The 55,630-nt window shown below is 69.1% G+C and carries 55 protein-coding genes, 3 tRNA genes and 1 pseudogene (1 of these 59 cut by a window edge); 33 read left to right on the plus strand and 26 right to left on the minus strand.

Features of this window, described 5'->3' with window-relative positions; translation table 11 throughout:
• Positions 1–210 precede the first annotated feature (210 nt).
• On the minus strand, positions 211–2,109 hold the full coding sequence (locus tag N5096_RS12055; protein ID WP_267665019.1) for a methyl-accepting chemotaxis protein: 1,899 nt from the start codon (positions 2,107–2,109) through the stop codon (positions 211–213).
• A 159-nt stretch (positions 2,110–2,268) separates the two neighbouring features.
• Between N5096_RS12055 and N5096_RS12060 the strand changes: the two are divergent.
• Positions 2,269–2,590 (plus strand): annotated as a pseudogene (locus N5096_RS12060) (hypothetical protein); the annotation flags it as partial.
• Positions 2,591–3,005: 415 nt separating this feature from the next.
• Here N5096_RS12060 and N5096_RS12065 read toward each other — a convergent pair.
• Positions 3,006–3,359, minus strand: coding sequence for a type II toxin-antitoxin system PemK/MazF family toxin (locus tag N5096_RS12065; protein ID WP_267665021.1), 354 nt, complete (start codon positions 3,357–3,359; stop codon positions 3,006–3,008).
• Entirely contained in the window at positions 3,352–3,588 is a 237-nt protein-coding gene (locus N5096_RS12070) for a hypothetical protein (protein WP_267665023.1), read from the minus strand. The genes N5096_RS12065 and N5096_RS12070 overlap by 8 nt, the downstream gene beginning before the upstream one ends.
• Before the next feature lie 300 nt (positions 3,589–3,888).
• Between N5096_RS12070 and N5096_RS12075 the strand changes: the two genes are divergently transcribed.
• From N5096_RS12075 to N5096_RS12095, 5 genes are all read left to right on the plus strand, one after another.
• Entirely contained in the window at positions 3,889–4,209 is a 321-nt protein-coding gene (locus tag N5096_RS12075; RefSeq protein ID WP_188128062.1) for a hypothetical protein, read from the plus strand.
• Positions 4,210–4,749, plus strand: a complete 540-nt coding sequence (locus tag N5096_RS12080) for a PIN domain-containing protein (RefSeq protein ID WP_267665025.1) — start codon at positions 4,210–4,212, stop codon at positions 4,747–4,749. It abuts the gene before it with no gap.
• Positions 4,750–5,638: 889 nt separating this feature from the next.
• The gene (locus N5096_RS12085) at positions 5,639–6,394 is read left to right on the plus strand and encodes a coenzyme F420-0:L-glutamate ligase (protein WP_267665027.1); all 756 of its coding nucleotides are present in this window, start codon (positions 5,639–5,641) and stop codon (positions 6,392–6,394) included.
• 1 nt (position 6,395) lies between these two features.
• Positions 6,396–7,379: a 5,10-methylenetetrahydromethanopterin reductase gene (locus N5096_RS12090; protein WP_267665029.1), complete on the plus strand. Its 984-nt coding sequence runs from the start codon at positions 6,396–6,398 to the stop codon at positions 7,377–7,379.
• Positions 7,380–7,536: 157 nt separating this feature from the next.
• The gene (locus N5096_RS12095; RefSeq protein WP_267665112.1) at positions 7,537–9,171 is read left to right on the plus strand and encodes a methyl-accepting chemotaxis protein; all 1,635 of its coding nucleotides are present in this window, start codon (positions 7,537–7,539) and stop codon (positions 9,169–9,171) included.
• A gap of 14 nt (positions 9,172–9,185) precedes the next feature.
• Here N5096_RS12095 and N5096_RS12100 read toward each other — a convergent pair whose 3' ends face one another.
• Positions 9,186–9,428, minus strand: coding sequence for a DUF8024 family protein (locus N5096_RS12100; RefSeq protein WP_267665031.1), 243 nt, complete (start codon positions 9,426–9,428; stop codon positions 9,186–9,188).
• A 160-nt stretch (positions 9,429–9,588) separates the two neighbouring features.
• On the opposite strand from N5096_RS12100, the gene N5096_RS12105 reads away from it, so the two are divergent.
• The 9 genes from N5096_RS12105 to N5096_RS12145 all read left to right on the plus strand — a co-directional run bounded on the left by N5096_RS12105 (position 9,589) and on the right by N5096_RS12145 (position 18,791).
• Positions 9,589–11,475 carry a site-2 protease family protein gene (locus N5096_RS12105; RefSeq protein ID WP_267665032.1) on the plus strand — a complete coding sequence of 629 codons (1,887 nt, stop codon included), beginning with the start codon at positions 9,589–9,591 and terminating at the stop codon, positions 11,473–11,475.
• A gap of 85 nt (positions 11,476–11,560) precedes the next feature.
• Complete coding sequence (locus N5096_RS12110) at positions 11,561–12,823, plus strand: ornithine cyclodeaminase, nickel-pincer nucleotide-dependent (protein ID WP_267665034.1); 1,263 nt, start codon at positions 11,561–11,563, stop codon at positions 12,821–12,823.
• Positions 12,820–13,323 (plus strand): GNAT family N-acetyltransferase, encoded by a 504-nt coding sequence (locus N5096_RS12115; protein WP_267665035.1) that lies wholly within the window; start codon positions 12,820–12,822, stop codon positions 13,321–13,323. Before N5096_RS12110 ends, N5096_RS12115 begins: the two co-directional genes overlap by 4 nt.
• A gap of 91 nt (positions 13,324–13,414) precedes the next feature.
• Complete coding sequence (locus N5096_RS12120) at positions 13,415–13,840, plus strand: universal stress protein (RefSeq protein ID WP_267665036.1); 426 nt, start codon at positions 13,415–13,417, stop codon at positions 13,838–13,840.
• Positions 13,841–13,978: 138 nt separating this feature from the next.
• Entirely contained in the window at positions 13,979–14,851 is an 873-nt protein-coding gene (locus N5096_RS12125; protein WP_267665037.1) for a sulfurtransferase, read from the plus strand.
• Between the two features lie 112 nt (positions 14,852–14,963).
• Positions 14,964–16,652: an FAD-binding domain-containing protein gene (locus N5096_RS12130; protein WP_267665039.1), complete on the plus strand. Its 1,689-nt coding sequence runs from the start codon at positions 14,964–14,966 to the stop codon at positions 16,650–16,652.
• 49 nt (positions 16,653–16,701) lie between these two features.
• Positions 16,702–16,935, plus strand: coding sequence for a YgaP family membrane protein (locus tag N5096_RS12135; RefSeq protein WP_267665041.1), 234 nt, complete (start codon positions 16,702–16,704; stop codon positions 16,933–16,935).
• Positions 16,936–17,119: 184 nt separating this feature from the next.
• Positions 17,120–18,349: an FAD-dependent oxidoreductase gene (locus N5096_RS12140; protein ID WP_267665043.1), complete on the plus strand. Its 1,230-nt coding sequence runs from the start codon at positions 17,120–17,122 to the stop codon at positions 18,347–18,349.
• A 214-nt stretch (positions 18,350–18,563) separates the two neighbouring features.
• Complete coding sequence (locus N5096_RS12145) at positions 18,564–18,791, plus strand: CDGSH iron-sulfur domain-containing protein (protein WP_267665045.1); 228 nt, start codon at positions 18,564–18,566, stop codon at positions 18,789–18,791.
• A gap of 139 nt (positions 18,792–18,930) precedes the next feature.
• Here the strand turns inward: N5096_RS12145 and N5096_RS12150 are convergent, their stop codons facing one another.
• Entirely contained in the window at positions 18,931–19,821 is an 891-nt protein-coding gene (locus tag N5096_RS12150; protein WP_267665046.1) for a hypothetical protein, read from the minus strand.
• A gap of 148 nt (positions 19,822–19,969) precedes the next feature.
• Here N5096_RS12150 and N5096_RS12155 point away from each other — a divergent pair.
• From N5096_RS12155 to N5096_RS12165, 3 genes are all read left to right on the plus strand, one after another.
• Positions 19,970–20,043: transfer RNA gene (locus N5096_RS12155), tRNA-Tyr, on the plus strand.
• 205 nt (positions 20,044–20,248) lie between these two features.
• Positions 20,249–20,605 (plus strand): nuclear transport factor 2 family protein, encoded by a 357-nt coding sequence (locus N5096_RS12160; RefSeq protein WP_267665048.1) that lies wholly within the window; start codon positions 20,249–20,251, stop codon positions 20,603–20,605.
• A gap of 96 nt (positions 20,606–20,701) precedes the next feature.
• On the plus strand, positions 20,702–21,172 hold the full coding sequence (locus tag N5096_RS12165) for a universal stress protein (protein ID WP_267665049.1): 471 nt from the start codon (positions 20,702–20,704) through the stop codon (positions 21,170–21,172).
• 27 nt (positions 21,173–21,199) lie between these two features.
• Here the strand turns inward: N5096_RS12165 and N5096_RS12170 are convergent, their stop codons facing one another.
• The 6 genes from N5096_RS12170 to N5096_RS12195 all read right to left on the minus strand — a co-directional run bounded on the left by N5096_RS12170 (position 21,200) and on the right by N5096_RS12195 (position 28,866).
• Positions 21,200–21,841 carry a DJ-1/PfpI family protein gene (locus tag N5096_RS12170; protein WP_267665051.1) on the minus strand — a complete coding sequence of 214 codons (642 nt, stop codon included), beginning with the start codon at positions 21,839–21,841 and terminating at the stop codon, positions 21,200–21,202.
• A 73-nt stretch (positions 21,842–21,914) separates the two neighbouring features.
• Positions 21,915–25,136: a carbamoyl-phosphate synthase large subunit gene (gene carB / locus N5096_RS12175; protein ID WP_267665053.1), complete on the minus strand. Its 3,222-nt coding sequence runs from the start codon at positions 25,134–25,136 to the stop codon at positions 21,915–21,917.
• A gap of 251 nt (positions 25,137–25,387) precedes the next feature.
• Positions 25,388–25,603, minus strand: coding sequence for a hypothetical protein (locus tag N5096_RS12180; RefSeq protein WP_267665055.1), 216 nt, complete (start codon positions 25,601–25,603; stop codon positions 25,388–25,390).
• Between the two features lie 142 nt (positions 25,604–25,745).
• On the minus strand, positions 25,746–26,279 hold the full coding sequence (locus tag N5096_RS12185) for a DUF5815 family protein (protein ID WP_267665056.1): 534 nt from the start codon (positions 26,277–26,279) through the stop codon (positions 25,746–25,748).
• Positions 26,280–26,360: 81 nt separating this feature from the next.
• Positions 26,361–26,567: a hypothetical protein gene (locus N5096_RS12190; RefSeq protein ID WP_267665057.1), complete on the minus strand. Its 207-nt coding sequence runs from the start codon at positions 26,565–26,567 to the stop codon at positions 26,361–26,363.
• Between the two features lie 76 nt (positions 26,568–26,643).
• Positions 26,644–28,866, minus strand: a complete 2,223-nt coding sequence (locus N5096_RS12195) for a CDC48 family AAA ATPase (protein WP_267665058.1) — start codon at positions 28,864–28,866, stop codon at positions 26,644–26,646.
• A 229-nt stretch (positions 28,867–29,095) separates the two neighbouring features.
• On the opposite strand from N5096_RS12195, the gene N5096_RS12200 reads away from it, so the two are divergent.
• The 5 genes from N5096_RS12200 (at position 29,096) to N5096_RS12220 (ending at position 33,378) form a co-directional block, all read left to right on the plus strand.
• Positions 29,096–29,284, plus strand: coding sequence for a hypothetical protein (locus N5096_RS12200; RefSeq protein WP_267665059.1), 189 nt, complete (start codon positions 29,096–29,098; stop codon positions 29,282–29,284).
• 79 nt (positions 29,285–29,363) lie between these two features.
• On the plus strand, positions 29,364–30,719 hold the full coding sequence (gene larC / locus N5096_RS12205; RefSeq protein WP_267665062.1) for a nickel pincer cofactor biosynthesis protein LarC: 1,356 nt from the start codon (positions 29,364–29,366) through the stop codon (positions 30,717–30,719).
• 135 nt (positions 30,720–30,854) lie between these two features.
• Positions 30,855–32,159, plus strand: a complete 1,305-nt coding sequence (gene aspS / locus N5096_RS12210) for an aspartate--tRNA(Asn) ligase (protein WP_267665064.1) — start codon at positions 30,855–30,857, stop codon at positions 32,157–32,159.
• 201 nt (positions 32,160–32,360) lie between these two features.
• Positions 32,361–32,660 (plus strand): hypothetical protein, encoded by a 300-nt coding sequence (locus N5096_RS12215; protein WP_267665066.1) that lies wholly within the window; start codon positions 32,361–32,363, stop codon positions 32,658–32,660.
• A gap of 1 nt (position 32,661) precedes the next feature.
• On the plus strand, positions 32,662–33,378 hold the full coding sequence (locus N5096_RS12220; RefSeq protein ID WP_267665068.1) for a DUF4382 domain-containing protein: 717 nt from the start codon (positions 32,662–32,664) through the stop codon (positions 33,376–33,378).
• A gap of 335 nt (positions 33,379–33,713) precedes the next feature.
• Here the strand turns inward: N5096_RS12220 and N5096_RS12225 are convergent, their stop codons facing one another.
• Positions 33,714–34,391 carry a TVP38/TMEM64 family protein gene (locus tag N5096_RS12225; RefSeq protein WP_267665069.1) on the minus strand — a complete coding sequence of 226 codons (678 nt, stop codon included), beginning with the start codon at positions 34,389–34,391 and terminating at the stop codon, positions 33,714–33,716.
• A 64-nt stretch (positions 34,392–34,455) separates the two neighbouring features.
• On the minus strand, positions 34,456–35,283 hold the full coding sequence (locus tag N5096_RS12230) for an NAD(+)/NADH kinase (protein WP_267665071.1): 828 nt from the start codon (positions 35,281–35,283) through the stop codon (positions 34,456–34,458).
• Positions 35,284–35,404: 121 nt separating this feature from the next.
• On the opposite strand from N5096_RS12230, the gene N5096_RS12235 reads away from it, so the two are divergent.
• Positions 35,405–36,706, plus strand: coding sequence for a KaiC domain-containing protein (locus N5096_RS12235; protein WP_267665073.1), 1,302 nt, complete (start codon positions 35,405–35,407; stop codon positions 36,704–36,706).
• Positions 36,707–36,926: 220 nt separating this feature from the next.
• Here N5096_RS12235 and N5096_RS12240 read toward each other — a convergent pair.
• A tRNA-Gly gene (locus tag N5096_RS12240) sits at positions 36,927–36,997 on the minus strand.
• A 91-nt stretch (positions 36,998–37,088) separates the two neighbouring features.
• On the opposite strand from N5096_RS12240, the gene N5096_RS12245 reads away from it, so the two are divergent.
• Positions 37,089–38,525 (plus strand): M28 family metallopeptidase, encoded by a 1,437-nt coding sequence (locus N5096_RS12245; RefSeq protein WP_267665075.1) that lies wholly within the window; start codon positions 37,089–37,091, stop codon positions 38,523–38,525.
• 23 nt (positions 38,526–38,548) lie between these two features.
• Here the strand turns inward: N5096_RS12245 and N5096_RS12250 are convergent, their stop codons facing one another.
• A complete protein-coding gene (locus N5096_RS12250) occupies positions 38,549–39,517 on the minus strand; it encodes an NAD+ synthase (protein WP_267665077.1) in 969 nt (322 codons plus the stop codon).
• A gap of 419 nt (positions 39,518–39,936) precedes the next feature.
• Here N5096_RS12250 and N5096_RS12255 point away from each other — a divergent pair, with 419 nt between their 5' ends.
• Positions 39,937–40,494, plus strand: a complete 558-nt coding sequence (locus tag N5096_RS12255) for an Rrf2 family transcriptional regulator (protein WP_267665079.1) — start codon at positions 39,937–39,939, stop codon at positions 40,492–40,494.
• On the opposite strand, the gene truA is transcribed toward N5096_RS12255, so the two are convergent.
• The 3 genes from truA to N5096_RS12270 form a co-directional block, all read right to left on the minus strand.
• A complete protein-coding gene (gene truA / locus N5096_RS12260; protein ID WP_267665081.1) occupies positions 40,491–41,405 on the minus strand; it encodes a tRNA pseudouridine(38-40) synthase TruA in 915 nt (304 codons plus the stop codon). The two genes, N5096_RS12255 and truA, sit on opposite strands and share 4 nt — an antisense overlap.
• The gene (locus tag N5096_RS12265) at positions 41,402–41,893 is read right to left on the minus strand and encodes a universal stress protein (protein ID WP_267665084.1); all 492 of its coding nucleotides are present in this window, start codon (positions 41,891–41,893) and stop codon (positions 41,402–41,404) included. Before N5096_RS12265 ends, truA begins: the two co-directional genes overlap by 4 nt.
• Before the next feature lie 68 nt (positions 41,894–41,961).
• Positions 41,962–42,162: a XapX domain-containing protein gene (locus N5096_RS12270; protein WP_267665086.1), complete on the minus strand. Its 201-nt coding sequence runs from the start codon at positions 42,160–42,162 to the stop codon at positions 41,962–41,964.
• Between the two features lie 113 nt (positions 42,163–42,275).
• Between N5096_RS12270 and N5096_RS12275 the strand changes: the two genes are divergently transcribed.
• Complete coding sequence (locus N5096_RS12275) at positions 42,276–42,842, plus strand: peptidylprolyl isomerase (protein WP_267665088.1); 567 nt, start codon at positions 42,276–42,278, stop codon at positions 42,840–42,842.
• A 575-nt stretch (positions 42,843–43,417) separates the two neighbouring features.
• Here the strand turns inward: N5096_RS12275 and N5096_RS12280 are convergent.
• The 3 genes from N5096_RS12280 to N5096_RS12290 form a co-directional block, all read right to left on the minus strand.
• Positions 43,418–44,365: a D-2-hydroxyacid dehydrogenase gene (locus N5096_RS12280; RefSeq protein WP_267665090.1), complete on the minus strand. Its 948-nt coding sequence runs from the start codon at positions 44,363–44,365 to the stop codon at positions 43,418–43,420.
• A 112-nt stretch (positions 44,366–44,477) separates the two neighbouring features.
• On the minus strand, positions 44,478–45,653 hold the full coding sequence (locus N5096_RS12285; RefSeq protein WP_267665092.1) for a cystathionine gamma-synthase: 1,176 nt from the start codon (positions 45,651–45,653) through the stop codon (positions 44,478–44,480).
• 93 nt (positions 45,654–45,746) lie between these two features.
• Positions 45,747–45,857: transfer RNA gene (locus N5096_RS12290), tRNA-Glu, on the minus strand.
• Positions 45,858–46,345: 488 nt separating this feature from the next.
• Between N5096_RS12290 and N5096_RS12295 the strand changes: the two genes are divergently transcribed.
• The 6 genes from N5096_RS12295 to N5096_RS12320 all read left to right on the plus strand — a co-directional run bounded on the left by N5096_RS12295 (position 46,346) and on the right by N5096_RS12320 (position 49,773).
• Entirely contained in the window at positions 46,346–47,344 is a 999-nt protein-coding gene (locus N5096_RS12295) for a phosphate signaling complex PhoU family protein (protein WP_267665093.1), read from the plus strand.
• A 125-nt stretch (positions 47,345–47,469) separates the two neighbouring features.
• On the plus strand, positions 47,470–47,853 hold the full coding sequence (locus N5096_RS12300) for a DUF7971 family protein (protein ID WP_267665095.1): 384 nt from the start codon (positions 47,470–47,472) through the stop codon (positions 47,851–47,853).
• Between the two features lie 118 nt (positions 47,854–47,971).
• Entirely contained in the window at positions 47,972–48,253 is a 282-nt protein-coding gene (locus N5096_RS12305; protein WP_267665097.1) for a ubiquitin-like small modifier protein 1, read from the plus strand.
• Complete coding sequence (locus tag N5096_RS12310; RefSeq protein WP_267665099.1) at positions 48,250–48,573, plus strand: MoaD-like domain-containing protein; 324 nt, start codon at positions 48,250–48,252, stop codon at positions 48,571–48,573. The genes N5096_RS12305 and N5096_RS12310 overlap by 4 nt, the downstream gene beginning before the upstream one ends.
• The gene (locus N5096_RS12315) at positions 48,573–48,998 is read left to right on the plus strand and encodes a DUF8048 family protein (protein ID WP_267665100.1); all 426 of its coding nucleotides are present in this window, start codon (positions 48,573–48,575) and stop codon (positions 48,996–48,998) included. Before N5096_RS12310 ends, N5096_RS12315 begins: the two co-directional genes overlap by 1 nt.
• A 55-nt stretch (positions 48,999–49,053) precedes the next feature.
• The gene (locus N5096_RS12320; RefSeq protein ID WP_267665101.1) at positions 49,054–49,773 is read left to right on the plus strand and encodes a fumarylacetoacetate hydrolase family protein; all 720 of its coding nucleotides are present in this window, start codon (positions 49,054–49,056) and stop codon (positions 49,771–49,773) included.
• A 443-nt stretch (positions 49,774–50,216) separates the two neighbouring features.
• On the opposite strand, the gene N5096_RS12325 is transcribed toward N5096_RS12320, so the two are convergent.
• From N5096_RS12325 to N5096_RS12345, 5 genes are all read right to left on the minus strand, one after another.
• On the minus strand, positions 50,217–51,437 hold the full coding sequence (locus tag N5096_RS12325; protein WP_267665103.1) for a DUF418 domain-containing protein: 1,221 nt from the start codon (positions 51,435–51,437) through the stop codon (positions 50,217–50,219).
• A 57-nt stretch (positions 51,438–51,494) separates the two neighbouring features.
• Positions 51,495–52,565 carry a Gfo/Idh/MocA family protein gene (locus tag N5096_RS12330; protein ID WP_267665105.1) on the minus strand — a complete coding sequence of 357 codons (1,071 nt, stop codon included), beginning with the start codon at positions 52,563–52,565 and terminating at the stop codon, positions 51,495–51,497.
• Between the two features lie 91 nt (positions 52,566–52,656).
• The gene (locus N5096_RS12335) at positions 52,657–53,082 is read right to left on the minus strand and encodes a hypothetical protein (protein WP_267665106.1); all 426 of its coding nucleotides are present in this window, start codon (positions 53,080–53,082) and stop codon (positions 52,657–52,659) included.
• An 89-nt stretch (positions 53,083–53,171) separates the two neighbouring features.
• Entirely contained in the window at positions 53,172–54,935 is a 1,764-nt protein-coding gene (locus tag N5096_RS12340; protein WP_267665107.1) for a thiamine pyrophosphate-binding protein, read from the minus strand.
• Positions 54,936–55,010: 75 nt separating this feature from the next.
• Positions 55,011–55,630, minus strand: the 3' portion of a protein-coding gene (locus tag N5096_RS12345) for a DEAD/DEAH box helicase family protein (protein WP_267665109.1). The gene runs 1,342 nt beyond the window's last position; 620 of the gene's 1,962 nt are visible here — the last part of the coding sequence; the start codon falls outside the window, past its right edge; the stop codon is at positions 55,011–55,013.

A 55,630-nucleotide genomic window follows, 5' to 3' on the forward strand; every position in this document is an offset into this window, starting at 1 on the left:
CCGAGATAACGAGATGATTCCACGGGCTCACACCGTGCCGGCAGTTGAATCATCGGGGTAAAGACATACCAGTTGAACAAAGAGAGAGCCGGTAAATCGCCAGACAGCGCGGTTATGGTGGTTCTCATAGAAGTTCTTTAAATAAGGTATAAATCAACGAAGCAGAACCCCGACAGAACCGCGCGTTCAACAGTGCCTGTCAGGAGGATTTTACTCCGGATTGCCGCCGTCACCCACTGTCTTGACCGAGCTATTGGCTTGCGGGCTGGCACTGTTACCCGTTACACTACTGAGCCGGTCAGACTCGACATCGATTGTAAATTCACTGAGTCGATCTTGAAGTCCTCCCGCTCGCTGTTTGAGGTTATCTGCGTTCTGAGAGACCTCCGAAAGCGATGAGGTTTGTTCTTCGGCTGCTGCTGAGACATTATCGGACTCGCTGTTCACTTCATTTGCCGCGTTAGCGACCTCCTCGACGATGCTCACGACTTCCTCCGTAGAGGCGGCTTGACTGTCTGTTGCGTCGCTAATCTCTTGGATACCATCATTCACCCCTTCGACGGTGGTCGTGATCTCATCGAGAGCAGCGAGAGCCGACTCAACCGTGTCAGCACCCGAACGAACCCGCTCCTGCATTGCCTCCATATCTTCAACAGTCTCATCGGAATTAGACTGGACGCGCTCAATACGCTCGGTAACGTCATCTGCCGCCTCCGCAGTCTCTTCTGCAAGCCCTTTCACTTCGTCCGCTACCACAGCGAACCCAGACCCGGCTTCACCGGCACGAGCCGCTTCTATCGAGGCATTCAGCGCGAGCAAGTTCGTTTGCTCAGCAATATCCTCGATTAACTCCACAACTTCTCCAATCTCATCGAGCTCGTTCGCCAGCGTATTGACCTGATCGACCGTCTGCTCGGACTGAGACTCAATATTTTCCATTTCATCAATCGCTTCTGACGCGGCCGCTTGGCCGTCATTGCTGAGTTCAACCGCATTCTGAGAGGCCGCGGCGACTTCGTCTGCTGAGGAGGCGACTTCTTCCACCGTCCCAGAGAGATTCTGCATCTCGTTCGACGCCTCTCGACTCTGCTCGTATTGTGTATCGGCGTCTGCCGCGATCGCTTGGATAGAGTCAGCGACTTGCTCGCTCGCACGCTGCGTCTCTGCGGTCGATGCACTCACGTCTTCACTCGCAGAGGCGACCTCATCTGCGAAATTTTGGATCTGCGCGAAAGTCAGCTCAAGATCTTCCACCATGTCGTTGAACGTGGTGGCTATTTCCGCCATCGCATCGTTGCTCACGTCGGTATCGAGTCGGCGGGTGAAATCACCGGCTGCACACTTACCCATGACCGATTGGTAGTCGGCAGCGGCCTGCTCAAGTTCCGCGTTGAGCTGTTGCATTTCTTCACGCTGTTCGGCCGCCTCTATCTCCTTCTCTTTGGCACGATCTCTCGCTTCCTCTGCTTCTTCCAGTTTCTCTTGGACTTTCTCGCGGGCCTGTTGTCGCTGAATTGCGAGAGACTGCCAAAGGAACGTGATTGTCCCCGCAAGCATCAGCACCCCAACAGCGTGTATCCCACCCCAGACGACCGGGTTAGCCATCGCTGCCGGATGGTTATAGACTGTGAACCACTCTAAGAGCCCGAAGACGCTGTGTTGGATGGCGACGTACCCGATCGTGATCGCAAACGGCACCCAATCTTCATACAGTGCGACAACCCCGACTCCCACAAAGTAGAGAAAATGTGCCTCGATGAATCCCCCAGTAAAGTAGGCCAACACTGATCCCTGTACCATAAACGCGACCGAACCTGTGGCTGCTCTAATTCGGCGAGGAAGTACCGGAATTGCAGCTATTACTACCAATCCCAACACGATACCAGTGCCAACAACGGAGTGTAGCATCGGGATGACTGGTAATTCGGCACCAGTGATCGACTCCGCGCCCACTATCCGACTCACTCCGAAGACAAACGGAAGCAACGCGAGCGTGAAGGCCAACACACCGATGTGCCGCCGACTGAACGTCTCGTCAGGAATCTCTGTGCCATTCGGCGTGTTCTCTATGTACCGTTGAACTGCCGATTCTGTGTCTCCCAATTCCATGTACTTCTGCTGTACGATACCATGTTTAGTACCTTGCGCCGAGTTCTCGCTTTTGAGAATCGTCTTGCTTGGTGAACCCGATGACTGCGTCTATGTCATTGGTTGAGCGATCCTTCGAGATCGTGGACTGTAGCGGTCAACACAGGTTTGTAGAAATGATTCACGGCAGACGAGAATTGCCGAACTCGCAACGACTTTCGATGTGTGGAGTGTGAGTCGGAAGCGAACACAGAGTACAACGCGGTCGCCGGAAGTCGTCCGGCGGGCAGCAAAGCCACTGCGCGACTTTGCGACGGCGAGGGACACCGGAATGCGGAATGTCCATCGAAGCCAACAGTCGTCTCGGCGGACGAGCGACAGTCAGCTCGCTCTGAAGTCCGGAACGGTGACGTCAAGTGGCGGATTCACCGCCCACCCGGACGGGTTCGAGGGCGAGCCCACGGACAAGCCCCATCACCAGAAGTCACAGACTTCTGGTTAGCAGCCAGAACTCGAAGAGTTCTCTCGACACCCTCTACGAGCGAAGTCGGTAGACTGAGCGAAGTACAGCGTGTCATAGAAGTCTTCACATGCTATATTCATTTTTATTATCTTTTTACAGCGTTACAGTTGTGGAAACCCGTGCACCGAGTGCACAGCGCTTAGAACTGTTCAAAAACAGGCGTTTTATTTCTGTATACTGACTGTTCTTGCTTGGTTCGCGTTGTTCAGCTTAGCGACCGTAATTTCTATGACGCCGTGGACAGCGAACTCGGAGCCGATAACGCTGAATCCGTCGACAGCCATGAGAACAGTTCTATGACACCCTCTGAGCGAAGTAGGGTAGGGTTGTTGACGAGTGTGGATGGTGGATTTAAGCGACTTGAATAAGGCGGAGCAAAGAGAGAACCGGTAGCTCAGTCGAGGCCGAGACTCAGCTGTAACGCCTCGTCGACTTCAGCCATCGTTGGTCCGTGGAGTGAACCGGCGACCGAGCGAATCCGTTCCGGAACCGAGACGGTTCGAATCTGGTCGAGCCGGATTGACGAATCCTTTCCGAGCGGTGACCCGTCCGCCTCGACGAACACCTCGAACGGATACTCGCGGTAAGTCCCCGTGATGGGCGCGACGATAGTCGTACTGGAGTTTCGGTTTCCGATATCGTTTTGAATGACGACCGCCGGCCGCGTCTTTTTTATCTCGTGTCCTTCAGCGGGGTCAAGTCGAACGATAACCACATCGCCCCGTCGCACGTCCGCGCCGTCACTCATCGAGACTTTCCCACGCTTCGTCGGACGTTTCGCTCCACTCCTCGGCGAGTGCCTCCGCGCTCTCGGAGGCCTCCCGATAGGCGGTTGCCAGCTCGTCGTCGTCCGGCCGGTCGGACTCTACCTCAACGACAGCGATGGTTACGCGCTTGTTCGCGTACTCGGTGCCGAGATAGACTCGACCCCGGTCGTCCGTCTCGTTCGTTTTGAGGTCTGTTGCGTCGACTTTCATCGAGGAACGGTACGGACCCGCCGCCGATATGTGTTGCCCACCATTACCCACAGATTTCCCGTAGAGGTTACATGTGTATTATGCATTTCAGCTACCTGAACAAAGTGGAGCAACGTGAGTCTCGGTAGCTACAAACAGGCGTCTTAGTCTGTTTATCACCGGTTTGGCTGCCGAATTCCCTTCCGATAGCTGCTCTTTTGATTCAGGCTCGATGAAAGACACCATGTCCGCGGTGGCTCCGAAGGATGTGGTAGTGACAAGAGGGCAAGCGTTTTGATCCTGTGCTCACAGTGTACACATATGAGTTCCGAGTCCGAAAAAAAGCGCGTCCAGTTCCGTGCACCGAGGGGACTAGTAAACCGGGCGGACGCGCTCGCTGCGGTGTTCGAGACGGATCGGACGGACATCCTCATCTCCGCGCTTCGGGACTACCTGCGGGACGCCGCGCACTCCGACGAGGTGAAACAGGAGATCGCGGAGGCCTTTTACGACGACGATATCACGTTCGAGGAACTGAAAGACCTCGTCGGGCACGAGGAGGCCGCCAACTTCCGACTGCTGAAAGAGCAACTGGCCGACGAATTCGTGGACGAGGTCGCGGAGGAGCTGGCCGACTCGTAGATGGTTCTGATAGTCGCCGACACGTCGGCTCTGGTAAGCCTCGGGACGGTGGCGGGCACCTCACCGAATCCGCTCGACCTTCTCCTCGATTCGCACACCGTGGTCGTCCCAGAGCAGGTCGTCGACGAACTCATCGAGACCGCGTCCTACAACGACGCATCCGGTGAGGCGGCGCGGGCGATTCTCGACCGTCGCTCTGCGTTGGAGACTCGTTCCATCGAACTGGACGAGACGTTCCCGCTGGACGACGGCGAGAACGCGGCGGTCACGCTGGCGAGCGATATCGGCGCCGTCCAACTGCTCTGTGACGAGTTCAATCGACTTGCGCTCGTCCACGCCTCGCTGGCCGAGACCCGCCTCGTCACGACGCCGATCCTCCTCACCGCACTGGTTCGCAACGACGCGATCTCGCCGGACACTGCCGACGAGTTCTTGGCCGAGATGAGTGGCGCTCGCAGTTGGTCGTCGAACTCCTACGTCGAGCGGGCGCGGTCCACGCTTCGACAGCAACGCGATAACGAGCAACCCGATCCGAACTGATCGGCTCGTTGGAGACGCGCTACCCGATCGGAACGACTCTCCGTAGAGCAAGGGCATCTCAATTAAATACGCCACCGATACACGCCCTTTGTGTCCTGAATTCTGTCGTATTGGACCGTTGGTGGACACTATTTCTCAAGAATCCATTATGGATTTCATCCATTTGAACAAAGTTGAACAGAGAGAGTCGGTAGCCGAGAGAACGGCTGTTGCGGGGCTTCTGGCCACATATTAGCGGATAGAGATGTCGAATCTCGTGCCACCGCCCGAATCTTTGGACTCGATGAGCAGTCGGAAGATTCGATCAGATCTGTCGCGCTTGCGGTCACGAAAGCCACTACGAGTACCTCGCTTCGTTCACTACAACGACCACTCAGTTAACTCAGCCGGTCAGAACGTTGGCGTAGTTGGTGTAGGCCGTTGTCGGATTCATCACCGCGCCACGGCACGGGGGTTTCTCCTTGCGCTTCCGTACCCAGTAGCCAGATCCCGGTGATAGCCAGAAACGGTACGGCGTCCTGAGCGGCGGTCGCTGCCCCGGCGCGCGGGCCCGTCATGTCTCGGGTTTGTCGTAGCCGTCTGAAAATGCTGGTGGCGCCGAACGACGCCACAGTCCGGATTGGTCCTGTCACTGGTCATCTCGCTTGGATGCGCTCGCGCCGACAGGGTGGCAACTGGTGGGGTCGCTCGGATACACAGGCAGCCCCCCCCCCCCGCGACCAGACAATCGGCCGGAGAAGGCTGGCTCCCGCGGCTCTCACCCGGTGACTGCACCCCCCGTCCTACGCACGCTAATTCGGTCAGAAGCCGTTGCTTTCCGCAGCGCTCGGTACCGTCAAACGGACCCGGTACCGGCGGGGTTTTTGCTCGTCGCGGCCCATCGGGCTGTATGGAGCTGTTCGCCGTCCCGGACCTCCCGGAGATCCGGGAAGGAGACGACCTCGCGGCCATGATCGACGAGCGCGTCGACCTCCGCGGGGACGACGTCGTCGTCGTCGCCAGCACGGTCGTCTCCAAGGCGGAAGGCCGGACCTTCGACCTGGACGACTTCCCGGCCGGGCCCCGAGCGAACGAGGTGGCCGGCCGGCTCGCGGAGCTCTCGGGCGAGGAGAAGGACCCGCGCTTCGCGCAGGCCGTCATCGAGGAGTCGACGGAGCTGATCATGGAGGCGCCGTTCCTCCTCACGGCGACGCGCTTCGGCCACATCGGTGTCAACGCCGGGATCGACCGGTCGAACGTCCCGGACGGCGACCTGCTGCTGCTCCCGGAGCGGCCCTCCGAGAGCGCGGAACGGGTCCGCGAGGGGATCGCCGCCGACCGCGTGGTCATCAGCGACACCTGCGGGCGCCCCTTCAGACACGGCCAGCGCGGGGTCGCGGTCGGCTGGGCCGGCCTGCCGGCGAGCCGCGACTGGCGCGGCGAGTGCGACCGCGACGGCCGGGAGATGGGCGTCACCATCCAGAACGTGATCGACGAGCTCGCGGCGGCGGCGAACCTCGTCGCCGGCGAGGGCGCCGGCGGCACCCCCGTCGTCGTCGTCCGCGACTGGTCGTTCGGCGACCACGAGGGGTCGGAGAACCACTTCCGCGAGGTCGGCGGCGACTTCGTTCGGCAGGCGCTCCGGGACTGGAACTACGAGGACTGACATGCTCGGTATCGAACTCACCCCTGAACACGACTTGCACCGCCTCGTCGACCTCGGCGTCCGCGCCGAGGACGCCGGCTACGACGCCGTCTACTCGACGTGTCACTACAACAACCGCGACCCGTGGGCGTTCCTCTCGCAGCTCTCGACCGCCACGGACTCGGTCCGGCTCGGACCGGGCGTCGCCAACCCCTACGAGACCCACCCCGTGACGCTGGCCTCGCGGGTCGCCACCCTCGACGAGCTGTCGGGGGGTCGCGCCGTCTTCGGGCTCGGCCCCGGCGACCCCTCCACGCTCGCGAACCTCGGGCTCGAAGACGAGCGCGGGCTCCGCCCCGTGCTGGAGGCGTTCAAGACCGCCCAGAACCTGTGGGCCGGCAAGCGCGTCGACCACGAGGGGACCTTCGACGCCAGCGAGGCTGGGCTCAACTACGAGCCCCCGCAGGGCGCGTCGATTCCGATCCACGTCGGCGGCGAAGGCCCCCACATGTGCCGGATGGCCGCGAAACACGCCGACGGGCTGCTGTACAACGGCTCGCATCCGAAGGACCTCGCGTGGGCCCGCGAGCAGGTCGACGACGGGCTCGGGGACCGCCCCGAGCACCGCGGCGACTTCGACCTCATCGCGTACGCCGCGGTCTCGGTCGCCGAGGACGAGGACGCGGCCCGCGAGGCCGCCCGACCCCCGGTCGCCTTCATCGCCGCCGGCGCGGCGCCGCCGGTCCTGAAGCGACACGGGATCGATCCGGACGCGGCGAGCGAGATCGGCGACCGGGTCTCGGCCGGCGAGTTCTCGGCGGCCTTCGACCTGGTGACGCCCGAGATGGTCGACGCGTTCTGCATGGCCGGCTCCCCGGAGACTGTCCGCAAACGGGCGGCCGCCGTCGCGGAGCACGCCGACGGCCTGGTCGTGGGGTCGCCGCTCGGTCCGGACCTGGAGGAGGCCGTCGACCTCGCGGCCGAGACCGTCGACGGTCACTTTTAAATTGTCGGGGCGGTCTCACGGTCCAGGAACCCGGAATCGATCGTGAGAACTCGGGGCGGGATTCATAACCCGGTCCCGTCGAGTTCGGAGTATGTCGATCGATAGAGAGCGACGTCCGGGGATCCGCGGGCGGTATGAGGCTCTCCTCTGGGGCACGATGGACCGTCTCGGCGTCTCCGAGTCGATAGAACGGAAGGTTGTGACGGCCGTCGGGATCCAGTTCCTCGTCACCGTGGGCATCTTCCTCGCGCCGTTCCTCCTCTCTGGGACGCTCGCGTCCGCCGTCTCCGGGGCGCTGTTCCTCGGGGCGATCGCCGCGATCTACAACACCCTGCTCATCGTGCGCCGGGACTTCGTCGCGCCCCTCAAGCGGCTGGAGGCCGGAGCCGACGCGATAGCCGCCGGCGACGTTCGGGGGGCCGGAGCGACGACGACCGGGAGCGACCAAGCGGACGAGATCGGGGGCCTCGTGGACTCGTTCGTCGAGGTCGAGCGGTACCTCGGGACGGTCTCGGCGCAGGCCGAGGCGCTCGCGGCTCGCGAGTTCGACGACCCGGTCCTCGACGAGGAGGTGCCCGGGGACTTCGGCGACGCCCTCGACGAGATGGCCGCGAACATGGCGGCGTACACGACCGAGCTCGAGTCGGTCGTCGACGCGTTCGGGGACGCCGCCGAGCGCGCGCAGGACGGCGACCTCACGGCGACGATCGACGCCGAGTCGCTCGCCACCGACGACGATCGATACGACGAGCTCGTCGGCAACTACGACCGGCTCGTCGCCACGCTCGGCGAGACGGTCGGCGACGTCCGGTCGTTCACCGGCGACGTCGCCACGGCGAGCGACGACGTGCGGGCGAGCATGGACGAGGTCGACGACGCGAGCGAGGAGGTGGCCCGATCGGTACAGGAGATCTCGGACGGCGCCGCCGAACAGCGGAGCGACTTGGAGGCGGTCTCCGCGGAGATGAGCACGCTCTCGGCGACCGTCGAGGAGATCGCGGCCTCCGCGGACGACGCGGCGACGACCGCTCGGAGCGCCGCGGACCGCGGTCGGGACGGCCGCGAGGAGGCCGTGGAGGCGATCGCGGAGCTGGAGGCGCTCGAATCGCGGATCGGCGAGACGGCGACGGCCGTCGAGGAGCTCGTCGACCGGGTCGGCGAGATCGACGAGATCGCGGCCGTGATCGACGGGATCGCGGAGGAGACGAACCTGCTCGCGCTGAACGCCTCGATCGAGGCCGCCCGGGCCGACGGCTCCGGCGACGGGTTCGCGGTCGTCGCCGACGAGGTGAAGTCGCTCGCCGAGGAGACCCGCGAGGAGGCGGCGGCGATCTCGGACCGCATCGACGAGGTGCAGGCGGCGTCGGCCGACACCGCCGCCGACGTCGACGGCATGGAGTCGCAGGTGTCAGAGAGCGTCGGCGCCGTCGAGTCCACGCTCCGAGAGTTCGAGGAGGTGGTGGAGGACGTGACGGCGGTCGACGAGACGGTCCAGGAGATCAGCGACGCCACCGACGACCAGGCCCGGACGACCCAGGAGGTCGTCGACATGGTCGAAGACGTCGCGGCGGTGAGCGGGCAGACCGCGAGCGAGGCCGAGACCGTCGCCGCGGCGGCGGAAGAACAGACGGCGAGCGTCTCGGAGGTGACCGACAGGGCGCACGCGCTCGCCGACCGGTCCGACGAGATACTCGCGCGGCTCGACGACTTCGAGGTGCCCGGGGACAACGGGCGACCGTCGGCCGCGGCCGAGCCGGGGGCGACCTCACAGACGAGCCCGACCGACGACTGACTCTCGGGAACGACCTACTGCTCCGATCGACCGCGACCGCCCAGCGACGGGAGCGTCACGCCGATCTCCTGCAGGAGCGCGCCGACCGCGGCGTAGCCGAGCGCGCCCACGGAGGCGACGATCAGGACCTGTCCAACGAGGACGAGCAGCGCCGAGAGCGGGTCGCCGGCGCCGAGGATGAGGTCGTTCAGGAAGATGTCGACGAAGCGGCCGATGTCGCCGACGACCCGCAAGACGAAGTCGATGAGCGCGAACATAGACGTCGGTTGAGTCGCGGGGTACTTGGGTGTTGAGTTCTCGGCCGTTCCTCTCGGGGTCGCGGCCGCGGCCCGGGAGGGCCGTCGCGATCCTGTCTCCCCCTCGACGCGGTTCCGGTAACCGAACGCCTTACACCCGACGGACACGGACGTGTCGGTAATGAACGCGCTGACGGACCTGTTTGCCCAGAACACGCTCCTGTGGGTCCTCACCGGTGTCCTCGCGTACTCCGCGGTCGCGCTGTGGCTCCGGAACCGCGGGATCCTCCCGGAGTCGGTCCGCGTCTCCGGTCCGATACTCACCCTGCGCACCCTCCGCGGCCGCGAGTTCCTCGACCGACTCGCGGCCCCGCGGCGGTTCTGGCGCGGGCTCGCGAACCTCGGCCTCGGCGGGGCCTTGGTCGCGATGGTCGGCTCCTTCTTCCTGATCGTCTCCTCGGCGGTCTCGGCGCTGGACACCGCCCAGCCCTCCGCGATCCAGCAGCCGCAGAACTTCCTCATCATCCCCGGCGTCAACGACTTCCTCCCGCTGTCGGTGGCGCCCGAGATCGTCGCCGGCCTCGCGGTCGCGATGGTCATTCACGAGGGCGCTCACGGCCTGCTGTGCCGCGTCGAGGGGATCGACATCGAGTCGATGGGGCTCGTCTTCTTCGCAGTTCTCCCCGTCGGCGCCTTCGTCGAACCCGACGAAGAGGCGACGCAGGCCGCGTCCCGCGGCGCCCGCGCCCGGATGTTCGCGGCCGGCGTCACCGCCAACACGCTGCTCACCGTTCTCGTGTTCGCGCTGCTGTTCGGCCCCGTCGCCGGCGCGATCTCGCCGGCCCCCGGCTACGCCGTCGGCGAGGTGAACCCCCAGTCCCCGGCCGACGCCGCCGGCCTCGGAGCGGGCGACCGGCTCGTCGAGGTCGACGGGACGCCGGTCGACACGGCCGCCGAGTTCGAGGCCGCGGTCGCGGACGCCGACGAGACAGTGACGGTCGCGGCCGACGACGGCGACGGGGAGCGCGAGGTGGAGGTGGACCGGCGGCTCCAGGCGGTCGGCTCCGCCGGCGGTAACCCGCTCGGCGTGACGATCGCCGACGCGCCGCTGACGATCGAGTCGGTGAACGGCGAGCCGGTGGCGACCGAGCGCGCCTTCTACGACGCCGTCGGCGACGCGGAGCGTGCCACGGTGTCGGTGCGGAGCGCCGGCGGGAGTGACGGGAACGCAAGCGACGGGGACGCCAACGCCACGACAGCGGAGATCCCGATCGGCGCGTACGCCCTCGGCGTGCAGGAGGACGGCCCGCTCGACGGCGCCGGCGCGACGGCCGGCGAGCCGCTGACGATCGTCTCGATCGACGGGGAGCGGATCCACGGCGCCGAGGACCTCTCGACCGTCCTCGCCGAGCGCGACCCAGGGGCGACCGTCGAGGTGATCGCGTACGACGGCGGCGACGAGCGACGGAGCTACGACGTCGAGCTCGCTCCGCACCCGAACCGCGACGGCGGGTTCGTGGGCGTCTCGGTGTTCCCCGGCTCCAGCGGGCTCGCGCTCGACGACTTCGGCGTCTCCCAGTACCCCGCGGGCGCGTACCTCGAACTGCTCGGCGGCGACGCCGGCGAGGCCGCCGGCGACGCGGTCCCGCTGGGCGGGCTCACCGACTCGCCGCTCGGGCTCGTCTTCATCTCGCTGATACTCCCGCTCGGCAGCCTGTTCGGGCTCCCGTTCAACTTCGCGGGCTTCACGGGCGAGGTGACCAATTTCTTCGTGGTCGATGGGGCCCTCGGCGCGCTCGGCGGCGGGGTCTTCCTGCTCGCGAACCTCCTCTTCTGGACCGGCTGGATCAACATCCAGCTCGCGCTGTTCAACTGCCTGCCGGCGTTCCCGCTCGACGGCGGGCGGATCCTCCGGATGGTCGCCGAGGCGGTGATCAGCCGGGTCCCGCTCTCCGACCGACACGCCGCGGTCCGGACGATCACCGTCTCCTCCGGGCTCGTCATGCTCGCCGGGCTGATCGCGATGGTGTTCGGGAACCAGATCCTCTCGGCGCTCGGGCTGATCTGAGCCGGGAGCCCTCGCTCCTTCTCTCGCCGGCCGGCCCGCCCGAGAGAGGGGAAACGCGTTTCTCCTCGGGCCGAAACGGTGCGGTATGAGCCACGAACGCACCGTCGAGATCGAGGGCCACATCATCGACAGCGGGACGATGCAGCGCTGTTTCGGCGCGGTGATGGACCTGGGCGGCTCCTTCGACGTCGAGCGGTTCGACGTCGGGAAACACGAGGCCGAGGAGTCGCACTGCCGCATGACGGTCTCGGCCGACGACTCGGAGACGCTCCAGGCGATCCTCCACGAGCTCCACCAGAACGGTGCGGTGCTCGACGACCCCACCGACGTCGACCTCGTCGCGGCCCCCGCGGACAGGGTCGTGCCGCCCGACTTCTACTCCACGACGAACCACCCGACGGAGGTGCTGTACGACGGCGAGTGGATCGAGGTCGAGCGGATCGAGATGGACTGCGCGCTGGTGGTCGATCCCGACGGGGGCGAACACGGAACGCCCAGAGCGTACACGAAGGTGCTCAACGCGGTCGAGGAGGGCGACCTGATCGCGACCGACCAGTCGGGGATCCGGGTGAAGCCGCCGGAGCGCCCGCGGAGCGGCGGCAGCGCCTTCGGGTTCATGCAGGGCGGCGTCTCCGCCGAGCGCCCCTCCGAGTCGACGATTCGAGAGGTCGCCGCGGAGCTCCGCGCGGTGAAGGAAGACGGCGGCGACGTGCTGGTCGTCGCGGGCCCGGCCGTGATCCACTCGGGCGCGGGCGACGCGCTCGCGGACTTGGTCGCGGCGGGCTACGTCGACGCGCTCTCGGCGGGGAACGGGTTCGCCACCCACGACCTGGAGCGCTCTATCTACGGCACCTCGCTCGGGATGAACGTGGAGACGCTCGAACACCCGCGGAAGGGCCACAAACACCACATCTGGACCATCTCCGAGATCATTCGCGCGGGCGGGATCGAGGCCGCCGTCGATGACGGGATCGTCACGGAGGGGGTGATATACCAGTGCATCGAGAACGACGTCGACGTCGTGCTCGCGGGCTCGATCCGCGACGACGGCCCGCTCCCGGACACGATCACGGACGCCGTCGAGGCCCAGGACGCGATCCGCGAGCAGGCCCACGAGGCCGACATCGTGATCATGCTCGCGACGCTGCTCCACTCGGTGGCGGTCGGGAACTGCCTCCCGTCGACGACGAAGACCGTCTGCGTCGACATCAACCCCGCGACCGTCACCCAGCTGCTCGACCGCGGCTCGGCGCAGGCCGTCGGGATGGTCACCGACATCGGGACCTTCGTCCCGAAGCTCGCCGAGTTCGCGCTGGAGGGCGGGGACGATGAGGGGGGCGACCGATGACGGTCGACCTCCGACCGTACGACCCTACAACCGACGCCGAGGGGCTCTACGACTGCAAGCTCGCCTTCGAGCGCGGACTCGGCGAGAACACCGGCGGCGACGACAAGGCGACCGTCTACGAGGCGAAGCTCACCGACGGCTACCGCGACCGGTGGCTCGACTGGGTCGACCGCTGCGTCGCCGACGACGAGCGGTGCGTGACGGTCGCGGTCGACGCCGCGAATCTCGTCGGCTACGTCTTCGTCCTCCCCGAGCGGCTCGCGATGATCTGGGACGCGGCGGTGATAAACGAGCTCTACGTCGCTCCCGACTACCGCGGCACGGGCGTCGCCGACGATCTGATGGCCGCCGCCGTCGCCCTCGCGGCCGACCAGTCGCTCCCGCTGGATCGGGTCGTGCTCGACGTCGACCCCGCGAACGAGCGCGCTCAGGCCTTCTACGACCGCTACGGCTTCGAGTCGTGGGGCGAGATGGTCGCTCGGCCGGTCGACCCCGACTGAGCGGGCGTTCGCGGGCGACGCCGCGAACCGGTGCCGCAAAGCGTGAGAACCCCGGACAGGTATTATATGCGCGGCGGCGCCATCTCCGGCTATGAGCTATCTCGTGGCCACCGACGGATCGACGGAGAGCGACGAGGCCGTCCGATACGCGGCGCGGCAGGCGGTCGCGTTCTACGAGACCCTCGAGGTCGCCCACGTGCTGACGCCGGACTCGGAGCTCGTCGACGGCACGATCGTGCTCCCGGGCGAGGAGGCCGCGGTCGACGCGGGCGAGGGCGTGCTCGAAAACGCTCGCTCGATCGCGGAAGAGGCGGTCGGCGACGAGTCGATCGAGGTGGAGACGCAGCTGCTCACCGGGCGCCCGGCCGACGCGATCGCCGACTACGCGACCGAGGCCGACGTCAACGCCATCTACGTGGGCCACCGGGGGCTGAGCGAGGAGCGCGAGCAGGTCGTCGGCAGCGTCGCGAAGAGCGTCGTCGACAAGGCCGACGTGCCGGTGACGGTGATCCGGTAAGTGTCGTCCAGCGAACTGCTCCGCGGCCGCCGCTGACTCCCATTTTGACCGTCTCCGCCGAGAACGGCGGCGTCACAGGCGCCGGAAAGAACCGCCATTATCGGACGTTCAAAGCCGCGTTGTGCTCTACTACGGGTGATGCCAGAAGACGTACTCGTCACGGCGGACTGGGTGGAATCGAACCTCGACGCCTTTCAGGACGACGACTCCGATCACCGGCTCGTGGAAATCAACAATCCGACCGTCACCGACGACTCGGAGTACACGCCCTACGGGGAGGGACACATCCCCGGGGCGCTGAACTTCGAGTGGGACGCGGTCTTCACCGACGAGACGGAGCGCGACATCGCCTCGAAGGAGGACTTCGCGGCCCGAAACGGTGAGGCCGGCATCGACGCCGACACGACGATCGTCGTGTACGGCGGCGGCCGCGTTCCGAACTGGTTCGCGCTGTTCGGCTACTGGATCTACAAGTACTACGGTCACGACGACATCCGCGTGATCGACGGCGGGAAGGGCTACTGGGTCGAGAACGACTACCCGCTCTCGACCGAGGAACCGGACTTCACGCCTCGCGAGTACGAGGCGAGCGGTCCCCACGAGGACATCCGCGCGTACAAAGATGATATCGACGAAGCGATCGAAGAGGGGATCCCGATGGTCGACGTCCGCTCCCCCGAGGAGTTCTCCGGCGAGGTCATTGCCCCCGAGGGACTCAACGAGACGGCCCAGCGCGGCGGCCACATCCCCGGCGCGAGCAACGTGCCGATCGGCACCACGCTGAACGAGGACGGGACGTTCAAGAGTCCGGACGAGCTCCGCGAGCTGTACGACGAGGCCGGCGCCGACGGCGACGGCGAGACGATCACGTACTGCCGGGTCGGCGAGCGCTCGTCGATCGAGTGGTTCCTCCTGCACGAGCTGCTCGGCCACGACGACGTCAGCAACTACGACGGCTCCTGGACCGAGTGGGGCAACCTCATCGGCGCGCCGATCGAGACCGGCGAGTAAGCGACGCTCGCGGCCTCTGACCGCTCGATCATTTTTAAACGTCCGGGCTGCCGCGGAGCCGAGGCGTCGCCGACAGGTCCATGCGCGAAGAGGCCGAACGGGCGAACAGAGCATGGGCGCGGACGACGACGCGACGCCGGCGACGGTCCCCGACCGAGAGGCGATCCGGTCCCTCGTTGACTCGCCGGCGGACGCCGGAACCGTGGTGTGGCACCGCGAGGACCTCCGGATCGCGGACAACCCCGCGCTCGCCGCGGCCGCGGCGGGCTCGGACCGGATCCTCCCGCTGTTCGTCTTCGACCCGGCCTTCTATGGCGACCGCGGCGCCGCCTGCGACGCCCGGATCGCGTTCCTCCACGACTGCCTGCGCGACCTCGACCGGCAGTACCACGACGTCGGCGCCCCGGGCCTGACGTACGCCCACAGCGACCCGATCGAGGCGCTCGGTCGCTTCGTCGACGCCGGCTGGGACGTCGTCGCGACGCGGAGCGTGACCGGGCGGTACGGCCTCCGTCGCGACGAGCGCGCCCGCAACGAGATGGGCGTCGAACTCGTCGACGGCGACGGGCTGGTGCGCGACGCCGACCGCCCCCGTCGGGAGTGGAAAGCGGCGGTCGAGTCGTGGCTGGCCGCCGACCCGTACGACTGGGACCCGCGGGACGTCGCCGTCGAGCGGATCGGGTCCGGAGCGGGACCGAACGCGGAGCCGGGCCCGGACCACGGCGACTCGTTCGTCCCGACGCCCGAGGCGGTCACCGCCGCCTACGACGTCGCCCCCGAGAAGTCGATGGTGCCTGAGGGCGGACGGGCGGCGGGTCGCGACCGGCTGGAGTCGTTCACCGCTCGGATCGGGGAGTACCCGGGGTCCATCTCCTCGCCGGTCGACGCCCGCGGGGGGACGAGCGGGCTCTCGCCGCACCTGCGGTTTGGCTGCCTCTCGGTCCGGGAGGTCCACCGGTACGTCGACGAGCACGCCCCCGACGGCCGGGGGAAGTCGATGTTCGTCTCCCGGCTGTTCTGGAACCGTCACTACCGCCAGAAGCTGGTCGACTGGCCGGGGTGGCTCGAGGAGGCCGTCAACCCCGTCTACGCCGGGTTCAACCGCGAGCGACGCGACCCGGAGCTCGTCGCGGCGTGGACGGCGGGCGAGACGGGGTTCCCGATGGTCGACGCGAGCATGCGGTGTCTCCGCGAGACCGGCTGGCTCAACTTCCGGATGCGGGCGCTCTGTGCGAGCTTCTACTTCCATATCCTCCAGCAGCCGTGGCGGATCGGCGCGGACCACTTTTATAAACACCTGATCGACGCGGACGCCGCGATCAACTACACGCAGTGGCAGTCGCAGTGCGGGCTCGTGGGGCGTCCCGGGCTCCGGCTCTACAACCCGCGCAAGCAGGTCCGCGACCAGGACCCCGACGGCGAGTTCGTCAAACGGTGGATCCCCGAGCTGGACCCGCTCCCGGCGGAGCACCTCGACCGCCCCGAACACGCCCCACTCGCGGTCCAGGCGGAGTGCGGCGTCGAGATCGGTGGGGAGTACCCCTACCCGGTCGTCGACTTCGAGGCGGCTCGCGAGGAGTTCAAGCGCCGGTACTACGACGCCGCCCCCGCGGCCGCCGCGCGGCTGGCCGACGAGCCGATCGCCCGACGGGCCTCCCTCTCCGGCGGGTTCGGCGCCGCGCGGGCGATCGCGGAGGAACACGGCGTCGACGCGGCGGGGGAGACGGACAGCGGGTCGGCCGGCTCCGCGGACGGTCGGGGCCACCAGACGGACCTCTCGGCGTTCGATGGGACCGACTGACCCGCCCCGCGTGCAAACGTATTTACGGTTGTGTGCCGTATTGTGTAGTATGAACCAGAACGTCGGCGTCACGGACAAGCGCGTTAGAACGGCCCTCGGTGCGACGTCTGGGATCGCCTCGCTCGCCGTCCTCGCCGGGGCGGTCTCGATCCCGTCGCTCGCGGCGCCGGTGTTCGGCATCGCGTCGCTGCTCCTGCTCGGCACCGCCGCGACCGGCACCTGCGCGCTCTACTCGCTGCTCGGCGTCGACACGTGTCCGGCGTCGGCGGGCGGGTCTCGGTAGAGCTCTCTTCCGGTTCGGATACCGCGACGAGAGCGCTGACGCGGCCCTTCTCGGCGGCTCGGGACCGCCGGCGACGGTAGCCTCAAGTGTGGCTGGTCGTAACATGTTACATGAGACTTCGAGACAGATCGGTGGCTGCCGCGAGCGTGCGAGACGGAACTCACGTTGACCGGGGTGACCTGGCGTGACCGACGACCCGACCGTCCTCGTGATCGGCGGCGGCGCGACGGGGGCCGGCGTCGCGCGCGACCTCGCGCGTCGGGGGGTCGACGTCGCCCTCGTTGACCGGGGCGGGCTCGCGGGCGGCACCTCTGGGCGCTCGCACGGGCTGCTCCACAGCGGCGCCCGGTACGCCGAAGCCGACGCGCCGGGCGCGGAGGAGTGTCTCCGCGAGAACCGCACGCTCAGGGACATCGCCGGCGAGTGCGTCCGCGAAACGGGCGGGCTGTTCGTCCGACTGACCGGGGACGACCCGGAGTACTTCGAGGAGAAGCTGGCGGCCTGCGAGGCGGTCGGCATCGAGACCGAGCGGCTCGACACCGGCGAGGCCCGCGAGGCCGCGCCCGGGCTCTCCGACGACGTCGCCGAGGCGTTCCGCGTGCCTGACGGCGTGATCTATCCCTCCCGGCTGGTGGCCGCCAACGCGGCCGACGCCGAGGAGCACGGCGCCGACGTCTACCCGCACGCCGCGGTCGAAGGGATCGAGACGTCCGACGGCTCGGTCTCGGCCGTCCGCGTCGGCGGCGAGCTCAACGCGACCCTCGAACCGGAGTACGTCGTCAACGCGACCGGGGCGTGGGCCGACCGGATCGCCGACCTCGCCGGCGTCGAGGTGGGGATGGCGCCGAGCCGCGGCGTGATGGTCTCGGTCGAGCACGAGGGGCTCGGGCCGGTGTTGAACCGGTGTCGCGACCCCGACGACGGCGACATCGTCGTCCCCCACGACGGCGAGGTCGTGTTGGGGACGACGAGCGTCCCCGTCGACGACCCCGACGAGTACGAGCGCGCCGACTGGGAGGTGGAGCGCTCGGTCGAGGAGTGCGCGGCGATGCTCCCCGCCGTCGCCGACGCCCCGACGGTCCGGACGTGGTGGGGCGTCCGCCCGCTGTACGCGCCCGAGGAGACGGGAGCGAACCGGCGCGGCATCTCCCGCGGCTTCACGCTGATCGACCACGGCGACGAGGGCGTCGAGAACCTGTTCAGCGTCGTGGGCGGGAAGCTCACGACTTACCGGGAGATGGCCGAGGCGACGAGCGACCGCGTCTGCGACCGCCTCGGCGTCGACGCACCCTGCGAGACCGCGGACGAGCAGCTCCCCGGCGTCGACGACCCCGCGGAGCTCGACGCGCTCGTCGAGCGATACGGCGGCGCGAACCCGACCGACGCCGACGTCGTGGGCGCCGCTGACGACTGAACGACGGCGACACCCGAGGGCGCCGATACCGCGCCGACTACTCGGCGTCGCGGATCGGGTCGCCGAACACCGCAGTTCCCGACGGCGCCCCGTCGCACGCCGGCGGCGCTGCCGAGAGATCGGAGCGAGTCGCCGTGCGTACTCCCGCGGCGGAAGCCGATCTGTGCGGTACCGAAGCCCGATTATTTATCCGTGTCACGTGGCAGTGTACACCATGGGAAGAGAAGTGACTCACACGGCCACCGGGCCGACGCCGGTAGGCGAAGAGGACCTCGAAGAACAGGGCGGGACGGCGTTCATCTGCCAGTGCGGGTTGTCGGATACCAAGCCGTACTGTGACGGGTCTCACAACGAGACGGACGACGAGGAGGAGGGGAAGACGTACAAGTACGTCGACGGCGAGCGGAGGGAGGTCGAGGAGATCGCATACTCCGACGAGTGAGCGGTCACCGAGCGCTGGGCGGTGTCGGACCGCGCCGCGCGCGTTCACCTGTCGTCCGTGCCGAAGCGGACCGCAGTGACCCCGTTTTCGCCCGCGAACGCCCCCGTGCCGAGTCCGGCCGGCACCGGACCTCGAGGGGTCACGACGAGAAGTCCGAGAGCGACTCGTGTGAGTCGTCGGGTCCGTCGGGTCCGTCGCTCCGTCCGCCTTCGTCCCCGTCCTCCCGGTCGCTCTCGTCGCTCTCCTCGCGGTTCTTGCCGATCGTCTCGGGCTCGTGCCACGGGTCGTCCGAGTCGACGGGCTCGACCGCGCGGTCGAGCTCGGCGGCGGAGTAGTCGCGCTCCTCGTCGAGCAGCATCGCGAGGCGTTGCCACCGGGCGCTGTGCTCCCCCTCGCCCTCCGGGCCGACGCGCGCGCCGCGAGTCTTGAAGAACCGCGTGCCGCGTCCCAGCTTCGACCCCTCGCCGGTGTGGCCGTCGAAGATCGCGTCGAACTCGCCGCCGGGCTCGAGGTCGCCGACGGGGAAGTCGTGGGCGGGCTCCTCGCCGCGCTCGCGCGCCTCGGCGCGCAGGTCCGCGACGGAGCGGAAGTACTCGTCGGCGTTGGGGCCCTCGCGGGTCGACCGCGCGCGGGCGGCCGCCAGCGCGGCGTGGATCGCGCAGAGGCGGCCCTTCCACTCGGCGGGCTCCCAGCGCTCGGTGGCGAGTTCCTCGTAGCGCTCGATCGTCAGCGCGACGTCGCTGCCGGCGCGGAGGTCCTCGACGACGTAGAGGTTGAGGCGGTCCCAGAGGTTCCAGGCGTACCCGGAGCGCGCCAGCTCCCAGGCGGCCCACGCGGCGACGTCCTCGTCGGAGCGGCGCACGGCCTTCTGGAGCAGGCTGGAGACGGTGTAGCGGCTGTACCCACCGTCGGTCTCGTTCGACTCCTTCGCCTCGCCGAAGTCGTTCTCGCCGGTCGCGTCCGGCGTCGTGTCGGTCTCCAGGCTCCCGTCGGACCCGAACGTCGCCTGTCTGTCGTCGCCGTCGGCCATACGCCCGCTCCCACCGCGAGCGACTTAAAAACCGCGCGCCGAGCGGAATGGGGATCCGGCCGCGGCCCCGAGGCGTCCGCGGTACGACGGATCACACCGCTGCTGAAAGGGAACCCTTAAGTCGAATCCGGCGGGTAGAATACGGTAACCGCCCTTAGCTCAGCCTGGTAGAGCAGTCGACTGTAGATCGACTTGTCCCCCGTTCAATTCGGGGAGGGCGGACTGAACCTCAGTACCCGTGAGCGACAGCGAACGGGTGGTTTCCGTGGGGGGATCAGATTAGCTTTGGCGTGAGGCCGGACTTCCTTTCCAGCCGAGACGGTCGAGCGCAGATCGGCTTCTCACCGGGGTCGTGAGCAAGCTGGCGAGCGCTCGAACCCTTCCGTCGAATCACAGCCTACTTGTCACGCTGCGCCGAACGCGACCCATGGGAAACGCGGATCCGGACGCCGTCCGGTCGTACTACGAGTCGATTGACGCGGACGCGTACGACTCCGTCTTCGCGCTCTTCGACGAGGACGTCGTCTACGAGCGCCCCGGGCAGGACGACATTGAGGGGATGGACGACCTCCGCCATTTCTATCTCGACGGGCGACCCCTGACGGAGGGCGCACACGAGGTCCACTCCCTGACCGCCGAGGACGACACCGTCGCGGTCAGGGGGACGTTCAGCGGCCTCCAAGACGGCGACCGAGTCGCATTCGGCTTCGCCGACTTCTTCGTGTTCACCGACGCCGGCGCCATCGGCCGCCGCTACACCTACACCGATCGCGACGAAGTGTGAGGAAACGAGGTCCCGTCGGCGAAGCGGAGCGCTCAGTTCTCAACGCAGTCATTCGGACCGACAGGGTATTTATCCCTCCCATGCAACCGTTCCGACATGACTCTCGTCGTGGTCCCGGTTCGGTTCCCGCCGTCGTCGCACTCGGAGGCGACGCTACGGGAGGCCGTCCGCGTCGCCGAGGGGCGCGACGCCGAACTCACGATCCTCCACGTGGATCTCTATCAGAACTCCGGCGGCGTCTCCCGCAGCGACCTCAAGCGCGCGGTCGAGAAGCGGATCGGTCGGCTGGACCGCGCGCGGTACGTGGTCCGCCGGGGATTCCTCGTCGAGGAGACGATCCTCGAGGAGATCGTTGCCGAGAAGGCCGACGTCGTCGTCATCGGCTCGAAGCAGGCCGGACGCTGGCGGCGCATGGTCCAGAAGCTCCTCTCCGACCCCGACATCGACTCCTTCCTCCGAAGCGAGCTCGACTGTACCGTGATCACCGTCGAGGCCGACGGCGAGACCACAAGCAACCAGTCCGACGGCGAGACGGACGCCCCGCTCCCGAACGACGGCGACGACTGACTCGGGTCGAGTTCGACCGACCGTTGGTCAGGCGCTCCCGTCCCCGGCCGCGACCCCGTAGCGACGCTCGTACTCGATGACGGTCGCGACGCGGTCAGCGACGCCCTCCCCGAACTCCCGCTCGACGAGGTACAGCGCAAGATCGATCCCGGAGGTCACCCCGCCCGCGGAGAGCAGATCGCCGTCGTCGACGACGCGCGCGTCGACGACCTCGGCGCCCGACTCGCGCAGCTCGTCGATCGCGCCGGCGTGGGTGACCACGCGGCGGCCGTCGGTGACACCGGCCTCGGCGAGCAGCATCGAGCCGGTACACACCGAGGCGATCCGCGTGCCGGCCGCGTGGTGGTCGGCGAGCGTGCGGGGCACGTCTCCCTTCTGGGCCTCCGCCCACGCGCTGGCCTCCTCGTCCCGGGCGTTCCACCCGCCGCCGGGAACGACGAGCAGGTCGGGGACGTCGTCCGCGTCCGGCTCGGGGAGGGCCGCGTCCACGCCAACGCGCGTCCCGTGGCTCGCTGTCACCGAGTCGCGCTCGTCGAGGGTTACGTACCGGACGCGCCCCGCGCGGTCCTCGCCCCCGGCGGCGTAGCCCAGCGCGTAGTCGAACACCTCGTACGGGCCGATCCCGTCGAGCTCGTCGAAGCCGTCGTACAGCAGAATGTCGACGTTCACACCGACTCGAAGGGGAGCGGGCCGGTTGTGCGTTCCCCTCCGAACCCGGCCGCGACCCGCGTTAGCTGGTCTCCTACTCGCTCGCGCCCCAGTCCTCGACGCGCTTGGGCCGGTCGGAGACCGCCATCACGTCGAGGTCGTCGCCGGCGTGTTCGAGCGCCTCTAAGGCCGCCTTCGCGGAGGCGTGCGTCGAGAAGTAGGTGATCTCCTCCTCGACGGCGACCTCGAGCAGCTCGCGCTGCCGGGAGACGATGAGGTCGATCTCGCCGCGCTTCGCGGCCTCGATCAGGTCCGTCGCCTCACTCAGGTCGAACTGCTCGGCGTACCCCGCGACCAGCGCCTCGCCGGCCTCGGTGTCGGGGTCCGGGAACTCCTCGGCGGAGAGGTCGACGACGGCGGTGCCGGACTCCGGGATCGGCTTGCTCGTCGCGTCCTGCGCCTTGTCGTACGCCTTGCCGAACGAGCGGGCGGTGCCCATCACCTCGCCGGTCGACTTCATCTCCGGGCCGAGCCGCGGGTCGGAGCCCGGCAGGCGGTCGAACGGGAGGACGACTTCCTTCACGCTGCGGTGCTCCGGGATCTGCTCGTCGACGTCGAGGTCGGCGAGCGTCAGGTCGTCGGTCATCACCTTCGCGGCGAGCTTCGCGATGGGGACGCCCGTCGCCTTCGAGACGAACGGGACCGTCCGCGAGGAGCGCGGGTTCGCCTCCAGCACGTACACCTCGCTGTCGGCGTCGTCGTCGACGCCGGTCACCGCGAGCTGGACGTTGAGCAGGCCGACCGTGCCGAGCGCGCTGGCGATGTCCTCGGTGACCTCGCGTACCCGCGCCATCGTGTCGTCGTCGAGCGAGCGCGGCGGGATCATGCAGGCGGAGTCGCCGGAGTGGACGCCCGCGCTCTCGACGTGTTCCATCACGCCGCCGAGCAGCACGTCTTCCCCGTCGGCCACCGCGTCGACGTCCAGTTCGACCGCGTCGTCGAGGAACTGGTCGATCAGGATCGGCTTGTCGGGCGAGACCCGGACCGCCTCCTCGATGTACTCCTCCAGCTCCGCGTCGCTCTCGACGACGCGCATCGCGCGACCGCCGAGGACGTAGGAGGGCCGCACGAGGACCGGGTAGCCGATGTCGTGGGCCAGCGCCAGCGCCTCGCTCTCGCTCGTCGCGGTGCCGCCTTCCGGCTGGGCGGTCCCCATCTCGTCCATGAGGACGTTGAAGCGGTCGCGGTCCTCGGCGAGGTCCATCGCTTCGACGCTCGTCCCCAGGATCGAGCAGTCGAGCCCGCGACGCTCGAGCTCCGCCTCGAGCGGTTCGCCGATGTTCACCGACGTCTGCCCGCCGAACTGCACCATCACGCCGTCGGCACCGGTCGCCTCGGCCACGTCGGCGACCTCCTCGGCGGTTATCGGGTCGAAGAACAGCCCGTCGGAGGTGTCGTAGTCGGTCGAGACGGTCTCGGGGTTGTTGTTGACCACGTGCGCCTCGATGCCGAGCTCGCGGAGCGCCTGGATCGCGTGGACCGAGCAGTAGTCGAACTCGACGCCCTGTCCGATCCGGATCGGGCCGCCGCCGACCACGACAACGCTGTCGACGCTCTTGTCGACGACGAGCTCGCCCGCCGCGGCGTCGCCTTTCAGCGGCCCGCGATTGAACTCCGACTGGCGGGCGGAGTAGTAGTAGGGAGTCTGGGCGGCGAACTCGCCGGCGCAGGTGTCGACCTGTTTATAAGAGCGACCGGGGACGTCCTCCTCGACCGCGCCCACGTCGACGTCGCCGCCGGCGAGCGCGGCGATCTCCGCGTTCGTGTGACCCGCGGTGGCCGCCTGCGTGAACTCGCCGTCCTGCGCGGCCTGCGCGGAGTCGCTGACGCGCTCGAACCGCTCGAGGTACCACGGCTTGATGCCGGTCATGTCCTCAACGTCCGCGACGGTGTAGCCGCGGTCGAACGCCTCGAAGATCGCGTACGGGCGGTCCGGCGAGGGACGGACGAGGTACTCGGTCTCCAAGGTGTCGTCGTCCACCGCGGCCCAGTCGACGGCCGGGTCGTACTCGGAGGAGCGGAGCGACTTCAGCAGGCTCTCCTCGAAGTTCCGGCCGATCGACATCGCCTCTCCCGTCGATTTCATCGCCGTGCCGAGCTCGAAGTCGACGTCGTCGAACTTGTCGATGGGCCAGCGCGGCACCTTCGTCACCACGTAGTCGATGGCGGGCTCGAAGGCGGCGGTCGTCTCGCCGGTGATCTCGTTGTCGATCTCGTGGAGCCGCTTGCCGAGCGCGACCTTCGCCGTGACGCGGGCGATCGGGTAGCCGGTCGCCTTCGACGCGAGCGCCGAGGAGCGAGAGACGCGCGGGTTCACCTCCACGACGCGGTACTCGCCGCCCGGCGTCCCGTCGTCGTGCCACGCGAACTGGATGTTGCAGCCCCCCTCGATGCCCAGGTCGCGGATCACTTCGAGCGCCGCGTTGCGCATCTCCTGGTGCCCGTCGTCGGGGATGACCTGCGAGGGGGTGACGACTGTCGACTCCCCAGTGTGGATCCCCATCGGGTCGATGTTCTCCATGTTGCAGATGATGATACAGGAGTCGTCGGCGTCCCGCATCACCTCGTACTCGAGCTCGACCCAGCCCGCGATGGACTCGGTTATCAGCACCTCGCTGTTCCGCGAGAGGCGGAGCCCCTTGCGGACGCGCTCCACGAGCTCCTCGAAGTCGTCGACGACCCCGGAACCGGAGCCGCCGAGGGTGTACGTCGTCCGGGCGATGACGGGAAGCCCGCCGACCTCGTCGACCGCCTCCTGTACGTGCTCGCGGAAGGCGTCCTCGTCGAAGTCGGTGACCGACTCGCCCTCGTCGAGCGAGATAGTCGTCGAGGCGGGTACCGGCTGGCCCAGACCCTCCATCCGCTGGCGGAACAGGTCGCGGTCCTCCGTCGCGTAGATGGTGTCGAGCGGGGTCCCCATCACCTCGACGTCGTACTCCTCCAGAATGTCTTCCTCGGCGAGCTCGGCGGTGACGTTGAGTCCGGTCTGCCCGCCGAGCCCGGCGATGACGCCGTCGGGCTCCTCGATCCGGATGACCTCCGAGATCGCCTCGGGCGTGATCGGCTCGATGTACACCCGGTCTGCGGTCTCCGGGTCGGTCATGATCGTCGCGGGGTTCGAGTTCACCAGCACGACGCGGGCCCCCTCCTCTTGGAGGGCGCGACACGCCTGCGCGCCGGAGTAGTCGAACTCGGCCGCCTGTCCGATCTGGATCGGTCCGCTACCGATGAGTAGTATGGTCCGGTCCTCGCTCATTATCGCGACGGAGTACGCTCATCGTAATAAGGCCGGCGGTAGAGTACGAATCTCGCAGCGATTTTGCGATTTTCGCAAGTTACGGTATCCCATGATGGACGAGAACGAGTGGCACAGATCTCGACGGGAGCCCGGGCGACGGCCGCAGCGCTTTTAAAAACAGGTGACGGTGCCCTCTCGCTCACGGCGACTCCGGCGTCTCGCGGATGCGGTCGGTCGCGACCCGGATCGACCGGCCGAGTGTCCCTCGCTCAGGTCTCCAGCCGGTACCGGTACGGCCGGTCCGCGATGACCTCGACCTCGCCGCGCTCGGCCCAGCGGCCCAGCACGGTCGCGACGCGGTGCGGGCTGTCGATCTCCTCGCATCCGTCGGCGAGCGCGAGAATCTCCCGGGCCGTCAGCGGCTCGTCGGCCTCAGCGAGCACACCGCGAATCCGGTCGTACCGGTCGTATTCACCGGTCCTCATGCGTCTTACGTACGGCACCCGCACATATAGGGTTCAGTGAGACAGGAGTCGGACAACCGTCTGACACGAGGGCCGAGACGGGGCTTTTCGGCGGGATGAGCCCCGACGAACTCTCAGTTTAAAACGGCACCGAGTCCCGCGGTCAGGCGTACGGGTCCTCGGCCTCGAGGTCGCGCTCGGCGCGGTACTGCTCGACGAACTCGCTCACGTCGAACTCGACCATCTCGCGCTCGAACGCGGAGAGCGCCTCGTCGTCGTCGGCGTGGCTCACCGCGTGTTCCATCAGCTCGACGACGAGCTCGACGACGATCTCGTGGAGCCGCCGCGAGTCGAACTCGGTCACCCACGCCATCGCGTAGCCGACATCGCCGTCCTCGCTGGCGTCGTGGGCGACGACGGCCTCCGGGAACTCCTCCAGCACGACGCCGAGCAGGTGCGGCGTGTCGAACTCCGGCATCTCCTCGCTGGTCGTCTCGATCGCCTCGCGGAGCACCTCGACGAGGAAGTCGGGGAGGAACCGCTCCGGGGGATGGACGTCCATCACGACCGCGTGTGTCTCGCCGCAGTCGCACTCGAGCTCGCGCATCCCCAGGTCCAGCTCGCCGGCCGCCATCGTCCGCCCGCAGGGCAGCTCCAGCGTGTTCTCGTCGTCGCCCGGGACGCGCGGCTGGGACATGGACCTACTTGGTCGCTGTCGAGGTTAAAAGGAGCGGAACGCGACGATTGCGGGTCGAGACCGGGGTCCGAACCGAGGCGGCTACTCGGGGTCGCGTTCGGGTTCCTCGCGGCCGGAGCCGCGGTCGGCGCGGCCTCCGTGCGTCTCCACCTGGGCTTCGATCTCGATCTCGACGCCGCCGGCCTCGTAGCTCGCCTCGACGAGCTCGGCGTCGTCGCGCTCGATCTCCAGCTCGTCGCTGTCGACCTCCACCTCGACCTCCACGTCGACGGTGACGTCTTCTGACATGGCCGACTCCCGCTACGGGCCTCGAACGCAAAAACGGTCGCCGGCGAGCGAGCCGACCGCGGAAGCGAGCCGGTCGCTACTGGAACCCGACCCGGCCGCCAGTGTCGCGGATCGCGTTGCCGCTGCCGCCCTTGAACTGCTCTTCGACCTCCTCGTAGTACGCGAGGATGTCGTCGTTGATCGTGGGGCGCACCGACTCCAGCGCGCGCCGGAAGTGCTTCATCTCGACCTCCTCGGCGTCGTCGTCGTCGCGTAGCGCCTCGATGGCGGCCTCGCGGGCGATCCCCTCCAGGTCGGAGCCGACGTAGCCGTCCGTGATCTCCGCGACCTCGCGGAGGGTCACGTCGGGCGCGAGCGGCGTGTCCTGGGTGTGGATGTCGAGGATCTGTTCGCGGCCCTCTTGGTCCGGCTGGCCGATCATCACGAGCCGGTCGAACCGGCCGGAGCGCAGCAGCGCGGGGTCGATCATGTCCGGGCGGTTGGTGGCGCCGATCACCATCACGTCGCCCATGTCCTCTAACCCGTCGAGCTCGGTGAGCAGTTGGTTGACCACGCGCTCGGAGACGTTGTTGCCCGCCTCCTGCCCGCGCGAGGGCGCGAGGCTGTCGAGTTCGTCGAAGAAGATGATCGTCGGGCTCACCTGCCGGGCCTTCCGGAAGGTCTGCCGGATCGCCTTCTCCGACTCGCCGACCCACTTCGAGAGCAGCTGCGGTCCCCTGACCGAGATGAAGTTCGCGTTCGTCTCGTTGGCGACCGCCTTCGCCATCAGCGTCTTCCCCGTGCCGGGCGGCCCGTACAGCAGGACGCCCTTGGGGGCGTCGACGCCCATGCGGTCGAACTTCTCCGGCGAGGTGAGCGGCCACTCCACGGACTCCTGCACCTGCTCTTTGGCGCTGTTGAGCCCGCCGACGTCGTCCCACGAGATCTTCGGGAGCTCGACGAGGACCTCCCGCATCGCCGAGGGCTCCACCTCGTTGAGCGCGCCGCCGAAGTCGTCCTGCTTGACGATCATCCGGTCGATCAGGCTCGGCGGGACCTCCTCGTCGTCCAAGTCGATCTCGGGGAGGTAGCGCCGGAGCGCCTTCATCGCGGCCTCCTTCGTCAGGCTCTCGATGTCGGCGCCGACGAACCCGTGCGTCTCGTCGGCGAGGTGGTCGAGGGAGACGTCGTCCGAGAGCGGCATCCCGCGGGTGTGGATCTGGAGGATCTCCTTACGCCCCACCTCGTCGGGGACGCCGATCTCGATCTCGCGGTCGAAGCGCCCGGGGCGCCGGAGCGCCGGGTCCACGCTGTCGACGCGGTTGGTCGCCCCGATGACGACCACCTGTCCGCGCGTCTCGAGGCCGTCCATCATCGTCAGCAGCTGGGCGACGACGCGGCGCTCGACCTCACCGGTGACGTCCTCGCGCTTGGGCGCGATCGAGTCGAGCTCGTCGATGAAGATGATGCTGGGGCTCTCCTCTTTGGCGTCCTCGAAGATCTCCCGGAGCTGCTGTTCGGACTCGCCGTAGTACTTCGAGATGATCTCCGGGCCGGCGATCGAGAAGAACGACGCCGAGGTCTCGTTGGCGACCGCCTTCGCGAGCAGCGTCTTCCCGGTGCCCGGCGGGCCGTGCAGGAGGACGCCCTGCGGCGGCTCGATCCCGAGCTTCGAGAAGATCTGCGGGTGTTTCATCGGCAGCTCGACCATCTCGCGGACGCGCTGGATCTCGTTTTGGAGCCCGCCGATGTCCTCGTAGGTGATCCCGCCGCCGGTCTTCTCGAAGCCGGAGATCGGCTCTTCTCGGAGCTCGACCTCGGTGTCCTCGGTGATCAGACAGACGCCGTCGGGCTCCGTCTCCACCGCGATCAGCGGGATCGCCTGCCCGGGCGACCGCATGAACGGGTGGTTCGTCGAGGACATCACGGGGACGATGTCGCGCTCGACGACCGGGCGCTTGAGGATCTGGCGTTTCACCATGCCGGCGGCGTCGGAGCCGAACTGGACCGAGGCCTCCTCGGGCGGGGCCAACACGAGCTTGTCGGCCTTCTCGGCCTCGGCCTTGCGGATGGTCACGCGCTCGCCGATGCCGACGTCGGCGTTCTGCCGGGTGAACCCGTCGACGCGGACCGTGTCGGTGTTCCAGTCCTGGCGGTCCGCGCGCCAGACCTTCGCGGCGGTCGTCTCCGCGCCCTCGATCTCGATGATGTCGCCGGGCGAGAGCTTGAGGTGCAACAGCGTGTCGGGGTCGAGTCGGGCGATGCCGCGGCCCGAGTCGTTCGGGTACGCCTTCGCCACTTCGAGTTGGACTTCGTTCATGGTTCCTCGCGGGGGTTACTCGTATCTCCTCCCGGTTCGGGAATAAGCCTGTTGCCGGTGGCGGCGCCGCCGATCCGCCCCGGGGAACCGGGGGGCGCGGCAGACTGTGCTATCATATGTCACGGTACGGAACCCTCACTTAAAACGCCGTCGTAAGCGTGCGTTTTCGCCGTCGTTCCGGCGGCGAGCCCTCCCGACGCTTTTTGCTCGCTCGGTGCGAGGTCAGGTCGTGCTCGACTCCCTCTCCGGGCCGATGCGCTCGCTGCTCTCCCGGGTCGCCTTCCTCGCGGCCGGCGCGCTCGTCGGCCTCGGGCTGTACGCGCTCGGCGTCGGCGGCGTCTTCGCCGTCCCGCTCGCGGTGGTCGGGGCCCTGGTGATCGGCGAACTGTACCTGTTCGCGCTCGCCGAGGCCTCGTAGCGCCGCCGTCGTCGAGGCCGGTTCGAACGCGCGCCCCCGGACCACGGGGTATTTGTCCCGCGATCGCCTCCGGTCTGCCATGCGAACGCTCGCCTTCGACGGCCGGACCGGCGCCGCCGGCGACATGGTCTGCGCCGCGCTGATCGCGGCCGGCGCCGACCCCGCGGTCCTCTCGCCCGTGAGCGACCGGCTCCCGGTACGGTACGAGGTCGGGGAGACGACGAGGAACGGGATCCGGGCGACGACCGTCGACGTGCTTCTCGACGGCGCGGAGGGCGGAGAGGCGGGGAGCGACGGCGGAGAGGCGGGGAGCGACGACGCCCACGGTCACGGGCACGGCCACAGCCACGCCCACCGTCACGAGCACGACCGGGAGCACGCGGACCACGCCGAGGGCGCGGGCGTCCACCGAACCTACCACGAGGTCGTCGCGCTCGTGGAGTCGATGGACCTCCCCGAGTCCGTCGAGTCGGTCGCGCTCGACGCCTTCGAGCGCCTCGGCCGCGCGGAGGCGTCGGTCCACGGGACGGACCTCGACGGGACGCGCTTTCACGAGGTCGGTGCGGACGACGCGATCGCGGACGTGGTCGGCGCGGCGCTCCTGATAAACGATCTCGGCCCCGACCGCGTCGTGACGACCCCCGTCGCCGCGGGCGGCGGCGAGGTCGAGATGAGCCACGGCGTCTACCCGGTCCCAGCGCCGGCGACGACCGAGATCGCGGCGGGCGCCGACTTCTCGGTGGTCGGCGGCCCTGTCGACCGCGAGCTGCTTACCCCGACCGGGGCCGCGGTCCTCGCCGCCGTCGCCGAGGGCGTCGACCGGCTGCCACCCCTCGACGTCGACGCCGCGGGCTACGGAGCGGGCGACGCGACCTTCCCCGACCACCCGAACGCGCTCCGCATCCTCGTCGGCGACGGCGGGGAGGCGAAGGGGGAGACCGCGACCGACCCCGACGGTCACGGGCTCGTCCGCGACGATATCGCGGTGTTGGAGACGAACCTCGACGACGCGTCGCCGGAGGCGCTCGGCGGGCTCCAGGAGGCCCTCTCGCGCGCCGGCGCCCGCGACGTGACGGTCGTGCCGACGACGATGAAGAAGTCGCGGCCGGGCCACCTCGTGAAGGTCATCTGCAAGCCCGAGGACGCCGAGGCGGTCGCGGAGCGGCTCGCCCGCGAGACGGGGACCCTCGGCGTCCGCCAGTCGGGCGCGAGCCACCGGTGGATCGCCGAGCGCGCCTTCGAGACGGCGACGCTCGCGATCGACGGCGACGAGCACGAGGTGTCGGTGAAGGTCTCCTCGACCGCCGACGGCGACGTCTACGACGTGAGCGCCGAGTACGACGACGCGGCTGCGGTCGCCGAGGCCACGGGGCTCCCGATCCGGGACGCGCTCCGCCGGGCCGAAGCGCGGGTGCGCGAGTCGATCGGCGAGTAGCTCGCCGACGCGATGCTCGGCCAAGCGACCGCCGAGAATCCGGGTCGAGACCGCCGTGCGCGACGAGTTCCGCTGACCGCGAGACGACAGGCCTATGCCGAACGCCCGACCAGTTGCGCGTAAGCAGCCACCGTCATGATCGAGCGAATCCACACGTCGGACGTCGAACCGGACGCGGACGAGGTCGCCATCGCCGGCCACGTCCACGAGATCCGCGACCTGGGAGGCCTCGTCTTCCTCATCGTGCGCGACCGCGAGGGGCTCATCCAGGTCGTCTTCAAGGAGGAGCGCGAGCCGGAGCTGTTCGAGGCCGTCCAAGACGTCGGCGCCGAATACGTCGTTCGCGTCGTCGGCGAGCCGCTGGAGAGCGACCAAGCGCCCGGCGGCGTCGAGATCGCCCCGACCGAGTACGAGGTCATCGACGAGGCCGGCTCCCCGCTCCCGCTGGAGATCTCGAAGGACATCGAGGTCGACCTCTCGACCCGGCTCGACAACCGCGCGCTCGACCTCCGGAAGCCGGAGACGCTCGCGGTCTTCTCCCTGCGCTCGAAGCTGATGACGGCGATGGAGGAGTGGTTCGACGACGAGGGGTTCGTCGACATCAAGACCCCGCTCATCTCGAAGGGCGGCGCCGAGGGCGGCGCGGAGCTGTTCCCGATCCTCTACTACAACAAGGATGCGTTCCTCTCGCAGAGCCCCCAGCTGTACAAGCAGATGCTGATGGCGTCGGGGTACGAGGCCGTCTACGAGACCGGGACCGCGTTCCGCGCCGAGGACTTCGCGACCTCCCGCCACGTCTCCGAGATCTCGATGTTCGACGTCGAGCTCGCGTACATCGAGGACCACGACGACGTGATGGACGTCCAAGAGGAGTCGCTGCGGTACGCGCTCCGCGAGGCCGCGGAGAGCGCTCAGCGCGAGCTCGACCTCCTCGACGTCGACATTGACGTCCCCGAAGAGGACTTCCCCCGGATCACCTTCGACGAGGCGCTCGACATCCTCGAGACCGAGTTCGGGCACTTCCCGGACGACCCGACCGACCTCGACACGAAAGGCGAGAAGCTGCTCGGCGAGCATTTCGACGAGCGGGGCCACCCCGCCTTCTTCGTCGTCGGCTACCCCGACGAGAAGTTCTACTACATGCAGGACGTCGAGGGCGACGAGATCGCCTCGCGGAAGTTCGACCTCATTTATAAGGGCCAAGAGCTCTCCTCGGGCGGCCAGCGCGAGCACGACGTCGACCGCATGATCGAGGTCATGGAGGAGGAGGGCGTCGAGACGGCCAACTTCGAGTTCTACATCGAGGCGCTCAGCTTCGGCACTCCGCCTCACGGCGGCTACGGGCTCGGCATCGACCGGCTCGTCCAGAAGGTCGCCGACCTCGACAACATCAAGGAGGCGATCATGTTCCCGCGCGACCCGAATCGGCTGGAGCCCTGACCGTTCCTGACGCGGTCCGCGCCCGCGCTGTTGACCGCGATCCTCCGCCGGCTTTTTATAAGTAATCGCCGGTTACCTCGCTTGGAACAGGAATCGCGGCCGTCGAACCGCCTCCCGTCGATTAAACCGGTTTAATTCGGACGTAAATGGGCTGAACGGCTTGCGGTATTAAAACCTGTAGAGGCCAGAGCCGGAATCGTCATGAACGCGATCCGAACGACGCTAATCGTGGCGCTCGCCACGGTGGTACTGATCGGGACCGGCGCGGTCGCCGGTGCCGTCGCGGCGACGCCCGGCCCGGACGACGCCTCGGGCGACGCGGGCCCGCCGAGCGACCTGCCGGACCAGGTGCCCGACTTCGTCGGCGACGTCTTGAGTAGCGTGAACGACTTCCTCTCGGGCGGCGTCGACGATCTCGGCGAGACCGTGAGCGGGATCGCCGGCAGCGGCGACGACGCCGCGACCGATGACGGCGAGACCGACGACGAGGGGGGCGCGTAACGTGACGGACCGCACGCCCGACGCCGGCGCCTCCGACCGCGACGCGCTGTCGCGCCGGACCTACCTGCAGGCGACCGGCGCCGCGGCGCTCGGGGCGACCGGCCTCGCCGGCTGCGTCGGCAAGGCGACCGGAACGCTCGCGACCCGCGTGACCGACCAACCGGCCGACATCGGCGACTTCGAGTCGCTCGTGGTCACCATCGAGGGGATCTGGCTCGGGCCCGAGGGCGCTGAGAGCGGCGCGGACGGGAACGAGACGGACGACGGGAGCGGAACCGACGGCGACGACGCCGACGGCAACGAGACCGACGAAGCGGGCGAGAGCGAACCCGCCGGCCGCGAGTACCAGGAGTTCGACGAGCCGAAGGAGGCGGACCTCGTCCGGCTGCAGGACGGCGAGACGCAGCTGATCGACGAGCGCGAGCTGTCCGTGGCCACGTACCGGTTCCTCCAGCTCGACGTCTCGAACGTCGACGGCACCCTGGAGGGCGGCGACGAGGCCGAGGTCGACCTCCCGGGGAACGCCCCACTCACGTTCAACGAGGCGTTCGAGGTCCGCGAGAACACCCGGACGAGCTTCACCGCCGACTTCGCGCCGGTGCGGCGCGGGACCGGCTCGTACCTCCTCCGCCCGGTCCCGCGCGGGATCGACGTCTCCTACGAGGAGACCGGCGGCGAGGGGGGCGACGGAAGCGACGGCGGCGACGGAAGCGAGTAGCGTACGGCGAGGACCGACGGAGCGCAGCGCCCCCGGTCCCCCGTTGAAGCCGCGTTCGGTCGGCGCGCCCCTCCGGCGCCGCGGCTTCGGGGTTAGGGCTGGGACGGTCCCGGGAATCGGGGACCGGGGGAATGCACGCTCGCATCGGTCCTCACAGAGGCACACGACTCGGTTCGGCCGTTCGGAGACACGGCGTCGCCGAGCGGTCGATGACGTCCCACGCACGGTCCCGGTCTCGATCGGGACCACCGAATCACGGCGGTCGCCCTGCCGCGGTCCGGCACGGCGACCCGTCGCAGCCGCGATCCCTGCCTGCTGTTCGCCCGCCGAGGCGGTTACGCCCTTGACGCGGGCTCTTCTCGGAGGAACGTCCGATACGCCGGCCCGGCGAGCAGCAGCGCTCCGACGCCCGCCATCGCGACCAGCACCGTCGGGTCGACCGTGGAGAGGTCGCCCGCCGCGAGCCGGTCGAGCGAGACGCCGACGGCGACGCCGACGATCACCCACGGGAGCTCGCCGGCCGCGGTCCCGAGGAGGAACGGTCGCGTGCGGATCCCCGCGGCGCCCGCGCCGACCGAGACCGCGTCGGAGGGCAGCGGGAGCAGCCGGGCGGCCGTCACGGCCCGGACGCTCCCGGTCTCCGTCGCCAGCCGCTCGCCGGCGTCGCAGAGCCGGTCCGCGGCCTGCCAAGCGCCCCGAGCCCGGACCCGGCCCGTCCGGGCGAGGATGTAGGGGAGGACCGCCGTCGCCACGAGGAGGGCGACGCCGAGCGGGACCCCGACCCAGCCGTACCCGAAGCCGACCGCCGCGGCGAGGAGCGTCGTCGGCCACGCCAGGACGGGCCTGACGGCGGTCAGCGCGAGCAGCGCGACCCCGTACCGGACCGGGTCGGCGGCGAGGAGCGAGAGCCGCGCGAGGGCGACCTCCGGGGAGGCAAGCCAGGCGGCCCCCGCCGCGCCAGCGGCGGCGACGCCCGCGACGACGTACCCGAGCAGGACGAACCGACGGTTCACGGCCGACGGTTCGCTCCGGGGGATAAACGCTTTGCGGCCGCGGTCGGCGCTCGGTGCCGCGGGCTCACGAGAGCTTCCCCAGGGCCTCGAAGAAGTCCGACGGCGGGCCGGCGATCCGCATCGGCGGCGACGTCCGCTCGACGGTCACCTCGACCGGGGCCTCCAGGCTCGTCTTGTTCCGTCCGTCACTGACGACGACGGCCTCCTCGACGCCCTCGACCGCAACAGTGATCTCGGCGTCGACGCCGACGACGAGCGGCGGCATCCCCGGCTCGGCCGCCATCTCGTTCACGACGAGCCCGCTCACGCCCGGGCCGACGAGGGGTCCCCGCTCCGAGAGGTTGTACGCGCTCGAGCCGGTCGGCGTCGCGACGAGGACGCCGTCGGCGTGCCCCCCGGAGTAGCGGCTCCCGTCGACGCGCACCTCGTAGTCGACCCCGGCGCCGGGGCCACGGCGGTCGCTCTGGACCACGATCTCGTTGGCCGCCGGGACCGAGGCCCAATCGCCCGCCCGCGCCGCGAGCCGCGGCGCCTCGCGGACGTCCGGCTCACCCCGGCCGAACGCCTCGACCTCGGCGATGACGGCCTCCTCGGCGTCCGCCGGCGAGACCGCGTTGAGGAACCCCACCTCGCCGAGGTTGACGCCGACGATCGGGGTGTCGCCGGCGTTGCGCGCGACGAAGAGGAACGTCCCGTCGCCGCCGACCGCGACGGCGAGGTCGCAGTCCGCGAGAGCGTCGACCGAGCGGCCGCGGTCGCCCTCGCCGAGCGCGTCGGCCGTCTCCGCGTCGAGCCAGACCGACTCGCCGGCGTCGACGATCGCGTCGCGTAGCGCCGCCGCGAGGCTCACCGCTCGCTCGCTTCCCTTCCGCGCAACGATGCCGACCTCCATGTGTCACCGGTTCTCGCCGGCCGACAAAAGGATGCGGACTCCGACCCCGGGTTCCGGAAAGTTTCAAGCCGACCCACCACGTTGCCCGAGACATGTCGACCGCCCACGGCCGACTGGAACGATGAGCGAGGAGGACGACTGGTTCGAGCGCGCCCTGCGCGACCTCGACGAGGAGTCCGACCGCTCGGCTGACACCGAGGGCGACGAGACCGCCGACGGCGAGGGCGACGAGACCGCCGACGGCGAGGGCGACGACGCGCCTGAGCCCGCCGCGGGAGGAGAGCGCCCCGCAGCCGACGAGGACGACCCGTTCGGCGGCGTCCGCGACGGGCCGGGCGGGACCGAACCGGACGACGCCGGAGACGAGAGCGACCCCTTCGGCGGCGGGTCGTTCGGCGACGCCGACCCGTTCGGAGGCGAGGACGCCGGTAGCGGGGCGCCCGGAGAGGACCCCGGCGGCGGCTTCGGCGAGACCGACTTCGGCGCCGACCCCGGAGAGGGCGGCCCCGGTGACCCGGAGCCGCCCGCGACGGACGAGGGCGCCGGGGCCCCGTTCGGCGGCGCCGACGACGAGGGGGGCGAGGACCCGTTCGGCGGGTACCGGGGGGACACCTCGGCAGAGTCGGACGACTTCGGCTTCGGCGACTTCGACGGCGGCGGTGACGGCGCGGGCGGCGGCGGAACCGAGACGGAGTTCGACGTCGACCCCGACGAGTTCGAGTCGGCGATCGACCGCACCGACATCGGGATCGACGGGCTCGACGACATGATCCTGGGCGGGGTCCCGAGCCGCTCCCTGCTCTCCGTCATCGGCGGGGCGGGGACGGGGAAGACGACGTTCGCGCTCCAGTTCCTCAACGAGGCGCTCGAGTCCGACGAGAAGGGCGTCTACATCACGCTGGAGCAGACGCGCGAGTCGATCTTCTCGACCGCCGAGGAGAAGGGGTGGTCGTTCCGCGAGGCCGCCGACGAGGACCGGCTCGCCGTGGTCGCGATCGACCCGATCGAGATGGCGAACTCGCTCGCGTCGATCCGGAACGACCTCACCCGCCTGATCGCCGAGTTCGACGCGGACCGGCTGGTGCTCGACTCCGTCTCGCTCTTGGAGATGATGTACGACCACCCGGCGAAGCGCCGCTCGGAGGTGTTCGGGTTCACCCGGTCGCTGAAGGACGCCGGCGTGACGACGCTGCTGACCTCCGAGGCGAGCCAGGAGACGTCGTACGCCTCCCGACACGGGATCGTCGAGTACCTCACCGACGCGGTGTTCGTGCTCCAGTACGTCCGCGGTTCGGACTTCCGGGAGACGCGGCTCGCCGTCGAGATCCAGAAGATCCGCGACGCGAACCACTCCCGCGAGACCAAGCCCTACGAGATCACCGACACCGGCATCTCCGTCTACGGGCAGGCGAACATCTTCTGACGGCATTCCGATGCGCGGCGGAGTGGTTTTATAAGTCGCATCGTGAAACGAGTCGTCATGCCCTCCGCGAGCACGGTCTCCGTCTCCTCCCGCCGAGCGCTCGGAGTCGGTCTACTCGGCGGGCTCGCCCACCTAATCGTCGCCGGCGCGCTCGCCGAGTGGTTCGAGTTCTCGATAGGGTTCAATCCCGTCGGTGATTTCTCTCACTTCGTTCGAGAAATGCACCGTCCGGGAATCGAACCCGGGCTATTAGCTTGGGAAGCTAATGTCCTACCACTGGACCAACGGTGCTCGGTCGAAGCTACCTGACGGCCACACTTTAACATAGCGTTTCCGGTGCCGAGAGCCACACGCTTAACAGGCTTCCGCGGCAGCCTGTGGTATGCACTTGCAGCCGTCCGGAACCGACGTGGCCGCCGATACAGAGGCCGTCGAGCGCGTCCGCGAGCGACGCGATGCGCTCGCCCCGGCGCTCGGTCGGGCGTGGGCAGACGACGAGCCGTGGCGCTTCCTCACCGACCTCACGGCCATCGGGAGTCGCATGGCCGGCAGCGACGGGGAGCGCCGGGCGGCGGGGATCGTCGCCGAGGCGTTCGAGCGCGCGGGGCTCGCCGACGTCGGCACCGATCCCTTCGAGCTGGACGCGTGGGAACGCGGGAGCGCGGGGCTGCGGGTCCGAGTCCCGGGACGGGGCGGCGACGGGACCGCTCGCGAGTTCGAGTCGATCGCGCTCCCGTACTCGCCCGCGGGCGCGGTCTCGGGCGCGCTCGTCGACGTCGGCTACGGCACCCCCGCCGAGATCGACGAGCGCGACGTCGAGGGGCGGATCGCCGTCGCCTCGACGACGACGCCGGGCGGGCGGTTCGTCCACCGGATGGAGAAGTTCGGCTACGCGATCGACGCCGGCGCGGTCGGCTTCGTCTTCGTCAACCACATCGACGGTCAGCTCCCGCCGACCGGCTCGCTGACCTTCGGCTCGGAGGCCGACGCGGTGGCCGTCGGGGTCTCGAAGGAGACCGGTGCGTGGCTCCGAGAGTACGCGGTCGGCGACGGCGACGCGAGTGACTCGAACGGAGGCCCCACCGCCGAGGCCGAGATCGCCGTCGAGGCGACGACCGCGCCCGGCGAAAGCCGGAACGTCGTCGGGCGCGTGGGACCGGACACCGACGAGCGCCTCCTGCTGCTCGCCCACTACGACGGCCACGACATCGCGGAGGCGGCGCTCGACAACGGCTGCGGGATCGCGACCGTCGCGACGGCGGCGAGGATCTTGTCGGCGGCCGACCTCCCGATCGGCGTCGACGTCGTCGCCGTGGGGGCCGAGGAGGTCGGGCTGCTCGGCGCGGAACACCTGGCCGAGACGGTCGATCTGGACCGGGTTCGCGGGGTGGTCAACGTCGACGGCGCTGGGCGCCACCGCGACCTCGTCGCGCTTGCGCACGCCTCCGACGCGGCGGCGTCGGTCGCGGAGTCGGTGTCGGCGGCGACCCGCCAGCCGATCGCGGTCGACGCGGAGCCGCACCCGTTCTCCGACCAGTGGCCGTTCGTCCGCCGCGGGGTGCCGGCGCTCCAGCTCCACAGCGACTCCGGCGACCGCGGTCGAGGGTGGGGGCATACACACGCCGACACGCGGGACAAAGTCGACGACCGGAACGTCCGGGAGCACGCGATGCTGACGGCGCTGCTCGTGTGCGAGTTCGCGGCGCCCGAGCGCGACGCCCCCCGGCTCGACCGCGACGACCTGATCGCCGAGTTCCGCGACGCCGACTTCGAGACGGGGATGCGCGCGGCCGGCCTCTGGCCCGACGACTGGGAGTAGGGCGACGGCCGGCGCGGAGCGGGTCACCGGCCGCGTTCGGTCGGCACGGTCGGCGTGGTTCGCTTGTGAGCCGTCGCGCGGTGTCGCGCGAGCAGATCGGCGACCGTCTCCTCGTCGACATCGACCTCAACCCCGCCGCTTTCCGACAACTGCTCCGCGACCGTCGCAGCGTCGAGCCCGCGGTCGACACCGAGCCGGAGCACGCGATCGATCACCTCGTACGGGGCGCCCAGGTCGTCGGCGTCGCGCTGCCCCGGGAGGAACCCCGCGGTCGGCGGCTTCTCGACGACGAACTCGGGGACGTCGAGCTCGGCGGCGAGCGCCCGGACCTCGGTCTTGTACAGGTGACCGATCGGGTGCATGTCCGCCCCGCCGTCCCCGTGTTTCGTGAAGTAGCCCAGCAGCAGCTCGCTCCGGTTGGCCGTGCCGCAGACGAGGCGGTCCGTCGCGTTGGCCGCGAGGTACGCGAGCGTCATGCGGAACCGCGCGACTGCGTTGCCGGACAGCACCGGCTCGTCGTGGAGGTCGAACCGGTCCGGCGCGACCGCCCCGAACTGCGCGAACAGCGAGTGGACGTGGACCGTGTCGTGATCGATCCCGAGCGCCTCCGCGAGCGCCTCGGCGTCGCGGGCGTGGTGCGCGCCGACCTTGTTACACGGGAGGACCAGGCCGTAGACGCGGTCGGCGCCGAGCGCCTCGACGGCGAGCGCCGCCGTCACGGTGGAGTCGAGCCCGCCGCTCATGTTGACCACGACCCCGTCCGCGTTGGCGGCCGCGACCGAGGACTCGACGAACGAGCGGACGCGCTCGCGCTCGGCGCCGGGGTCGCGCAAGTCGATGGCGACGTTTTCGGCCGACTCGTCGTGATCCGTCCCGTCCGCCGGCGCTTCGTCGGTCGTGGCCCTCTCCTCGCCGACGACCGATCGGACCGCGCCCGCGGTGCGCTCGTCCAGTGAGTTCCCCTCGAAGGCGGGGGATCCGCGCTCGCTCATCGGTCGGCCCTCCGGTCGCCCGGGCTCTCGCTTCGCTGTTCCGCTGGAGAACTGCGATCCGGTACCGTGATTCGGCGGCGTCGCGGTCGCGGCCGACCGCTGGTTCGACGATTCATGTTCACCCGCCGCTTCCGAACGGACGAATAAATACTCACGGTGCCAACTGTATAAGGTATTACGCGTATTTTACGACAGACCAGCGTATCTCACGTATTTCGCTGTCTATAATACATTTATATGGAACGAAAATAGACATACGTTTAATTATAACGCGAGTGAATATGACGTATTGAGTTTTGTGGCTACTTTCTCGGGTTATCTACCGCATTCGTTTAGTTATATAGCCCTAAACAATAATACCAAGAATATAAGGTGCGAGAAAGCGAACATTTATTCATATCAAAGCGATCCGTTTGCGTATGTCCACGATACAGCTCACGTCCAGTCAGGAACGCGTGCTCACCGCGCTCGTGAACCTCGCGGAGAACGCCGACAGACCGGTGTCGGGGAGAGAGATCGCGGAGGCGATCGACCGGAACCCCGGCACGGTTCGGAACCGGATGCAGAGCCTCCGGGACCTCCGGTTGGTCGAGGGGGTTCCGGGCCCGGGAGGCGGATACGTCCCCACCGACGGCGCCTACGAGACGCTCGGCGTCGAGCGGATGGACGACGCCGAGACCACGCCTGTCGCGGTCGACGGCGAGCGCGTGGAGGGGGTGAACGTCGAGGAGATCGACCTCTCGAGCGTCGCCAATCCCGAGCTCTGCCGCGCGGAGCTCGTGATCCGCGGTCCAGTCGGTCCCTTCGGGGTCGGCGACCACGTCACCGTGGGACCGACGCCGGCGGCCGGTCTCCGCCTCTCGGGGACCGTCGACGCCACGAGCGTCGACGGCAACACCCTCCTGTTGCGCGTCGACGGGATGGAGACGCCCCCCGCCGACGCGGGCGACGCGGCCGACGTGGGCGCGGCCGACTAAGCGTCGTCGGCGTCGTACCGCTTCCCCGGGTCCGCTTCGGTCCTCTCCGCGATTCGGTCGCGGATCGCCCCCGTCGCGGCGGCGACGTGGCGGGCCGTCCGGTAGCGCTCCCCGAAGGCGACGTGGGCGCTCTCGGCGGCCGCCGCGTCGACGTCGAAGGCGACTCCATCGTACGCGACGTCCCACAGCACCAGCGGCTCGGGCGGCGCAGGGCCGACGCCGATCTCGCCCGGCACCGACTCCGCGCCGAGCAGCCGGTCGATCCGCGACGGCTCGGTCTGTCCGCGGCCGACCGCCCGGACCGCGGCGACGAGTCGGCGAACGAGCGCCCGCGGGAACCCGTCCGCGGAGACGTCGAGCAGGAGGAGGTCGCCGTCTCGCGTCGCCGTCGCGGTCAGGTCCCGGACGGTCCCCGCGTCGTCGCTGGTCAGGTTGTGGAAGTCGTGGCGTCCGGAGAGGCGGTCGAGCGCGTCGCGGACGCGGTCGTCGTCCACGGCGCAGGCCGGGCCCGCCGAGGGGTCCGCCGCCGCCGGCGCGTAGAGGTGGTATCGGTACGTCCGTCGGACCGCGTCGTGAGTCGCGTGGAACCCGTCGCGGACGTCCGCGGCCGCCCAGACGCGCACCGAGCCGGGGAGGTGACCGTTGAACGCCCGCGGGGTCAGCCACTCCGGCGCCTCGAACGCGACCGTCTGGGCGACCGCGGAGACGCCGGCGTCGGTCCGGCCGGCCGCGGCGTAGCCAGGGGGCGTCGCGTGCGTCGGGCCGTCGCCGCGGTCGAGGATCCCGTGTTCGGCGAGCGCTCGGAGGAGGGTCCCCTCGACGGTCGTCGCGTGGGGCTGGCGCTGCAGGCCGGCATACTCCCGGCCGTCGTACGCGACCCGGAACGCGCGGATTCCCGAAGAGGCGCTCACGCCTCGCCGTCGGCCGACTCGTCGCGTTCGCCGGCTTCGTCGGTCGGTTCGCTCTCCTCCGGGTCGGCCATCGGCACGGTGACCACGGGGACGGCGGAGACGCGGACCACCTTCTCGGTCACGCTTCCGAGGAGGACCCGCCGGATGCCGCTACGGGTGTGACTCGGCATCACGACCATGTCGGCGCCGGTGTCGGCGATCGCGTTCTCGATGACGGTAACGGGCTGCCCCTGTCGGACGTCGCCGACGACGTCGACGCCGGCGGCCTCCAGCTCCGCGGACACCGTCTCGACGCGCTCTTGCGCCGCGGACTCGACGCGCTCGGCGAACGCACCGGCCTGCGGCCCGCGCAGGGTCCGCGCCAGCGTATCACTTGCGGAGACGACGTGGACGGTCGCGTCGTAGCGCTCGGCGAGGCTGGCCGCGTGCGGGACCGCGTCGTTCGCCTCGCTGCCCGGCGCGACGGGGAGGAGGATCTCGTCGTACATACGCGACACTGCTCGGGCCGAGTGGAAAACGATACCGACCGCTGGGGCGTGGGAGAGGGGGCGGACCGCTACAGCCCGAGCGCGTCGAGCAGGTCGAAGCCGACGCCGGCGTAGCCGACGAGTTTGAACCCGAGGTAGATCCCGACGATGGCCATGACGCCCGGCAGCTCCGGCGGCGCGGGAATCGGAACGCGGAGGAACGCGAACAGCGCGCCGACCGCCGCCCCGACGAGGAGCGCCGCGACGGTCAGGACGGCGGTCGAACTCATGTCGACGGGTCGGCGGCGTCCGTTGATAAGTGCGATGTTCGCGGCCGCCGGTCCCTCGGCCCGCGACGACGCGGATGGGTAGGGTTTTCCGACGCGCGTCCGTCCGTGAACATATGGCACGAGAGGTTTCCAACCCCGACAACCCGCAGGTAGCGCTCCGGACGAATCACGGCGACGTCGTCGTCGAGCTGTTCGCCGACCGCGCCCCGAAGACGGTCGAGAACTTCCTCGGCCTGGCCCGCCACGACCCCGCCGCGGACGCCGACCCCGCCCGCGACACCAACACCTGGGAGGACCCCGAGTCCGGCGAGGTCCGAGGCGACTCGCTGTACGAGGGGAACGTCTTCCACCGCGTCATCGAGGACTTCATGATCCAGGGCGGCGACCCGCAGCAGAGCGGTCGCGGCGGTCCCGGCTACCAGTTCGACGACGAGTTCCACGACGACCTCACCCACGACGGCCCGGGAATCCTCTCGATGGCGAACTCCGGCCCGGACACGAACGGCTCGCAGTTCTTCGTCACGCTGGACGCGACCCCGCACCTCGACGGCAAGCACGCCGTCTTCGGGCAGGTCATCGACGGGATGGACGTCGTCGAGGAGATCGGCTCCGTGCCGACCGACCGCCAGGACGAGCCCCGCGAGGCGGTGGAGATCGAAGGCGTCACCGTCGACGAGTAAGGCTCGCTCGCTCGGCACCATTTATAAGTAGCTTCCCCCAACCCGGTGGTCGACTCTTCGGAAGCTCCGACCGCTCGTTTTTGAATGGTCGACAGCGGATCGGTGGTGAGCGCTTGCAAAGACCCAGCCGCTCGCTTAGAAGTGTCAGACCGAAGATCGACGGAGAACACCGCCAAAGCCCTAGTCGCTAGGCCATACGCATCCGGTTACTCGACAGTGAACACCTCCAAAGCCCCAGTCGCGACGGCTCGCGTGACTCGCTGCGCTCCTCACTCGGTCGCTACCGCTCCCTCGTTGCGGTGCTTGCGTCGTCAAGCGCCGCCCTCGCGACTGCCCCTTTGAGTCCCGCCCCGCACTGCACAGCACCGCAGCCTCACGCCTCCCCAGCCTCGCGGTTCGCGCTCTCCGAGCGCTCACCGCGTCCAGCGAGGGACCTCCGGTCCCTCTGGCAGCCGGCGCTACGCGCCGGCGACCTCGCACGCGCACCTCGCGACCGCCGAGGGCGGTCGCTCGGAGGCGCGCGCCACCGCACCGGCGCGTTCATTTATAAATAGTCCGGTAGCACGGGCCGTCGCTCAGATCACCCGGTTCTCCAGTTCTTCAGCGCTGTCGAGACGGTCGAAGTTGCCGGCGAGGATATCGGCGACGCGGTCGTAGTAGTGCGGCGTGTGGCCGGCGTTGTGCGGGGTGATCGTGACGTTGCCGAGCCCCCACAGCGGGTGGTCCTCGGGGAGCGGCTCGGGGTCGGTCACGTCGAGCGCGGCCCCGCGGATCCGGCTGTTTCGGAGCGAGGAGACGAGCGCGTCGGTGTCAACGATCGGGCCGCGAGCGATGTTGACGAGGACGGCGTCGGCGCGCATCGTTTTGAGCGCGTCTGCGTCGACGAGCCCCCGAGTCGTCTCGGTCAGCGGGCACGCGAGCACCACATACTCCGCGTCGGCGACCGCCTCGTGGAACTCGTCAAAGCCGTACACCGCGTCGGCCGGCCCGCCCTTCTCTGGCGAGTACCTGACACCGACCGTGTCCACGTCGAACGGCTCCAACCGGTCGAGGATCGCCTGTCCGATGGCGCCGAGCCCGACGACGGCGACCGTCGACCCGTACACCTCGGTCGTCTCGTAGGTGCGCCACTCGCGATCCGCCTTCTGTCGGTGCGCGCGCGGCCACTGGCGAGCGTGGGTGATCATCGAGCCGAGGACGTGCTCGGCGATGTTCGGCCCGTGGACGCCCGAGGCGTTCGTCACGGCGACGCCGCGGTCCGCGAGGGCGTCACGCGGGAGGTGGCCGGTCCCGGCGAACACGCAGGCGAACAGCTCAAGCTCCTCCGCGGCGGCCAGCAGCTCCTCGTCGATCTCGAGCCCGACCGCGACCCGGGCGGTCTCGATTAGCTCGCGCTCCTCCGCTGGCGTCCGCGCCAGCGCGATCTCTCGGTCCGGGAGTCGCTCGCGGAGCGACGCGACGAGGTCCGACGCGTCCGAGCCGTGGATCGTCTGTCGCAACACGAGTACGTCTGGGTCGGCCATGGCGTCGCCACTCGGCGCGACCGATATAAATGGTGCCCGTGCGGCGAGGGGTGCCGGCTTCGGGGTGCCGCGCGCGGCGTCCGGCGCGGGACGCGGCCCAGACTCCCTCCCGCTAGTCCGAGGCGGCGTCGAACGCGGCCTGCAGGTCGGCCTTCATGTCGTCGACGTGTTCGAGGCCGACGGAGACCCGGATGAGCCCGTCGGTGAGCCCGGCGGCCAGCCGCTCCTCTCGCGGGATCGCGGCGTGCGTCATCGCGGCCGGCTGCTCGATGAGGCTCTCGACGCCCCCGAGCGACTCCGCGAGCGTGAACACCTCGGTCTCGCTCACGACGGCCGACGCCTGGTCGAGGCTCCCGTCGAACTCGAAGGAGAGCATCCCGCCGAACGCGTCCATCTGCTCGGCCGCGAGCTCGTGGTCGGGGTGGCTCTCTAACCCGGGGTAGTAGACGCGGCTCACGTCGTCGTGCGCTTCCAGCCACTCGGCGAGTTCCATCGCGTTCTCGCAGTGGCGGTCCATCCGCACCGGGAGCGTCTTGGTCCCGCGGAGCACGAGGAAGGCGTCGAACGGGCCGGGCGTCGCGCCGACCGAGTTCTGGTAGAAGCCGAGCCGCTCGTCGAGCTCGTCGTCGTCGACGATCAGCGCGCCGCCGATGGTGTCGGAGTGGCCCCCGAGGTACTTCGTCAGCGACTGCGAGACGATGTCGGCCCCGTGTTCGAGCGGGCGCTGGAGGTACGGCGTCGCGAACGTGTTGTCGACCGCGCAGAGCGCGTCGCTCTCGTGGGCGATGTCCGCGAGCGCGCCGATGTCGTTGACGTTCATCAGGGGGTTCGTCGGCGTCTCCACCCACACCAGCTCCGTCTCCTCGCGCAACGCCGCCCGGACCGCGTCGTGGTCGGTCGTGTCGACGAAGGAGGTGTCGACGTCGTACTCGTCGTACACCTGCGTGAGGATGCGGTGGGTCCCGCCGTACACGTCGTCGCCGGCGACGACGTGGTCGCCCGCCGACAGCAGGTTCAGGACGGTGTTGATCGCGCCCATCCCCGACGAGAAGCAGCGCGCGTGGCTCCCCGACTCCAGCGACGCGAGGTTCGCCTCCAGGTCGGTCCGCGTCGGGTTCCCGGTCCGGCTGTACTCGTAGCCGCGATGGTCGCCCGGCGCGTCCTGTTTATACGTGGAGTTCGCGTGGATCGGCGTCATCAGCGCGCCGGTCTCGGGGTCCGGGTCCTGTCCCGCGTGGATCGCGCGGGTCTCGAAGCGGGGGTCGTCGCCGTCGGACTGGTCGCTCATACCCGAGTGTCGTCGCCGAGCGTCGTGATTCTTCCCCTTCGGAAGGGAATCGGAGAGCGGGTGCCGCCGCTGGCGGCGCGGGTCCGTGAGAAGTGCTCGGTCAGGGATTTGAACCCTGGTCGTCGGCTGACTTCCGAACCGGCGCGCCGTCGCGCCGCGTCCGTCGAAAGGCCAACATGATTGGCCGGACTACACCAACCGAGCGCATTTGACGTTACTGCCGCATCCGATTTAACTCTTCTCAACTTCCACCACCGTGGGACGGCGGGGCAGGGCCCCGTCACCGCGCTCGCCGGCGTCGCCCCCGACACCGGGCCGGCCGCTCGGTCGGATCGCTCCGCGTGGTTGAAATGTTGACGGGCGGGTTGATGCGGCGCGGCGCCGTCCGTACTCGCATGCCCAGAGCGACACGCGACGGGGCCGGGATCGGCTACGCCGTCGACGGGACGAGCGAGGGCCCGACGGCCCCCCGCCGGAGAAGACGAGCAGCGTCGGCGTGCCCGCGCTCGCGGTCGACCGCAAAAATATATAGGCATATATAAATTCGGTAGAATGCACGGTATCTCTTTTCTGTGAGGGGGTCAAATTCCGCAATAGACGCGGAAGAGCGTCTCAGAACCGCATTTCTACCGCATAGCCGCGGAGTATATATTTTGGACAGATTTAAGAGACATTGTGTGTGAACGTAGTGCATGGAAACGAGGAAGGTGCAGGTCACCGGCGGTTCGACGTACACGGTCTCGATCCCGAAGACGTGGGCGACGGACAACGACGTGGAGGCCGGCACCGAGATCGAGTTCTTCCCGGACGGGGACTCGCTGTTCCTCACGCCCCGGTCGGAGAAGGAGCGCACCCGCGGGACCCTGGACGTGACCGACCTCACCGGACGGGCGCTCACCCGCGCGGTGACGACGATGTACGTCAGCGGGTTCGACGTCATCGAGCTGGAGGGGGCCGACATCACCACGGAGCAGCGCTCCATGGTCCGTGAGGCGGTCCAGAGCCTCGTGGGGCTGGAGGTGTTAGAGGAGACGCGCGACCGGGTCGTCGTCCAGGACCTGCTCGACTCCTCGGAGCTGTCGATCCACAACGCCGTCACCCGGATGCGGCTCATCTCGCTGTCGATGCTGGAGGACGCGATCACGGCGCTCTCCGAGCTCGACCATGACCTCGCCCGCGACGTGATCGGTCGCGACGACGACCTCGACCGGCTGTGGCTCGTCGTCTCCCGGATCTTCCGGGCGACGCTCCGCACGCCGAAGGCGGCCGAGGAGCTCGGGCTCCCGCGCGAGGAGTGCTTCGACTACCACTCCAGCGCCCGGCAGTTAGAACGGATCGGCGACCACGCGACCAAGATCGGCCACCTCACGCTCAACATCGACGAGCCGATGCCCGACGAGGTCGTCGAGGCCGTCAACGACCTGCACGCCGACGCGGTCGAGGTGATCGACACCGCGATGGACGCGCTGTTCGCCGACGACAGCGACGAGGCGACGCGGCTGGCGAACGAGGCCCGAACCGGCGTCAGGGCGATCGACGAGCGGGTCCGCGCGATCGACGAGCTCCTCCGCGACCTGGACCCGGCCCGCGCGCAGCTGCTCGGGCTCGTCGTCGACTCAGTGCTGCGGTCGGCCGACTACGGCGGCAACATCGCCGAGACGGCCCTCCAGAAGGCCGCGCCGGCGCCGTGATCGCCGGGGCAGAGACGGCGGCCGGACCGCTGGGCCCGAGACGACGGCCGGACCGCTGGGCCCGAGACGACGGCCGGACCGCCGGGTGAACGGGTTTTTTGAGCGTCGCCGTCCGAGTTTCAGACATGCCTGAGATAGAACTCGGCGTGCCGCGAGGCGTGGTCGAGTCGCTGCCGGAGGAGGGCGAGACCGCCGAGCAGGACATGCGGCGCGCCATCACCGGTATCCAGTCGCGGATCAACGAGGAGATCGAGGGGGCCGAGCCCGCCGAGGCGGCCGAGGTCGTCGCGGACGCGGTCGAGCGCATGGAGGCGCAGGCGAGCACCTACCACGAGTTCGTCCCCGAGCTGCGCGCGTGGGGCCAGTCGCCGATCTACGCGATCGCGTGGCGGAACCTCTACGTCGAGCTGATCGGGCAGCTGTACGAGCACGAGTGGCTCGGCGACGATCTCGACCGAGAGCGGAACTTCCGCCTCGTCGAGGACGGGATCCGCCTCTCGGACCTGTAGGCGGCTTTCGGCTCTCGGCTCGCCGTTCGCACTGTTCGGTGTGGCCGACCCGTGGTCCCGACTCGCAGGGATCCCCGCGGCCGCCCGTTTTTAAGCCACAGGAGCCCGATGGACGCGTATGGAACTGGAACTGCGGTTCTTCGCGACGTTTCGCGAGGCCGCCGGCGGGAAGGTCGTCGACGCGGAGTTCGCCGACGGCTCGAGCGTCGGCGACGTGTTGCGGGAGCTACAAGCGGAGTACGAGGAGATGGACGGTCGCCTGATCGTCGACGGCGGGCTCGCCCCCCAGATCAACGTGCTGAAGAACGGCCGCGAGGTGCTCCACCTCGACGGACTGGAGACGGCGCTGGAGAACGGCGACCGCCTCTCGGTGTTCCCGCCGGTCGCGGGCGGCGCATGACCGCCGATGCCGACTCCGAGGCCCTCCCCCCGACCGAGGAGGGCTGGGAGCGCGAGACGGTCGCGTACCGCGGGATCTCGCGGCGGCTCGCGGCCCACTACCTCGTCAACCTCGGCGGAGAGCTGGTCGGGACCGACGACCCGGCGGAGGCGACCCGTGTGGACGGCGACGGGTGGCGCGTCGCTCTCAGCGCCGAGACGGTGACGGCCGCGGCCGCGATCACGCTCACCGAGGTGACCGCGGCGTTCGCGGGCGACCCCGAGGCGCTCGCGGAGCTCCTCCCGAAGTACCGGCAGAAGGCCATGCGCGCGGGCGGCTGATGGGCGGTGACGAGGAGTCGCCGGGGGCGGACGAGACCTCGTCGACCGGCGGCTACCCCATCGACGGGACCGCGCTGGTGAAGACGGCGGCGCTCGCGTCCGTCCCCGCCGAGCGGCTCCCCGCCCTCCTCGCCCGGGTGCAGGCGGATCTCGGTCCGCGGGTCGACGACTACCGGCGGCGGTACGAGCGCATCGCGACCGAGCCGGACCGCGAGACGTTCCTCGTCGAGCCCGACCACTGGGAGGGGGTCGGGGATCGGCTGGGGCTCTCGGACCGGGAGCGCGCCGCCGTCGCCCGCGCCCACGAGACCGCTGTCGAGCGCTCGGGGTCGGGCCAGACGTCGCGCGAGGAGTTCGAGACCGCGCTGGAGATCCGGTCGGGGGTCGTGATCGGGACCGATGGCGGTGAGCGCGACGGGAAGTGAGCCCGCACCACCCGCGACCGACGCCTTTTCTACGCCCCCGCGTGGACGTGCGGCCATGCGACTCGCACGCCTGCTCACGCCGGACGGACCGGTCTCCGGACGCTACGAGGACGGGACTGTCGTCGCCGCCGACGGCCGCTACGAGGTCGGCCGCGACGGGCGGCTCCTCCCCCCCTGCGATCCGAGCGCGCTCTACTGCGTCGGGCGGAACTACGCTGAGACGCTCCACCAGATGGAGTACGAGCGCCCCGAGGAGCCCGATTTCTTCATCAAGCCGCCGGCGAGCCTGCTCGCGCACGGCGAGCCCATCGCGTACCCCGACTGGACCGACGAGCTGACGTACGCCGGCGAGCTGGTCGCCGTCATCGACGAGCGCTGTCCGGACATCGACCCCGCGGACGTGCCCGACGTGGTCCGCGGCTACACGATCCTGAACGACGTCGACGCGCTCGACCAGCAGGGCCGGACCGCGCGGAAGGCGTTCGACGGCTCCGCGCCGCTCGGCCCGTGGATCGAGACCGACGTCGACCCGACGAATCTCGACATCTCGACGACCGTGGGGGGCGAGGAGCGCCAGGACGCCAACACCGAACTGATGCTGTTCGGGCCCCGCGAGATCGTCTCGTACCTCTCGGAGCGGTTCACGTTCGAGCCCGGCGACTGCATCGCGTTCGGCAGCCCGGCGAACCCGGGACTCGTCGAGCCGGGTGAAGAGGTCGAGATCACCTACGAGGGCGTCGGGACGCTCTCGAATCAGGTGGTCGACGAGACGTAACTGACGGCATATTTTAAATAATCGTGCGGTGGCGCGTGCCTGCGAGGCCGCTTCGCGGCCGAGCAGCACGCGCGAGGGAGTCGCTGGCTCCCGAAGCGAAGCGGAGGGTGCCAGCGACGAGGCTGGGGAGGTGTGAGGTGCGGTTGCGGTGCGGTAGGGGCGGGACTCAAAGGGGCAGTCGCGAGGGCGGCGCAGGCGATGTAAGCACCGCAGGGAGCGAACGAAGTGAGCGACCGAGGAGCGCAGCGAGCGTGCGCCGCCCTCGCGGCTGGGGCTTTGGAGGTGGTTTCCGAGGATCCGCAGTCAACTACTTATAAGCGAGCGGCTGGGGCTTTGGAGGTGGTTTCCGAGGATCCGCAGTCAACTACTTATAAGCGAGCGGCTGGGGCTTTGGAGATGTTCGCCATCGATCCGCAGTCAACCATTTATAACCTGTATCTCGATTAGTCCGGATTCCGTAGCGGCTGTCGCTCGCCGTACGTCAGCGTCCGCCAGAGCCACTCGACGGGGCCGAACCGGTAGTACTCGAGCCAGAGCACGGACAGCGCCACCTGCACGACCCAGATCGCGAGGACGATCCCGTACTGTTCGACGCGGGTCACGGAGCCGAACAGACCGAGCCCGTGGCCGTAGAAGATCGAGGTCGCGAGGACGGTCTGCAGCAGGTAGTTCGTGAAAGCGGTCCGGCCGACCGCGGCGAAGGTCCTCGTCATCGGGCCGTCCGGGCGCCGCTTCGCGTACAGCGTCACGGCCCCGAGGTAGCCGCCGGCGACGAGGAGGCTCCCCACGTAGTTGAACTGTCGCCAGTACAGCGCCGCGCCCGCGCTCCAGTCGTTGGCCTCGATGTAGACCACGCCCGCGACGACGATCGCGACGCCGACGACCCCACCGGCGACGAGCCGCTTATAAAGACGCGCCGAGCGCTCGCCGGTCAACACCCCCCAGCGGTACAACGCCATTCCGAGCAGCATCACGCCGCCGATCCGCCAGAAGCTGAAGCCGATGAAGCCGCTCGTCTGCCGCTGGAACGAGGCGGAGACGCGGTGGTCCATCTGCTCGAGCCAGCCGCTCCGGTAGGTCGCCACCTCCTGGCGCAGGGCGGCCTCGCTCGGCGCCCACTGCGCCGCGATGGCGTCGCCGCCGATGCTGACCGCGGCGAACAGCTCCGACGCGGGGACGAACAGCAGGAAGAGCCCGGCGAGCGCCGCGAGCTGTTTCGCCTCGAGGTCGCGGAGCGTGATCAGGAACAGCGCCGTGACCCCGTAGGCGACGAGGATGTCGCCGTACCACAGGAGGTACGCGTGGAGCAGGCCGATCGCGATGAGGACCGCGGTGCGCCGGTAGTGGAGCCGGACCGCGTTCTGGCCCTTCTCCGCTTTGCTCTCGACGAACAGCAGGATCCCGGCGCCGAACAGCGCCGAGAACAGCGTGATGAGCTTCGACTGCGCGAACACGTGGCCGGCGAACCAGGTCCAGTAGTTCGCGCCGGTGAACTCGCCGTAGGCGACGCCGTCGGCGTAGACGGTGGGGTTCAACAGCGCGTCCTCTGGCATCGCGAACACCCAGACGTTGATGAGCAGGATTCCGAGGAGGGCGAACCCTCTGAGCGCGTCGAGGCTGACGATGCGTTCGGAGGGGGGCGTCGGGCCGGAATCGCGTGTCACGGGTTGGCTCCGACGAGGGACCGGAGGACCGAATAGGTTCTGATGAGTTCGCGCGCGTCAGTCCAGCCGAACCGCCTCGCCCCGCTCCGAGGACCGGTAGATCGCGTCGATGACGCGCTGGACGGAGAGCCCCTCCTCGATCGTGTTGATCGCGGGCGCTTCGCCCGCCGCGACCGCGTCGAGAAACGTCGCCTGCTCCGCGGCGTGGCTGTCGCCCTCACGGGTCTCGACCTCGGCGTCGGAGAAGTGGTGCCGCCCGCCGTCGAGCGCGCTCGCCTCGTGGATCGCGAGCTCGTCGCTGCCGCGGTCGAACGTCGCCCCCGCCTCGGTCCCCCAGATGACGAACTCGTCGTTCGTCGGGCGGTTCGTCGCCCACGCGACCTCCAGCGAGACCGTGTTGCCGTCGGCGTCGCGGATGAACGCGGACGCGGAGTCCTCGACGTCGAACCCGTCGGGCCCGTCGTCGTCGCCCCACATGTGGAGGTACGCGTAGTCGTCTCGCCCCCCGAACTCGGAGCGCGTCTCCCCCGACACTTCGATGACCTCCGGGTGGTCGAGGAAGTACAGCGCCAGGTCGACGGCGTGGACGCCGATGTCGATGAGCGCGCCGCCGCCGGCGACGTCGCCCGACGTGAACCACGAGCCGCGGCCGGGGACGCCCCGGCGTCGGACGTAGTTCGCCTCGACGTGGGTGGTCTCGCCGAACCGACCCTCCTCCTGGTAGCCCTTGATCACCTGCACCGGCTCCGCGAACCGGTTGTTGAACCCGACCATGCAGAACCCCTCGGCGTCGCGGGCGGCCGCCGCGATGCGCTCCGCGCTCCCGAGGGTGTGGGCGAGCGGCTTCTCCAGGAGGACGCCGAGGCCGGCCTCCAGCGCCGAGACCGCGTACTCCTCGTGGAACCGGTTCGGGGTCGTGACGAGGACGGCGTCGCACTCCTCGTAGAGCTCCGTCTCGTCCTCGTAGGCGCGGACGCCGAACTCTTCGTGGAATCGACGGCGGACGTCGGCGTCGATGTCCATACCGCCGACGAGGTTGGCGCCGCGCTCGGTCAGCTTCGTCGCGTGGTGGTTCCCGATCCCACCGAGCCCGACGATGCCGACGGCGACGTCATTCGCGCGAGTCATGCCCGCAACTTACAACGACCGCTGTTAAGGCTCACGCTCCGCTTTCGGGGCCGAGTCGATCCCGCAGAGTCGGACGCCGAACGCCGGGCGCTCAGAGGAGCGCGAGGAGCGTATCGAGCAGTTCCACGAGCCAGTCGAGCGACTCCGCGCCCGGGCCGAGTCCGTCGCCCGACGCGAGTCGCTCGATCCGCTCGGCCTCGCGGCTCCAGACGAACCGCCCGAGCAGCCACCCGCTGCCGAGGAACGCGACCGCCGCGAGCAGCCGCGAGATCGCGAGCAGCCGCAGGATGAGCGGGAGCAGGAGCACCAGCGCGGCCCCGGCGACGACGTACGTGACAGCGGACCCCAGCGATCCCCCGAGCGCCGGATCGACCGCTCCGGTCCCGATGAGCAGCGCGGTTCCCCCGACTCCGAGCAGCAGCGTTCCCCAGACGATCGCTCCCAGGATCCGGACCTTTCCGCCGTACCCGGAATCGGCCCCGGGCGGTACGTCGTCGTGAACCCACGGATTGCGCATGCGAATCGTCGTCTCTCGGACGGCATATAACTCGCTTCAGAAACCCGAAACGCGAGGGACGAAACGCCCCTCATCCCGCGGGAGCGGGGCTACCGCTCCCCCTCGGCGCGGCGGGCTCGCGTCATCCACTCGCTCGCCTGCGGCTCCGCCGCGTCCGTGGCGACCTCGACGAGCGCGGGCCCGTCGCGGCGCCGGGCAGCGTCCACCGCGTCCGCGACCGCGCCGATCTCAGTCACGCGCTCCGCGGGGACGCCCATCCCGGACGCGACAGCGACGAGGTCGAGCCCCGCGTCTGCCCAGCCGTAGGCGCCTTCTGCGAAGCCGTACGAGCGCGACGCCTCCTCGCTGATGATCGCGTAGTCGTCGTTGTTCAGCGCGACCACGGTGACGTCGATCCCCTCCGCGGCGAGCGTGTGCAGCTCGTGCACGCACATCATGAGCCCGCCGTCGCCGGTGAGCGCGACCACGTCGCGCTCGGGGTTCGCGAGCTTCGCGCCGACCGCCGACGGGAGGCCGGTGCCCATCGTCGCCCACGAGCCGGGGTTGACGTACGAGCGCGGCCCCGCCGCCGGGAACGAGACGAGCGTCCAGAGCCGGAAGCCGCCGGCGTCAGCCGTCACGACGGTCTCCACGGGGAGCGCCTCGCGGACCTCGCGGAGCGCCTCGACCGACGAGAGGGGCTCTTCGGGGTCGCGGTCGTCCGCGAGCGCCGCGAACCGGTCCTGGTCGGCCGACCTGACCGCCTCGGCGCGGGCGGCGCCGGCTGGCCCGCTCGCGGTTCGCCCGCCCTCGTCGAGTTCCTCCCCGAGCGCTCGCAGGAACCGGTCCGCGTCGCCGACGACGCCGAGTTCCGTCTCGTAGCCGAACCCGACGTCGTCGCCCCCGAGGGTGACGTGAACGAGCCGATCGGGCATTTCGACCGACCACGAGGCGGTCGCGACCGCGTCGAGGTCGGAGCCGACGACGAGCCCGACGTCGGCCGAGCCGAGCAGCTCCCGGAGCCCCGCGCTCGACCCCCCGCAGAGGACGCCGGCCGAGAGCGGGTGCGTCTCCGGCAGCACCCCTTTTCCTTTATAAGTGGTCGCCACGGGAGCGTCGAGCGCCTCCGCTGTCGACCGGAGCGCGTCGCTCGCGGCCGCGCGTCGCACACCGCCGCCTGCGAGGATCACGGGCGAGTCCGCCTCCGTGAGCAGTTCCGCGGCGCGGTCGACGGCCGCGGCCGGCGGAGCCGGCGGCGCGCTCGGTTCCCGCTCTCCGACCGCGGCCTGGGGCGTCCGGCTCGCGAGGACGTCCTTCGGGATCCCCACGCGAACGGGCCCCTGCGGGTGTTCGCGGGCGACGCGGATCGCGTCGGCGACGGCGGGGACCGCGCCCGCGGGGGAGTCGACGAGGGCGTTCTCCTTGACGACCGTGTCGTACGTCTCGGGCGGCGTCTCGTGGATCCCGTCGCCCCCGCGGACCTCGCGCTCGGTCTCGACGGCCAGGTGGAGGAGGGGGACGCAGTCGTTCAGGGCGTTCTTCAGCCCGTTCATCGCGTTCATGTCGCCCGGGCCGGGGACAACGACCGACGCCGCCATCGCCCCCGGCTCGCTCGTCTCGGCGTACCCCCACGCCTGGTGGGTGACGGCCGTCTCGTGGCGCGCCACGACGAACCGCGCGTCGCGGTCGGCGAGCGCTCTGTTGAGCGGGAGGGTCTGCTTTCCGGGGATCCCGAAGGCGACGTCGACCCCGCGGTCGAGCATGTGGTCGACGACCGCCTCGGCGACGGTCGGCGTCGCGGGACCGTCGTCGCTTCCCGCTCCGCGCCGCGACGCGTCGGCGTCCGAGCCGCTCGGAGACTCGTCGGTGTCCATATCGCGCAGTCGACGGAGCGGGTGTTGAAAGCTTCGGCGTCGGAGCCGCGGGGTTCGCGGTGTCAACCGGGAGCGCTACTCCGCGACGTTCGTCTCGCGGACCCGCACGCCCTTGCGCGCGAGGTGTCGCATCTGGCGCTGCGCGAACTCCTCCTCGCCGGAGCCCCGCGTCGCGAGTACGTAGACGAGCGCGGAGCCCGCGGGTCGCATCGTCCGGCCCGCGCGCTGGGAGCCCTGTCGACGTGAGCCGCCGAGGCCGCTGGCGACGATCGCGACCTCGGCGTTCGGGAGGTCGATCCCCTCGTCGCCGACGCGGGAGACGACGAGGGTGTCGAGGTCGTCGCTGTCGCGGACCGCTGGCGACCCGTCTCCCTCAGCCTTCCCGACTCCCTCTTCGCGGAACCGGCGGAACAGCTCGGCGCGATCGCGGTGCGGCGTCTCGCCGCTTATAAACGGAACGTCGAGGGCGTCGGCGATGGCCTCGCCCTGGTCGAGGAACTCGATGAAGACGAGGGCCTTCTTGTCGCGGTGGGCCGCGAGGAGATATCGGATCTCTTCGATCTTTGCGGGGTTCTCGGCAGCGAGCCGGCGCCGCTCACGGCCGTCGGCGCTGGCGTACTCGTTCTGCGCCAGTTCGTCGCGCCACGGGACGTAGCGGATCTCGACTTCGGGCTCTTGGACGAAGCCGGCCTCGA

It is taken from the genome of Halorubrum yunnanense, assembly GCF_026586675.1.
GTDB lineage: Archaea > Halobacteriota > Halobacteria > Halobacteriales > Haloferacaceae > Halorubrum > Halorubrum yunnanense.

Bases quoted from the DNA above. Each gene is read 5' to 3' on its own strand.
- N5096_RS12085 (WP_267665027.1), top strand. From the start codon at position 5,639: ATGGAGCTGTTCGCCGTCCCGGACCTCCCGGAGATCCGGGAAGGAGAC.
- N5096_RS12065 (WP_267665021.1), bottom strand. From the start codon at position 3,359: ATGAGTGACGGCGCGGACGTGCGACGGGGCGATGTGGTTATCGTTCGA.
- N5096_RS12185 (WP_267665056.1), bottom strand. From the start codon at position 26,279: ATGTCCCAGCCGCGCGTCCCGGGCGACGACGAGAACACGCTGGAGCTG.
- N5096_RS12110 (WP_267665034.1), top strand. From the start codon at position 11,561: ATGAGCCACGAACGCACCGTCGAGATCGAGGGCCACATCATCGACAGC.
- N5096_RS12125 (WP_267665037.1), top strand. From the start codon at position 13,979: ATGCCAGAAGACGTACTCGTCACGGCGGACTGGGTGGAATCGAACCTC.
- N5096_RS12270 (WP_267665086.1), bottom strand. From the start codon at position 42,162: ATGAGTTCGACCGCCGTCCTGACCGTCGCGGCGCTCCTCGTCGGGGCG.
- N5096_RS12265 (WP_267665084.1), bottom strand. From the start codon at position 41,893: ATGTACGACGAGATCCTCCTCCCCGTCGCGCCGGGCAGCGAGGCGAAC.
- larC (WP_267665062.1), top strand. From the start codon at position 29,364: ATGCGAACGCTCGCCTTCGACGGCCGGACCGGCGCCGCCGGCGACATG.
- N5096_RS12130 (WP_267665039.1), top strand. From the start codon at position 14,964: ATGGGCGCGGACGACGACGCGACGCCGGCGACGGTCCCCGACCGAGAG.
- N5096_RS12150 (WP_267665046.1), bottom strand. From the start codon at position 19,821: ATGGCCGACGGCGACGACAGACAGGCGACGTTCGGGTCCGACGGGAGC.
- N5096_RS12080 (WP_267665025.1), top strand. From the start codon at position 4,210: ATGGTTCTGATAGTCGCCGACACGTCGGCTCTGGTAAGCCTCGGGACG.
- N5096_RS12055 (WP_267665019.1), bottom strand. From the start codon at position 2,109: ATGGAATTGGGAGACACAGAATCGGCAGTTCAACGGTACATAGAGAAC.
- N5096_RS12305 (WP_267665097.1), top strand. From the start codon at position 47,972: ATGGAACTGGAACTGCGGTTCTTCGCGACGTTTCGCGAGGCCGCCGGC.
- N5096_RS12090 (WP_267665029.1), top strand. From the start codon at position 6,396: ATGCTCGGTATCGAACTCACCCCTGAACACGACTTGCACCGCCTCGTC.
- N5096_RS12100 (WP_267665031.1), bottom strand. From the start codon at position 9,428: ATGTTCGCGCTCATCGACTTCGTCTTGCGGGTCGTCGGCGACATCGGC.
- N5096_RS12285 (WP_267665092.1), bottom strand. From the start codon at position 45,653: ATGAGCGACCAGTCCGACGGCGACGACCCCCGCTTCGAGACCCGCGCG.
- N5096_RS12190 (WP_267665057.1), bottom strand. From the start codon at position 26,567: ATGTCAGAAGACGTCACCGTCGACGTGGAGGTCGAGGTGGAGGTCGAC.
- N5096_RS12095 (WP_267665112.1), top strand. From the start codon at position 7,537: ATGGACCGTCTCGGCGTCTCCGAGTCGATAGAACGGAAGGTTGTGACG.
- N5096_RS12280 (WP_267665090.1), bottom strand. From the start codon at position 44,365: ATGGCCGACCCAGACGTACTCGTGTTGCGACAGACGATCCACGGCTCG.
- N5096_RS12300 (WP_267665095.1), top strand. From the start codon at position 47,470: ATGCCTGAGATAGAACTCGGCGTGCCGCGAGGCGTGGTCGAGTCGCTG.
- N5096_RS12295 (WP_267665093.1), top strand. From the start codon at position 46,346: ATGGAAACGAGGAAGGTGCAGGTCACCGGCGGTTCGACGTACACGGTC.
- N5096_RS12275 (WP_267665088.1), top strand. From the start codon at position 42,276: ATGGCACGAGAGGTTTCCAACCCCGACAACCCGCAGGTAGCGCTCCGG.
- N5096_RS12335 (WP_267665106.1), bottom strand. From the start codon at position 53,082: ATGCGCAATCCGTGGGTTCACGACGACGTACCGCCCGGGGCCGATTCC.
- N5096_RS12340 (WP_267665107.1), bottom strand. From the start codon at position 54,935: ATGGACACCGACGAGTCTCCGAGCGGCTCGGACGCCGACGCGTCGCGG.
- carB (WP_267665053.1), bottom strand. From the start codon at position 25,136: ATGAGCGAGGACCGGACCATACTACTCATCGGTAGCGGACCGATCCAG.
- N5096_RS12245 (WP_267665075.1), top strand. From the start codon at position 37,089: ATGCACTTGCAGCCGTCCGGAACCGACGTGGCCGCCGATACAGAGGCC.
- N5096_RS12135 (WP_267665041.1), top strand. From the start codon at position 16,702: ATGAACCAGAACGTCGGCGTCACGGACAAGCGCGTTAGAACGGCCCTC.
- N5096_RS12160 (WP_267665048.1), top strand. From the start codon at position 20,249: ATGGGAAACGCGGATCCGGACGCCGTCCGGTCGTACTACGAGTCGATT.
- N5096_RS12180 (WP_267665055.1), bottom strand. From the start codon at position 25,603: ATGAGGACCGGTGAATACGACCGGTACGACCGGATTCGCGGTGTGCTC.
- N5096_RS12250 (WP_267665077.1), bottom strand. From the start codon at position 39,517: ATGAGCGAGCGCGGATCCCCCGCCTTCGAGGGGAACTCACTGGACGAG.
- aspS (WP_267665064.1), top strand. From the start codon at position 30,855: ATGATCGAGCGAATCCACACGTCGGACGTCGAACCGGACGCGGACGAG.
- N5096_RS12310 (WP_267665099.1), top strand. From the start codon at position 48,250: ATGACCGCCGATGCCGACTCCGAGGCCCTCCCCCCGACCGAGGAGGGC.
- N5096_RS12105 (WP_267665032.1), top strand. From the start codon at position 9,589: ATGAACGCGCTGACGGACCTGTTTGCCCAGAACACGCTCCTGTGGGTC.
- N5096_RS12075 (WP_188128062.1), top strand. From the start codon at position 3,889: ATGAGTTCCGAGTCCGAAAAAAAGCGCGTCCAGTTCCGTGCACCGAGG.
- N5096_RS12195 (WP_267665058.1), bottom strand. From the start codon at position 28,866: ATGAACGAAGTCCAACTCGAAGTGGCGAAGGCGTACCCGAACGACTCG.
- N5096_RS12115 (WP_267665035.1), top strand. From the start codon at position 12,820: ATGACGGTCGACCTCCGACCGTACGACCCTACAACCGACGCCGAGGGG.
- N5096_RS12320 (WP_267665101.1), top strand. From the start codon at position 49,054: ATGCGACTCGCACGCCTGCTCACGCCGGACGGACCGGTCTCCGGACGC.
- N5096_RS12235 (WP_267665073.1), top strand. From the start codon at position 35,405: ATGAGCGAGGAGGACGACTGGTTCGAGCGCGCCCTGCGCGACCTCGAC.
- N5096_RS12070 (WP_267665023.1), bottom strand. From the start codon at position 3,588: ATGAAAGTCGACGCAACAGACCTCAAAACGAACGAGACGGACGACCGG.
- N5096_RS12120 (WP_267665036.1), top strand. From the start codon at position 13,415: ATGAGCTATCTCGTGGCCACCGACGGATCGACGGAGAGCGACGAGGCC.
- N5096_RS12215 (WP_267665066.1), top strand. From the start codon at position 32,361: ATGAACGCGATCCGAACGACGCTAATCGTGGCGCTCGCCACGGTGGTA.
- N5096_RS12145 (WP_267665045.1), top strand. From the start codon at position 18,564: ATGGGAAGAGAAGTGACTCACACGGCCACCGGGCCGACGCCGGTAGGC.
- N5096_RS12315 (WP_267665100.1), top strand. From the start codon at position 48,573: ATGGGCGGTGACGAGGAGTCGCCGGGGGCGGACGAGACCTCGTCGACC.
- N5096_RS12165 (WP_267665049.1), top strand. From the start codon at position 20,702: ATGACTCTCGTCGTGGTCCCGGTTCGGTTCCCGCCGTCGTCGCACTCG.
- N5096_RS12330 (WP_267665105.1), bottom strand. From the start codon at position 52,565: ATGACTCGCGCGAATGACGTCGCCGTCGGCATCGTCGGGCTCGGTGGG.
- N5096_RS12230 (WP_267665071.1), bottom strand. From the start codon at position 35,283: ATGGAGGTCGGCATCGTTGCGCGGAAGGGAAGCGAGCGAGCGGTGAGC.
- N5096_RS12255 (WP_267665079.1), top strand. From the start codon at position 39,937: ATGTCCACGATACAGCTCACGTCCAGTCAGGAACGCGTGCTCACCGCG.